General features: G+C 50.8%; 48 protein-coding genes (1 of these 48 cut by a window edge). 31 read left to right on the plus strand and 17 right to left on the minus strand.

The window, feature by feature from the left end:
• Window positions 1-38 precede the first annotated feature (38 nt).
• The 3 genes from AB1656_24190 to AB1656_24200 all read right to left on the minus strand — a co-directional run bounded on the left by AB1656_24190 (window position 39) and on the right by AB1656_24200 (window position 6,326).
• The gene (locus AB1656_24190) at window positions 39-2,498 is read right to left on the minus strand and encodes a formylglycine-generating enzyme family protein (protein MEW6238498.1); all 2,460 of its coding nucleotides are present in this window, start codon (window positions 2,496-2,498) and stop codon (window positions 39-41) included.
• Window positions 2,482-2,712: a hypothetical protein gene (locus AB1656_24195; GenBank protein ID MEW6238499.1), complete on the minus strand. Its 231-nt coding sequence runs from the start codon at window positions 2,710-2,712 to the stop codon at window positions 2,482-2,484. Before AB1656_24195 ends, AB1656_24190 begins: the two co-directional genes overlap by 17 nt.
• A gap of 116 nt (window positions 2,713-2,828) precedes the next feature.
• A complete protein-coding gene (locus tag AB1656_24200) occupies window positions 2,829-6,326 on the minus strand; it encodes a formylglycine-generating enzyme family protein (protein ID MEW6238500.1) in 3,498 nt (1,165 codons plus the stop codon).
• 346 nt (window positions 6,327-6,672) lie between these two features.
• On the opposite strand from AB1656_24200, the gene umuD reads away from it, so the two are divergent.
• From umuD to AB1656_24220, 4 genes are all read left to right on the plus strand, one after another.
• A complete protein-coding gene (umuD, locus tag AB1656_24205; GenBank protein MEW6238501.1) occupies window positions 6,673-7,104 on the plus strand; it encodes a translesion error-prone DNA polymerase V autoproteolytic subunit in 432 nt (143 codons plus the stop codon).
• On the plus strand, window positions 7,085-8,446 hold the full coding sequence (locus AB1656_24210; protein ID MEW6238502.1) for a Y-family DNA polymerase: 1,362 nt from the start codon (window positions 7,085-7,087) through the stop codon (window positions 8,444-8,446). The genes umuD and AB1656_24210 overlap by 20 nt, the downstream gene beginning before the upstream one ends.
• Window positions 8,447-8,591: 145 nt before the next feature.
• Window positions 8,592-8,816: a type II toxin-antitoxin system HicB family antitoxin gene (locus AB1656_24215; GenBank protein MEW6238503.1), complete on the plus strand. Its 225-nt coding sequence runs from the start codon at window positions 8,592-8,594 to the stop codon at window positions 8,814-8,816.
• A complete protein-coding gene (locus AB1656_24220) occupies window positions 8,785-9,009 on the plus strand; it encodes a type II toxin-antitoxin system HicA family toxin (protein ID MEW6238504.1) in 225 nt (74 codons plus the stop codon). The genes AB1656_24215 and AB1656_24220 overlap by 32 nt, the downstream gene beginning before the upstream one ends.
• A 67-nt stretch (window positions 9,010-9,076) precedes the next feature.
• On the opposite strand, the gene AB1656_24225 is transcribed toward AB1656_24220, so the two are convergent.
• The 3 genes from AB1656_24225 to AB1656_24235 form a co-directional block, all read right to left on the minus strand.
• Window positions 9,077-9,655: a hypothetical protein gene (locus AB1656_24225; GenBank protein MEW6238505.1), complete on the minus strand. Its 579-nt coding sequence runs from the start codon at window positions 9,653-9,655 to the stop codon at window positions 9,077-9,079.
• Window positions 9,652-12,153, minus strand: coding sequence for a tetratricopeptide repeat protein (locus AB1656_24230; GenBank protein ID MEW6238506.1), 2,502 nt, complete (start codon window positions 12,151-12,153; stop codon window positions 9,652-9,654). Before AB1656_24230 ends, AB1656_24225 begins: the two co-directional genes overlap by 4 nt.
• A gap of 212 nt (window positions 12,154-12,365) precedes the next feature.
• Complete coding sequence (locus tag AB1656_24235; protein ID MEW6238507.1) at window positions 12,366-13,220, minus strand: universal stress protein; 855 nt, start codon at window positions 13,218-13,220, stop codon at window positions 12,366-12,368.
• A 226-nt stretch (window positions 13,221-13,446) separates the two neighbouring features.
• On the opposite strand from AB1656_24235, the gene AB1656_24240 reads away from it, so the two are divergent.
• From AB1656_24240 to dsbD, 4 genes are all read left to right on the plus strand, one after another.
• A complete protein-coding gene (locus tag AB1656_24240; protein MEW6238508.1) occupies window positions 13,447-14,658 on the plus strand; it encodes a PilZ domain-containing protein in 1,212 nt (403 codons plus the stop codon).
• Window positions 14,655-15,029 carry a hypothetical protein gene (locus AB1656_24245; protein ID MEW6238509.1) on the plus strand — a complete coding sequence of 125 codons (375 nt, stop codon included), beginning with the start codon at window positions 14,655-14,657 and terminating at the stop codon, window positions 15,027-15,029. Before AB1656_24240 ends, AB1656_24245 begins: the two co-directional genes overlap by 4 nt.
• 19 nt (window positions 15,030-15,048) lie before the next feature.
• A complete protein-coding gene (locus tag AB1656_24250; protein MEW6238510.1) occupies window positions 15,049-15,777 on the plus strand; it encodes a hypothetical protein in 729 nt (242 codons plus the stop codon).
• 277 nt (window positions 15,778-16,054) lie between these two features.
• Complete coding sequence (gene dsbD, locus AB1656_24255) at window positions 16,055-17,821, plus strand: protein-disulfide reductase DsbD (GenBank protein MEW6238511.1); 1,767 nt, start codon at window positions 16,055-16,057, stop codon at window positions 17,819-17,821.
• A 115-nt stretch (window positions 17,822-17,936) separates the two neighbouring features.
• Here the strand turns inward: dsbD and AB1656_24260 are convergent, their stop codons facing one another.
• The 8 genes from AB1656_24260 to gap form a co-directional block, all read right to left on the minus strand.
• Window positions 17,937-19,466, minus strand: coding sequence for a hypothetical protein (locus tag AB1656_24260; protein MEW6238512.1), 1,530 nt, complete (start codon window positions 19,464-19,466; stop codon window positions 17,937-17,939).
• Between the two features lie 31 nt (window positions 19,467-19,497).
• Window positions 19,498-20,163, minus strand: coding sequence for a hypothetical protein (locus AB1656_24265; protein MEW6238513.1), 666 nt, complete (start codon window positions 20,161-20,163; stop codon window positions 19,498-19,500).
• A gap of 24 nt (window positions 20,164-20,187) precedes the next feature.
• The gene (locus AB1656_24270; GenBank protein ID MEW6238514.1) at window positions 20,188-20,778 is read right to left on the minus strand and encodes a sigma-70 family RNA polymerase sigma factor; all 591 of its coding nucleotides are present in this window, start codon (window positions 20,776-20,778) and stop codon (window positions 20,188-20,190) included.
• A 363-nt stretch (window positions 20,779-21,141) separates the two neighbouring features.
• Window positions 21,142-22,734 carry a hypothetical protein gene (locus AB1656_24275; GenBank protein MEW6238515.1) on the minus strand — a complete coding sequence of 531 codons (1,593 nt, stop codon included), beginning with the start codon at window positions 22,732-22,734 and terminating at the stop codon, window positions 21,142-21,144.
• Between the two features lie 147 nt (window positions 22,735-22,881).
• Window positions 22,882-24,168 (minus strand): MFS transporter, encoded by a 1,287-nt coding sequence (locus AB1656_24280; GenBank protein MEW6238516.1) that lies wholly within the window; start codon window positions 24,166-24,168, stop codon window positions 22,882-22,884.
• Between the two features lie 272 nt (window positions 24,169-24,440).
• Window positions 24,441-24,938 carry a preprotein translocase subunit SecG gene (gene secG / locus AB1656_24285; protein MEW6238517.1) on the minus strand — a complete coding sequence of 166 codons (498 nt, stop codon included), beginning with the start codon at window positions 24,936-24,938 and terminating at the stop codon, window positions 24,441-24,443.
• An 11-nt stretch (window positions 24,939-24,949) separates the two neighbouring features.
• Complete coding sequence (locus AB1656_24290; protein MEW6238518.1) at window positions 24,950-26,137, minus strand: phosphoglycerate kinase; 1,188 nt, start codon at window positions 26,135-26,137, stop codon at window positions 24,950-24,952.
• 102 nt (window positions 26,138-26,239) lie between these two features.
• Window positions 26,240-27,235, minus strand: coding sequence for a type I glyceraldehyde-3-phosphate dehydrogenase (gene gap / locus AB1656_24295; protein ID MEW6238519.1), 996 nt, complete (start codon window positions 27,233-27,235; stop codon window positions 26,240-26,242).
• 502 nt (window positions 27,236-27,737) lie between these two features.
• On the opposite strand from gap, the gene AB1656_24300 reads away from it, so the two are divergent.
• On the plus strand, window positions 27,738-27,998 hold the full coding sequence (locus tag AB1656_24300; GenBank protein ID MEW6238520.1) for a hypothetical protein: 261 nt from the start codon (window positions 27,738-27,740) through the stop codon (window positions 27,996-27,998).
• A 43-nt stretch (window positions 27,999-28,041) separates the two neighbouring features.
• Here the strand turns inward: AB1656_24300 and AB1656_24305 are convergent, their stop codons facing one another.
• Window positions 28,042-29,664 (minus strand): sigma-54 dependent transcriptional regulator, encoded by a 1,623-nt coding sequence (locus AB1656_24305; GenBank protein MEW6238521.1) that lies wholly within the window; start codon window positions 29,662-29,664, stop codon window positions 28,042-28,044.
• A 224-nt stretch (window positions 29,665-29,888) separates the two neighbouring features.
• On the opposite strand from AB1656_24305, the gene AB1656_24310 reads away from it, so the two are divergent.
• The 5 genes from AB1656_24310 (at window position 29,889) to AB1656_24330 (ending at window position 35,314) form a co-directional block, all read left to right on the plus strand.
• The gene (locus AB1656_24310; GenBank protein MEW6238522.1) at window positions 29,889-30,908 is read left to right on the plus strand and encodes a sulfate ABC transporter substrate-binding protein; all 1,020 of its coding nucleotides are present in this window, start codon (window positions 29,889-29,891) and stop codon (window positions 30,906-30,908) included.
• Window positions 30,909-30,940: 32 nt separating this feature from the next.
• A complete protein-coding gene (locus AB1656_24315; protein MEW6238523.1) occupies window positions 30,941-32,320 on the plus strand; it encodes a porin in 1,380 nt (459 codons plus the stop codon).
• Between the two features lie 152 nt (window positions 32,321-32,472).
• Complete coding sequence (cysT, locus tag AB1656_24320) at window positions 32,473-33,312, plus strand: sulfate ABC transporter permease subunit CysT (protein MEW6238524.1); 840 nt, start codon at window positions 32,473-32,475, stop codon at window positions 33,310-33,312.
• Between the two features lie 6 nt (window positions 33,313-33,318).
• On the plus strand, window positions 33,319-34,206 hold the full coding sequence (gene cysW, locus AB1656_24325; protein ID MEW6238525.1) for a sulfate ABC transporter permease subunit CysW: 888 nt from the start codon (window positions 33,319-33,321) through the stop codon (window positions 34,204-34,206).
• Between the two features lie 7 nt (window positions 34,207-34,213).
• Entirely contained in the window at window positions 34,214-35,314 is a 1,101-nt protein-coding gene (locus tag AB1656_24330) for a sulfate ABC transporter ATP-binding protein (protein MEW6238526.1), read from the plus strand.
• A 386-nt stretch (window positions 35,315-35,700) separates the two neighbouring features.
• On the opposite strand, the gene asnB is transcribed toward AB1656_24330, so the two are convergent.
• Window positions 35,701-37,572 (minus strand): asparagine synthase (glutamine-hydrolyzing), encoded by a 1,872-nt coding sequence (asnB, locus tag AB1656_24335; GenBank protein MEW6238527.1) that lies wholly within the window; start codon window positions 37,570-37,572, stop codon window positions 35,701-35,703.
• Between the two features lie 693 nt (window positions 37,573-38,265).
• On the opposite strand from asnB, the gene AB1656_24340 reads away from it, so the two are divergent.
• From AB1656_24340 to AB1656_24400, 13 genes are all read left to right on the plus strand, one after another.
• A complete protein-coding gene (locus AB1656_24340; protein ID MEW6238528.1) occupies window positions 38,266-38,904 on the plus strand; it encodes a prepilin-type N-terminal cleavage/methylation domain-containing protein in 639 nt (212 codons plus the stop codon).
• Window positions 38,905-39,070: 166 nt separating this feature from the next.
• Complete coding sequence (locus tag AB1656_24345) at window positions 39,071-40,585, plus strand: FG-GAP-like repeat-containing protein (protein ID MEW6238529.1); 1,515 nt, start codon at window positions 39,071-39,073, stop codon at window positions 40,583-40,585.
• 1,119 nt (window positions 40,586-41,704) lie between these two features.
• Window positions 41,705-42,295 (plus strand): sigma-70 family RNA polymerase sigma factor, encoded by a 591-nt coding sequence (locus tag AB1656_24350; GenBank protein MEW6238530.1) that lies wholly within the window; start codon window positions 41,705-41,707, stop codon window positions 42,293-42,295.
• Between the two features lie 36 nt (window positions 42,296-42,331).
• Entirely contained in the window at window positions 42,332-43,291 is a 960-nt protein-coding gene (locus tag AB1656_24355) for a FecR family protein (GenBank protein ID MEW6238531.1), read from the plus strand.
• A complete protein-coding gene (locus tag AB1656_24360; protein ID MEW6238532.1) occupies window positions 43,288-43,920 on the plus strand; it encodes a prepilin-type N-terminal cleavage/methylation domain-containing protein in 633 nt (210 codons plus the stop codon). The genes AB1656_24355 and AB1656_24360 overlap by 4 nt, the downstream gene beginning before the upstream one ends.
• A gap of 145 nt (window positions 43,921-44,065) precedes the next feature.
• A complete protein-coding gene (locus AB1656_24365) occupies window positions 44,066-46,744 on the plus strand; it encodes an ATP-binding protein (protein ID MEW6238533.1) in 2,679 nt (892 codons plus the stop codon).
• Complete coding sequence (locus tag AB1656_24370; GenBank protein MEW6238534.1) at window positions 46,731-47,141, plus strand: pyridoxamine 5'-phosphate oxidase family protein; 411 nt, start codon at window positions 46,731-46,733, stop codon at window positions 47,139-47,141. Before AB1656_24365 ends, AB1656_24370 begins: the two co-directional genes overlap by 14 nt.
• 492 nt (window positions 47,142-47,633) lie before the next feature.
• Complete coding sequence (locus tag AB1656_24375; GenBank protein MEW6238535.1) at window positions 47,634-47,894, plus strand: hypothetical protein; 261 nt, start codon at window positions 47,634-47,636, stop codon at window positions 47,892-47,894.
• 115 nt (window positions 47,895-48,009) lie between these two features.
• Entirely contained in the window at window positions 48,010-49,353 is a 1,344-nt protein-coding gene (locus AB1656_24380) for a KamA family radical SAM protein (GenBank protein ID MEW6238536.1), read from the plus strand.
• Between the two features lie 160 nt (window positions 49,354-49,513).
• Entirely contained in the window at window positions 49,514-50,023 is a 510-nt protein-coding gene (locus tag AB1656_24385; GenBank protein ID MEW6238537.1) for a hypothetical protein, read from the plus strand.
• Window positions 49,989-50,999 (plus strand): D-alanine--D-alanine ligase, encoded by a 1,011-nt coding sequence (locus AB1656_24390; GenBank protein MEW6238538.1) that lies wholly within the window; start codon window positions 49,989-49,991, stop codon window positions 50,997-50,999. Before AB1656_24385 ends, AB1656_24390 begins: the two co-directional genes overlap by 35 nt.
• Window positions 51,000-51,274: 275 nt before the next feature.
• The gene (locus AB1656_24395) at window positions 51,275-52,285 is read left to right on the plus strand and encodes a D-alanine--D-alanine ligase (protein MEW6238539.1); all 1,011 of its coding nucleotides are present in this window, start codon (window positions 51,275-51,277) and stop codon (window positions 52,283-52,285) included.
• A gap of 9 nt (window positions 52,286-52,294) precedes the next feature.
• Window positions 52,295-52,822, plus strand: a complete 528-nt coding sequence (locus AB1656_24400) for a GNAT family N-acetyltransferase (protein MEW6238540.1) — start codon at window positions 52,295-52,297, stop codon at window positions 52,820-52,822.
• A 75-nt stretch (window positions 52,823-52,897) separates the two neighbouring features.
• Here AB1656_24400 and AB1656_24405 read toward each other — a convergent pair whose 3' ends face one another.
• On the minus strand, window positions 52,898-54,814 hold the full coding sequence (locus AB1656_24405; protein MEW6238541.1) for a hypothetical protein: 1,917 nt from the start codon (window positions 54,812-54,814) through the stop codon (window positions 52,898-52,900).
• Between the two features lie 286 nt (window positions 54,815-55,100).
• Here AB1656_24405 and AB1656_24410 point away from each other — a divergent pair, with 286 nt between their 5' ends.
• The 4 genes from AB1656_24410 to AB1656_24425 form a co-directional block, all read left to right on the plus strand.
• Window positions 55,101-56,621, plus strand: coding sequence for a response regulator (locus AB1656_24410; protein MEW6238542.1), 1,521 nt, complete (start codon window positions 55,101-55,103; stop codon window positions 56,619-56,621).
• Entirely contained in the window at window positions 56,621-56,986 is a 366-nt protein-coding gene (locus tag AB1656_24415; protein MEW6238543.1) for a response regulator, read from the plus strand. The genes AB1656_24410 and AB1656_24415 overlap by 1 nt, the downstream gene beginning before the upstream one ends.
• Before the next feature lie 28 nt (window positions 56,987-57,014).
• Window positions 57,015-57,326, plus strand: coding sequence for a nucleotidyltransferase domain-containing protein (locus AB1656_24420; GenBank protein ID MEW6238544.1), 312 nt, complete (start codon window positions 57,015-57,017; stop codon window positions 57,324-57,326).
• A gap of 158 nt (window positions 57,327-57,484) precedes the next feature.
• Window positions 57,485-57,671 carry the 5' portion of a HEAT repeat domain-containing protein gene (locus AB1656_24425; GenBank protein MEW6238545.1) on the plus strand. Its footprint extends 893 nt past the window's final position, so the window shows 187 of its 1,080 coding nt (coding positions 1-187); its start codon is at window positions 57,485-57,487; its stop codon lies beyond the right edge, outside the window.

The following is a 57,671-nucleotide window of genomic DNA, read 5'->3' on the forward strand; positions in this document are numbered from 1 at the left end:
CTATTCCAAATTGAATTCTTCATGTCGCCAATGGCGGTTCAATCCCCCATCCCCGCGTCTGGCTCCCAGACGAGGCGAAGGCCTATTCCATAGTCATTTCTAGACGTTGTTCTTTGATAATAACGCTTCGCTGACCGAACATCGCATTTATTGGAGCCCCCGCCTCGGCATACATAACTGGTTCCTATGCTAGGTCCATTTGGATCGATTTGTTCTTTTCTTATATATTGTCCATACCAATCCTGGCAACGTTCGTAAACGTTGCCACCCATATCGAACAAACCCCAGAGATTTGGCAATTTTAAGCCAACTCGAGAAAATGCGCCATTATTTACGCTAACATAATAAGGCAAGCGTTTCATGCTCCCATTATTGTCTAATTCATCTTCTCCCCAATAATACATTGTCGTTGTTCCTGCGCGGCAGGCGTATTCCCACTCCGCTTCCGTTGGCAAACGAAACACTCCCAATCCCAAATTGTTCAGTTTCTGTAAATATCGCTGAATAGATTGCCATGTAACATTATCAACAGGAATATCGTTTATTTCTTTATTTCCAGCCATTAAATTAATCCACTGCGCATTGGTGACTTCATATTTTCCTAAGTAAAAATCCTTCGTCAAAGTGACTCGATGCCTGATTTCATCATCAGAACGGCAAAATTCACCCTCGGGGCTTCCTATACGAAACGATCCGGGGTAAATCATAATAAAATCTAATGGAATATTGTTTTCTGATAAATTTGGAAGTAAAACTCTATGTACTTCCAATTCGTTGTTTAATGTCCATTCGCTTTCCATAGATCGGTTCACGCCATCGGAGGAAAGTCCTACAATCTGGAATCGATAGCATTTGCTTTTTTGAGGACCTTCCCGATAAACAGAAGAAGTATAGAAGCCGCTTTTAAAAGACCATTCGAAATATTGAATATCGCTGCTTCCCGTAATTCCCAAAAACTCAAACTTATCCATTTCATCGACTTTTACCCAAATATGGTAATCTTTCACCAAAGGGGAATCTTCTCCAAAGTTCCAAGCGATCAAGATGGCGCGCCCATCAGGAACACGGTCTACTTTATTTAGCCAATCCATCGGCGGGGAAATATTTCCTTTCATCAAGTTCGTATGCGTAACAACTCGTCCGGCGGGAACGTTCGGGATAGGGATCGTCGGCATAGCCGCTGGTTCTGCTCCTTCTTGGCTCAGTAAAACCGGCGCTAATTGTTCCAATATGATTCGCGGACCGGAGGTAACGCCCAAAGGATATACACGAAACTGATATGTATGATTGAATTGCGGGCCATTTAAATATAATGGACTAACATCAGGAGCATTAGGACGCCAATCGTAACTTGCCGCGTCTGCGGCGCAGCGAATCAGGAATTGATAACCCAATCCGTCTTGCCGCACATAAACATCCCAGCCAAGAGCGTTTGCATTCACATGATCCCACGCAATGGTAATGTTAACGGCGTCGGGAGCGTCAAAATCGGTTTCTCTTGTCAGGTCGCCGGTTGACCACGGTTCGTCATATACATGGACGGCGTTCTTCGTCTCCAAAACTATAGGAGTAGCCGTTGGCGTATTAGTAGCCGTCGGCGTAAACGTTGGCGTAATCGTTGCCGTGGGCGTGATTGTTGGCGTAATCGTCGGCGTAGGCAAAGGCAACCCTATATATTTTACTTTATAGCTGCCATACCCTCCCCAACGCTTCCCTGTATAATCGATATGAAATACCCCAAATGAATACTCATGGCCGAATTCAGGACCGTTACGAAGTTTCAAAGAAACCAAGGGCGAATTCGGTTCCCATACAAAAAAGAAAGGACGTTCAATCCGCCATAGACTACCAAGATATTCGGAATATTTGGAGTCGATCAATACAAAAATATGAAAAACCTGAAAGTAATCGCTGCCGCCGCTTTTTTCCCACCAAATGGCGAGTTCTCTTGCGTCTTTCTCATCGTAATCCTCCTTCCCGCCCAAGTTTTCTGAAGAATACCGATCGTCTGTGACGTACACTTCGCTTTCAGGAACTCGAGGATTGCCATAAAGCTTTTCCGGCGTCGCAAATGAGGACGGCGTAGGAGCGTATGTAGGAAGAGGCGCGTCAGCATCCCCCTCCTCATACGTTACCGGATAATAAGTATAATATCCAACTCCTATCATTCCCTCATTTTTTGTGACGGGGAAAACATGGAAAAAATATAATCCTCCAAGCTCAGGACCATTGCGAAAGGCATCAGCCACTAATGGCGAATTCGCTTTCCATTCAAAAAGGTATGGAGGTCTATTTGAATTTGCGCGGCCTAAGTGTTGAATTTGGCGACTTCCTATTGATACGTTTAGTACATGCACATAATAATCTACAATATCTGGATTGTTTCTCTCCTCTTCGCTAGGATTCCACCGCAAAACCAATTCCCGGTCGTTCTCTCTGTCATAATCCAGCCACCCGCTCAAATCGTCGAATGTATATTGATTATCCGTTACGATCATTCTGTTGGTTGGCAGGGAAAGATTCCAAGTCGGCCAGGGAGTAAGCGGAGTCGGCCATTCCGTCGGCGTAGAACCTAGCGTAGGCGTGACTGACGGCGTTTCCGTCATAAAATAGGCGGGCAAGGCGATAGGCGTTTCTCTCGCCGCTCCCGACGGCGGCGTTGGCGTGGGAGAGTAATCCTGCGAAACAGCTAGAAAGGGTTGAATCAAACATAACGCGGCAAAACAGTAAAATCTTTTCATCACATGTTTCCCTCGTTTCGAAAGTCGCCACAATTCCTTTTCAAATCTACCATTAATATATAAACTCTTGTTTTGAAGGTTATTTATTTACTCTTGTGTTCCCGCGTCCGGTTCCCAGACGAGGCGAAGGCCGTTCGATGCGTATCCATAATCTAAAATTCCATAGGAATAATTCCGCGAATAATAACGATAGGCGGATCGGCAATCATAAATCGTTTTTCCGCCTCCTCGGCATACATGCAATATGCCTGTCGCAGCTCCAGCAGGATCGATGCAGATATCAACTTCATACGGACCATACCAATCTTGGCACCATTCGTAGACATTCCCGCTCATGTCAAACAATCCCCAAGCGTTTGGGTGTCTTAAACCGACAGGATAATTGCAGCAATAGGGAATGCTTACGTAATAATTCATTCGTTTCGATTGCTCGTTTGGCATCCATTCGTCATCGCCCCAATACAATCGCGTTGATGTTCCCGCTCGACATGCGTATTCCCATTCCGCTTCCGTCGGCAATCGAAATTTACCTAATCCTAGCTGGCTCAACATTTCCGCATACGCTTGCGCCGCATACCACGATACGCTGTCGATGGGATAATTTCCCGAATAAGGATTGTACTGTGTTATCGAGCGCCATTGTTCTTGCGTCACTTCATATTTTCCAATATAAAAATCTTTTGTGATTGTTACTTCATGCTGCGTTTCATCCTCTCGCCGAAACTGATCGATCATCGGACTTCCCATAAGAAACGTCCCGGCTTTTATGAGAATAAAATCAAGCGGCTTCGAATGCTCCGGCATATTCGGCAGCGGAATTCTTTGAACGATCATTTCCGAATTCAAAATCCAATCGCTCTCTAAAACTCTTTTCACCCCGTCGGAAGATATTCCTACAATCCGAAAACGATAGCATTTGCCTTTTTGAGGACCTTCCCGATAAGCTGGAGAAGTATAAAATTCACTTTTTGGCGACCATTCAAAATATGAAATTTCGCCGCTTCCCGTACTTCCCAAAAATTCGTTGCCGTCCATCTCGCCGACTTTTATTCGAATATGATAGTCTTTAATCAAAGCAGAGTCTTCGCCGAAATTCCAAGCGATAAGAATGGCGCGCCCATCAGGAACGCTGTCTTCTTTATTAAGCCAATCCATCGGCGGGGGAATATTTCCTTTCATCAAGTTCGTATGCGTAACAACCCGTCCGGCGGGAACGTCAGGAATAGGGATCGTCGGCATAGGCGCCGGTTCCTCTCCTTCTTGGAGCAATAGTACTGGCGCCGATTGCTCCAATATCATTTGCGGACCGGACGCAACGCCCAAAGGATATACGCGAAATTGATAAGTATGATTGAATTGCGGGCCTTTTCGATATGCGGGATTAACATTTGGAGCATTAGAGCGCCAATCCCAACTTGTTTCGTCGGCGGAACAATGAGCCAAGAATTGATACCCCAATCCATCTTGGCGAACATAGACATCCCATCCTTGAACGCCAGTTATAACCGTCTCCCAAGAAATAGTGAGATTAATATCGTCAGGAAAATCAAAATCGCATTTACCCGATAAATCCTCACTAGCGCCAGGTTCGTCAAAAACATAAATCTCATATATTTTTCCCGTTTTTGTAGGCGTCGGCGTAGGAGGCAGTAGCGTAGGAGTTGGCATTGGCGTTGTTTTCTTCTCAATGTTATGAGGAGTTGAGTTGGGATAACCTGTATATAGAACATCAGTGGTCGAAATCGATCCCCATTTCATGCCGATTTTATCAACATAATACATTACAAACGAATAAAGATGTCCAAATTCAGGACCATGGCGAAATTTCAAATCCACCCAAGGCGCATTGGGTTTCCATACAAAATGATAGGGCTTTTCGATTTGCCAAGTACTTCCTAGGTACTCTCTGTTCCGTAAATCTTTTGTATTAACAAAAATCTGAAATTCTCGTAAATAATCTTTTTCTTCCGCCATATTCCACCACAATACCAATTCTCTTTCATCGGCGTAATCATAATCAGTCTTATTACATAGATTTTCCTTCGAAAACTCGTCATCTGTAATAATCATTTCATAAAATGGAATTGCGAAATTTGGTATTGGAGTTGTTGGTTTTGTTGACGGGAGTGGAGTTTTAGTCGATGTTGGACGCGGGTAATCGTTTGTTCCCGACATAAATCGAATCGTATTGTAGTTATAATATCCGTATCCAGCAATGATATTGCTTTTTGTGACTGGAAAAACATGAAAATTATACATATTACCAAATGCAGGACCATTGCGATAAATTTTTGATACTAATTCAGATCCTGCTTTCCATGCAAATATATATGGCGGTTTGCTTGAGTTTGTATGGCCTAGATGTTCAAAACCGGATTTGTTTATTGATAGTTGTACATAATAATCTACAATATCCAGATTGGTTTTTTCTGATTCGTTGGGATTCCATCGTAAAACCAATTCTCGGTCATTTTCTGTATCGTAATCTAACCAACCGTCTAAATTTTCGTATGTATATTGATTATCCGTTACGATCATTCTATCGGAAGGCATAGATGAATTCCACGTTGGTGATGGAATAGGAAAATTTGGCGTCTCTAACGGCGTAGGCAATGACGTCGCGTCAAGCCATTTCAAATAATAAATAGGATGATTTCCTGAATATGTGTTTAATATTTTATTTGAGATCCTTGTTGCAATCACTCTTACATTAAAATAATATTTAACGCCAAATTGCGGACCGTCTCTATATTTTTCATCGATTAAAGACGATCCAGGCGCCCAAATAATTTCAAACGGTTTTTCTCCACTGCCTGTATGACCTAGATATTCTTCTTTTTGATTTTCGCTTGTTGATACATACGCCCGAAAATCCTTGCAGCCGTAATCTTCCGAATCCATTTCAAGATCCCATCGAATGACCAACTCGCGTTCATCTTCTGAGTCGTAATCCACACGAATAAATTGCGTTAAATCCTCAAAAGAATAACGATCGTCCGTCACGATAATATTATTTACAGGAACGGTAGGAATAGGTGTAATCGGCGAGGGCGTTGGAGTAAGAGTTAACGCATTTACATATTGTACTTTATGGTTCATATCAAAAAACATAAAGTCACTTCCATCTTTGTCAATTAAAGCAGCTCGAAATTTATATTCATGGCCAAATTGCGGGCCATTCCGAAATTTCGGTTCAACGATTGGATTATCAGGAATCCATGAAAATAAAAAAGGACAGTCGATTAGCTGAACGCTGCACAATAATTCAAATTTAGTACTACTCTGGTAATCGCGTACATAGATATGAAAATTTATTTTACAGGGTTCGGTCCCCACCCCTGGGAACTTCCACCATAACGCCAATTCCCTCTCGTTTTCAAGATCGTAATCCCCCAATCCACATAAATTTTCGGCGGAATATTTATCGTCAGTGACAATAACGCAATTATAATTAAAAACAGGTTTGGCGATAGGCGTCTCCGTATTCGCATCTGGCGTTCTTGTTGGAGTCGGAGTGAAGTCCTGCGCGTTGGCGATAATCGATTGGACAAATAATAACCCTGTCAAAAGATGGATTTTTTTCATCGCAAGTTTCCCTCGCATCGGTCCTTAAGCCGATTCTCTTTTGGAGAAAACCTTCGTTCATACGTTCCCGGCGAGATGGAGCGCCCCCCGCCCGCCGCCTTGGGTAGAATGTCTTTTGGGGAATGGATGACGAATGGATCGCGGGACTTTTCGCCTATTCCCCCTTTGCTTTATATTATCACAAAAATAGATAACGTACATAATAACAATCTAAAATATAACATAAAAATACTAAAATCAGCCGAAACCAGCCGGGCGGGAATTTCCTTCACTCTCATATTGAACATTTGTTTAGTACGCGCTATAATTCTTACTGCAGGAAGGATGCGCGCGAGGTGGAGTCATCATGAAAAACGAATTTTGGACGCTGGATAACGATTCTTTATTCGAGCCGAGGGCGGCGCCGTTGGCGGGGCCGAGCGCGGCGGCGGGATTTCCCTCGCCCGCCGACGATTACGTGGAAAAGCAACTGGACTTGAACGAATACCTGATTCACAACCCGGCGGCGACCTTTTTCGTGCGGGTGTCGGGAGATTCCATGACCGGCGCGGGCATCCACCACGGCGACATCCTGGTGGTGGACCGCTCGCTGGAGGCGGCGGCGGGGATGGTGGTGGTGGCGGCGGTGGAGGGAGAGATGGTGGTGAAGCGGCTGCGGCGTCTGGAAGGCAAACTGGCGCTGACGCCGGACAACGACGCCTATCCCCCCATCGAGATCGGCGAGGAGACGGAATGCGCCGTGTGGGGAGTAGTTACCCATGCCATCCATGCGGTCTGAAGCGAAGCGGCCTCCGGCCATCGCGCTGGCGGACTGCAATAACTTTTACGCCTCCTGCGAGCGGGTGTTCCGGCCCCATCTGGAGGGAAAGCCGGTAGCGGTGCTTTCCAACAACGACGGCTGCGTGGTAGCGCGTTCCAACGAGGCGAAGGCGTTGGGAATCGCGATGGGCGAGCCGTTCTTCAAAGCGCGGGCGCTCTTGGAACGGGCGGGAGGACAATTCTTTTCCTCCAACTATGCGCTGTACGGCGATATGTCGCAGCGGGTGATGAGCGCGCTGGCTCAGTTCACGCCGGATTTGGAAATCTACTCCATCGACGAGGCCTTTCTCAACTTGACGGGAATCCCCGCCGGGGACGCGGCGGACTATGCGCGGCGCATCCGGCGGGTGGTGAAGCAATGGACGGGCATCCCCGTCTCCATCGGCGTCGCCGAGACGAAGACGCTGGCCAAGATCGCCAACCGCATCGCCAAAAAACAGCGCCCGGACGGCGTATTCGACCTGCGAGCGGCGCCCTCCCGCGAGGAGACGCTGGCGTCGGTCGCCGTGGAAGACGTGTGGGGCATCGGACATCGCTACGCTTTCCGGCTGCGCCAGCGCGGCGTGGAAACGGCGTTGGCGCTGCGCGACGCCGACGAGCGCTGGATTCAAAAGGAAATGGCGATGGGCATTGTCGGCGTGCGGCTGGTGTACGAACTGCGGGGGATTCCCTGCCTGCCGTTGGATCTCTGCCCCTCGCCGAAGAAAGAGATCGTCTGCTCGCGCTCGTTCGGGAGGCCGGTGGAGTCGCTGGCGGAACTGAAGGAAGCCACGGCGGAGTACGTCAGCCGCGCGGCGGAAAAGCTGCGGCGGCAAGGATCGCTGGCGGGCGGCGTGGGGGTGTACCTGATGACCAATCCCTTTAAAAACGAACCGCAGTACTACAACTCGGCCTATATCCCCTTCCCCGCGCCGAGCAACATCACGCCGGAGATGATTGCGTACGCGCTGGCGGCGCTGGAGAGGATGTACCGCCCCGGCTACCGTTACAAAAAAACGGCGGTTTTGCTCAGCGGGCTGGTTCCGGACAACGTGATTCAGACCAGTTTCTTCGACGAGGACGACGAAAGCCGCATGAGGGGAATGCGGCTGATGCGGACCGTGGATAAAATCAACGCCCGGCTGGGAGGAGGAGCGGTGAAATTCGGAGCGGCGGGCATCGCCCAAGAATGGCAAATGCGGCGGCGGCATCGCTCGCCCGCCTACACGACGCGCTGGGACGAACTGGCCGTGGTGAAATCGGGCGACGGATGCTTCCGGCGGGCGGCGCGGAAACGGAAAAACAAACGGGAAAAACGATGAATAAAGCGAAAAATTCGGCGAATCAATATCGTCGGGATTCGCTTCGTTCGACCAATCCTAATTCTAAAATCCTACGAAGCAAAAGAAAAACAATCCTCTCCCCCCACTTCCTGAATCGCGATATAATGCTTCCAGGAGATGAACCATGCTGAAAACATTCCATGCCAGTCTTTACCGCGATCGGAACGGCTATTCTGCTCAATGCTTGGAAGTGGACATCGTCAGCCAAGGCGCAACGAAAGAAGCCGCGCTCGCCAACCTTAAAGAAGCAGTCGAACTCTACTTCGAACCGCCTCAAGCTCATCCCATGCCGGAAATCCACGCCTTCGAGGTTGACCTTGCCGCCGCTGAAACCGCTTCCGTTTCGTGACGTTAAACGTAAACTCCCGTCCCTCGGCTTCCACCAAGCGTCTCAACGCGGCAGCCATGTCAAATTCATCAAAGAAACGCCTGACGGCGTTCGTGTTGTGATTGTTCCCATGCACAGAGAAATCGAGGTTGGAACTCTTAAAAACATCCTTCGTCTGGCGGGAATATCGACTGAAGAATTTATTGATCTCTAAGTAATCCTGAATAATATTTAGCGCCGTTGACTAACTGAAAATACCTCCTCCGGTGTTGACCCACCCATTACTTCGCGAAGTTGAGAACTCCATCCACTTTGGAAACATCGCATATGTGCAAACTGCGTTTGCGGTTTTTTTCTCCCGCCGGACCTTCCCCTAAAGAGCAGGTGGGAATGACGATCTTGCCGTCCTGTCCCAGAATCAGACTGTATTTATAGTCGCCCACATCGATGCAATCCGGTTCCGCGCCCAGTTTGAAATAGGGGGGATTGGATTTATCGAGGCGAATCACGGCGCCGCCTTGAGACTTCTCCATGATCTCGTTCAATTCGAATAACTCGCAGATTTTCTCGCCCGGCTTGGTATGATTTTTATTCGCCAGGTAGGTCAGGCAATTGGCGGCGAGCGTCAAGCGCGCCGAACACTCAACGCCGCGCCACATAAATAAAGCGTCAAAATAATTGGGGATGGCGATCAAGGCGATGAGCAGCGCCGAAATCGCGAGGCAAACGATTTCCCATAGCTGCAATCCGAGAATCGTGCGCTTCTCTTCTCTCTCCCCACTCCGTTCGGGTATCGCCCGGACAGGGGCGTCGCTCGTCCGATCCTTTTGCGCTTCCACTGAGGCGTTCATTTCGTTCATGGTTTCTCCGCTGTATTTATTCTTTGCATTTCCAATCGGGCAAGATCGGAAAAAATCGTGTCGGGTAAATCCAACAAAAGTTGCCGGTATTTTGTCGCATCTTCCATGCGCAAGCCAGAGGGACTGGACATTTGCAATAATTCCAATTGCGTCATTCCCCGAATTGCCGGATTGTCTACGTCGAGAAGAAGGCGCCGCCATTCTTCGCTGGCTCCGGCGCGATCACCGGCGTCCCGCTTCAATCGGCCGATGTCGTACCTCGCCCATTCTTCGATATCTTCTCCGTATCCCTTGACGGCCAATTCTCTCATGACGGGAACGGCGTCGGCGAAACGGCCTTGGAGCCGATACATGGCCGAGAGGCTATAGAGATCGAGTGATTCGCCCGTCAACGGCTCGATAGCCGCCAGGATTTTCAGCGCATCGTTCGCCCAGCGCCAATCGTCGCTATTGTCCACAATATCCTGGAGCAGCAAGCGGGCGGCTTCCACATCTTTCAAAGCCAAATGGATTTGCGCCAGGAGAAAACGAGCTTCGGAGCGCTGCGGTTGAAATTGGATATTTTCCAATAATTGCATCGCCGGTTCCAGGGACGAGAATTCCACCAACGCCTTGGCGCGCAAAAACAATAACCGATCCAGCGCCTCCGGGGACAAGGGCGGATTCACTGTGGAGGAAGATTGTTCCACTTTGCGAATCGCCGATAAAGCTTCGCCGGGCTGGAAAGCGTTCAATTGAACCGCCGCATAACGCAATAGCCGGTCCGCAATCAAAGAATCGAGAGGGAGGACGGATGTCGCTTCCAGAACCGGCGCTAAGGACGGCTTCATGAGTTGCGCCGCTTCGCGTTGATGGTCCAGGCCGGATTCGCCGCTGAGAATTTCCGCCAATTCCCGGTCGGCGGCGTTTCGATAGAGGCTTTCTGAAGCCACCGCCTGCAGAAGAACAACCGCTCCATCGCGATCCCCCTGTTTCAGGGCGGATTGGGCTAACTGAATGCGGCATAAACCGGTATCGTCCGCCTGAGCGATGTCCTCCATATCCTTGCGGAATGGCGGTCGCGCGCCGAGTTCCAGCAATGGCCGCCGCACCCATTCTTTCACTTCCGCATAGGGACGCCCTGTGGCCAATTGCACTAAGGCGGCGACTAGCGGCTTGAGATCGGCGCAAGTTTCGGCGAATTGCAGAATAGCATAGGAGAGAGACTCCGGATTGAATCCATTCGCTTGCGACGCTTTGTCGAAGACGGCGAAGGCGCGATCGTACATCCCCAACCGCAGAGCGGTTTCTCCCTCTTGGGAGACCAAAGGAGGAGGCGTCGAGTCTTTCCGTTCGTTCAATATTCCAGCCGCTGTTTGTTGATCCCCCAAAGCGAAGATTTTTTCCGCCGCTTTGAAAGCCGCCAAGGGATTGGCTGGCTGGAGATTCATCCAATCTTTCCAAAGTTGGACGGCTTCCTCTCTTTTCCCCGCATTGAATAACAGATGGCTCAGCTTTTCGCGGCGAGTGAAATCGAGCGGCAGGAATTTTACGATTCGAGCCAGAATGGCGATCGCCTCTTCGGAGCTGCGTTGAAGATGGACGAGATCCACCCATTGATCCAAAAGTTCTATCGGCGCATGGCCAATGTACTCGGCGGCAACCGTTGGGGGATCTTTCGCTTCTCCATTCATCAGGGTGGATTCGATCGCTTCCAAGGCTTCCTTCCCGCGATTGGCCTTGAGCAAGAGGTCGGTCAGCAATAAGAGAAACGGATAAGGATCGCCGCCCGTTTTGGATAATCCGCTCAAACGCCGCAATAAATCGTCCAATTTGTTCTGGGCGGAATAAACCTCCACCATCGGCGCAGCCTGCGCCCGGGCTTGTGCCGGAAAAACCGGCCAAAGGGTTTCATACAAGCCGCAGCTGCGAGAAAGGTCGCCTTGCAAGCGCAACAAATCGGCCAAATTCCACCCCAAAGCGTCGCGGTATTTGGGAATGGCGATGGCATAGAGATTATCGATCTCTTCCCGGCTCAAGGTCAGAAAAGCGTCGTTTTCGATAATCCGCATCAGGAGATGAACCTGGTAGGCTTCATCCGCCTTGGGAAACAGTTTCCAGCATTCCTTAACGGCGCGCCGATAAAAGCCCGCCCGCTCCAGGCAGCCAATATAGCGTTGCGAATAGTAATTCACCTTCAGGAACGCCGGATTCTGGGGATCGGGAGGAACGCCTTCCAACGTTTTGGCGTAATACTCCGCCGCCTGTTCGAAACGGCCTTGCGACTCCTCGATGATTCCCAGCTGGCTTAAAACGCCCGTTTTATCGGCGTAGCTTTTCCACTCTTGGGAATCGAGCATCCGCCGATAAAAATAAGAAGCGGTTACATAATCGGAGGAGACGAGGGCGGCATCGCCTTGAGATCGAAGATCGTCCAATTCGCCCCCCCATGCGAAAGAGCGGCTCCAAACGAGGACAAGCAGCAAGAATAGTCGCCCAAAGGCGTATTTTCGATTCATAAAAACATCTATTTCCAATCCGGCGACAGGTTTCGGCTATCAGCTAGGAAGGCGGATTGATATTCGCGATCAATCATAAAATAAAAACGAATCAAGCTGCCCAAAGTCATGGGCGCCGATTCGAAAAATTTTTCCGTTAAAACAGATATAAATAGCGGCTTTAGGGACAGTTTACAAGCCGGATAACGAATAACGGCGAAAACGAATAAGGATTAATGCTGCAAGAGGACGGCGCGGTTGATGTTGCGCAAGACGCATTCCGTGGTGCTGCCCAACACGAGTTCGCGGACGCGGGCATGACCGTAAGCGCCCATCGCTACTAAATCGACATCATCCTCCTTGGCGGCGGCGACAATCTGTTCCGCCGGATCGCCTTGGCGGATTTCCAGAATATCGCGCAGCTGATAGGCGTCCAGATATTTCAAGGCCTTGTCCGCCACCTGGCGCGCTTCGATTTCGTCTTCATGCACAACCAGCAGTTTCATCTTGATGCTGTTATGGGGGCAACAAGCGTAGAGATGGGCCGCCGAACGCAGCGTCTTCACGGAATATTCGCCGCCGTCGAAGCAAACCAATATCCGTTGCAGCGTGCGGTAGGAATGCGGCGTTACGATAACGGGGATATCCGAGCGGCGAATCACGCTTTCCAGATTCGATCCCAAAAGGCCGGTGCTGAAATCCGCTCCCGCGCCGCGTTGGCCGAGAAAGAGAAGGTCGCAGCACTTGGCTTCTTCCAGAATCATGTCCGTTACGATCCCTTCCCGGATTTCGCAACGGGCGGTTAGACCCGCCTTGCGGCATTCTTCCTGAATGCGATTCAATAGGTTTTCCGCGCGCTCCCATTGTTTGGAAAGCAATTCGTTCTTTTCGAAAACCGATTCGTCGAACACGGGCGGAAAATCGGCCGTCGGATAATAATACGGGTAGACGATCGCAAATTCCTTGCGATCCACCACGCTGAGAATCGTAATCTGCGCTCCCAGCCATTTCGAATATTCCAGGGCGTATCTCATGCAAACTTCGCTGTAACGAGATGCATCAACCGCTAATAGAACGGATTTATACATGACTCCCTCCACCTCCCTTCCAAAGTGCGCCGCCGTCTTCTATAGAATATTGTAACTGATTTTTCCCATTTTTCCTTCCGTAAAACTCAATTAGCCACTATAAAAAAATAGCTGGAAAAGGGCGAATACTCATCCTATTGCGATTTCTTAAAAATGAAATTATCCTTACCAAGGGGAAAACCGGCATCCAATCATTCAATCGCGCCGATTTTTAAAGGAATATCCCGTGCTAAAACCGCTGGTGAGAGAAGAACGCGCTAAAATCAACGAACCATGCCTATGGCGCCATGCGGACCAAGAAGAGGTTTTCCACGGATTTATCATCAATGAAAGCGCTACGGGAGTTTTAGTCGAAACGGACCAGATCCACGAAATCGGTCAAATCATTTGCATTTTGGTTGCTTTCGAGGGGGAAGCCCTGCCTAATCCGTCGAAAATGAATGCCGAGGCGATCTTCCAACATCCGCTCGCGAGAAAAGGGAAGATCGTCCGGCTGGAAGAACCGCACCGCATCGGAGTTCAATTCGACAAGGAAGAAAACGCCGGCGCCGAATATCGGCGCTGGATCCGAGGCGATTCCTGCATTACGACGTTCTTCTTCCCAGATAAAGGAGCTATCTCCCTTTCCGGCAAGATCAACCTGGAAACAAGCGCCTTGCTGCAAAAAATCGTCAATCTGGAAGCCAAAAAACGCAAGGAAATAATTCTCTCCTGCCGCGATGTGCGGGAGGCGTTTACGGCGGCCATCACCGTTTTCCGCACGGCGGTTCTGACCATCGCGAAATCGGGCGCCGATTTGACGTTCATCAACAGCGGCCATGCGGAAACCGCGGAAAAAATCGGCAAAACCATCGAATTCGAGGCCGGACGATGCCTGAATCCCCAAGAACGTTACGCCATCGCGCCTCGCGATCCGATCGAAATCCTCAAATCCAAGCAATCCTTACAACCTTCTGGCGAAAAAAGCCAATCCGCCAAGCCAACGCCTTCTTCCTCGAAAGAGACTCCCTGCAAGGAAGCCGCTCCTTGCGCCTTAATCGTTGGGAAAATCCCATCGGCGGCGCGCCGCTTGGCGGCGCCATTGGAACGCATGAACGTTCCCCTAAGAATCGTTCATAGAGAAGAGGAAATCGTCAACGCTATTCTTCAGACGAATCCTGTCTTTATTATTCTTGATATCGACATCGAGACCAATCATTACGTCTATTTGCTCAACCAAATCGTCAAGCATGAAATCCCTTCTTTGCCTCCGGTGTGCATCGTCGGCCCCGCCATCTTGGAAAAATTGGTAAAGGAGGCGATCAAACTGCCGTTGAAATTTTATATGAACAAGCCTTTCAGCGAACGGGATTATACGCTTTCTCTGAAATGCGCCTCCCTGGAAGGCATTCTGTCGAATTTCGATTTGGAGAACGAGTGGGATATTCGAAAATTATGATTTTTCCAAAAGAATACCGTCATGGAGATTATTACGTTGTCGAGTTCGAAGGGAAATGCGGCGCTATCGACGCTCCCTTTTTAGACGAGTTGTTCTCCGGCATCGCCAGCCAAAACGCCTACTTTATGGCATTGGATTTCACCCGCATTTCCGGCTTCCACTTTTCGCTCTTCGGTCCTCTCGTCAAATTGCGGAATACTCTGATCTCCGCTGGCGGCGCGTTGATCCTGGCGGGATTCCCGCCGGATGCGCGGTATACTTTGCAGGCGATCAAAATGGGCGAAGGGTTTGACTTTCGAGAATCTTTGGCTTCTATTCTTCAAGAATACCCTTCCGAAGAGGAACCGGATCGAGAATCGTCCGAAGATTAAATTCGAAAGCGCATTCGGCGTGAAGAATCTTTCTTTAAATCCCATCTTTTCCCTTCCCGCGCCTGGCGGCGCTAGGGAAGCTCTGGATTTCAGGCGCATCGCCGAATGGCGGAAATCGCTCTTCCCGGAAACGGCGGAAACCTTGCTGGAACTGACGGCGAACCGGGCGGGACTTTCCGGATTTTTGCCGGACAATCCTCCCATCGATCTGCTGGACGAGTTGATGGAAAAAGCGGAAAAAAATCGCTGCCGCTTCGTCTCTCTTTTTATTCCCATCACTCTGAATCAAACCGGCGAAAAGTTAGAAGAGGAAATTTCCATTGTTAATGGATGGACCGATCTGGCGGCGTATATGGGCATACCGTTAGCCAGATTGAGGCTGGCGGAAATGTCCAGCGATTCTTTTCCATCGGCGCAAAACGCCTTGTCTCAAATCGTCAATTACCTAAGCGATGCGGATATCGTCGCGTCCCTTTCCATCCCGGATTTGCCTATCGCTCAGCTTCTGGATTTCGTCGAAAAGCATCGCGACAAAGAGCATCCCCTCCTTGGCTGCGATTGGGAATTGGAGACGGAGCCGCAACAGCCGCTGGCGGAATGCGGCATTCCGTCGGCGATGACAGCGTCCATCCACATTTGTTTCGCCCAGCGTCCCAACCGCGAAGACTTGGAGCAACGCCTTCGTGAAATCGAATCCCATTTCGCAGAAGCTCCTCCGCCGGTCATCCTATCCTTCAATGTTGAATGAAGAGAAAGTAGGATGGGTCGCGTTTTTTGACCCATCATTATTTATTCGAAGGGGGGTGGCAAAGGCAAGGTTGTTTCTGCCCTTGAAACATCTCTAATTTTCCATCATTCATCATTAAGCATTAAAAAAGCGAAGAGACAATATCAAATGAAATATACTAATGGTCTCAAAAAACTTTGCGTAGTTGGAATCGCCCGGTATCATATTTATTATTATTGCCCGCCCAGCGCATTGCGTTCGGCGGAAGACTGTCCTAAATAACAGGAAAATATTCAGCATGAAAAATAATATTCTCGCTCTTACCTTATTCTTCATCTCAATAATTCCATTCAGCGCTTACGCCCAAAACGCCGAACAAGACAAGCTATTCGCGTGGAACGCTTCTCTTTCCCAAGCGCAAGCGGCCCAAGGCTCCTCCATAACGATCAATCTGGATGCCGTTATAGCTCCCGATCACATTATTTACCACGATTCGTTGAAAATCGCCGCCGAGACGCCCGTAGGCTCGGCGGCTTTTGCTCCCGTCTATCCGCAACCGGAAACGAAAATCGATCCTATCGACGGAGCGATGAAAGCCGTTTATCATGGAACCGTTCGTTTTCAAGTCCCCATCCAGCTCGCCGCCAACGCGCCTTTGGGAGAGATGAAGTTCAACGTCTCGGCGCATTTTCAAGGGTGTTCGCCCACGATCTGCTACTTTCCGCGAACGAAAAAAATCGAATTGACGCTCGCCGTGGTCAAAGGAACGGATTCCGCTATTCCTGCGGCGGCGCAAGTTCAAACGCCCGCCCCGCCTCCCGCTTCGGGAAATAACATCATCGAGAATCAACTCTCCCAAGGTTTCTTCTGGGCCTTGCTCAGCCTTTTTTTCGCAGGATTTTTAACCAGTTTGACGCCGTGCGTCTTTCCGCTCATTCCGATTACGGTGAGCATCTTCGGCGCCAAGGACGCCGAAAGCCGTTGGAAAGCCTTTTCCCTCTCGTCGGTTTACGTTCTCGGCATCGTAACGATGTACTCGTCGCTGGGCTTCGCCGCCGCGCGCACCGGGGCTTTGTTCGGCCAATTCATGAGCAATCCCTGGGCCGTCGTTCCCATCGCGCTGTTCTTCATGGCGATGGGCGCCTCCATGCTGGGAGCCTTCGAATTGCAGCTGCCGTCCGCGCTGCAAAACCGGCTTAGCCGGGCGGGAGGCCGGGGTTATCCCAGCGCCTTTCTCATGGGACTGGCGGCGGGAGTCATCGCCGCGCCCTGCACGGGGCCAGTGTTGTTTCCCCTGCTGTTATTCGCCGCCAAGCAAGGAAACGCCGCGCTGGGATTTTCTCTGCTCTTCGTCTATGCGCTGGGCCTAGGTTCTCTGTTTTTGATCGTAGGGACTTTCTCCGGATTGATTTCCAAACTGCCCAAATCGGGGCGATGGATGGAAGGCGTCAAGAGTTTCTTCGGAATCGTGCTCTTCGCATTCGCGCTCTATTTTCTAAAAGACGCTTTTCCTTTCCTGCGTCCGCCTTGGGAGGCCACGGCCATGGCTTATATCGCCGTTGGAGCGTTATTTGTTGTTGGGACGGTTTTAGGCGCATTCCATCTTTCCTTCCATTCGCCGAATAAGATAACGCGGCTTAAAAAGAGCGCGGGAGTTTTGCTTTGCGTTCTGACGATTTATTTCGCCGCCGCCGCCCCTCGCTCCGCCTTGAAGAGCCAAGTGCCATGGATTACGAATTTGAATCAAGGCCTGGCGGACGCCAAAGCGCAAGGCAAACCGGTTATGATCGACTTCTTCGCCGAGTGGTGTACAGCCTGCAAAGAGATCGATGCCTATACCTATACTAATCCCCAAGTAGGCGAAGCCTTGCGCCGTTTCGTCAATATCAAAGCCGATATGACCTATGAAAATGAAGACGATGTTCTTCTGAAACAAAAATACGAAATCGCTGGATTGCCCCTGATCGTTTTTTACGATTCGAAGGGCAATCTGATGGCGAACAAGCGCATAACCGGATTCGTCGATGCAGAGAATTTCTTAAAACTTATTGCGGATATTCCATAAAAAAATCGGAGGAAAGATTCCCTCTTTCCCCCGATCGCAACTTCCGTAGGGTGGGCTCAAAGCGAAGCGTAGCCCACCCTTTTTTATTCAATTGAGAATTTCATCATTCATCATTTCAATACGTCACGATAGAAACGGCGTCTTGAATCTCCTCCATGCCTTCCGCATCTTCGGGAATACAGCTGAAACAAATCCGAATAATCATCGCCGTACTCTGGCCATTATCCGGTGCGCCGGGAGTCAAATCGTATTGGAAAGAGTAAAGATCTTTCATAGCATTAACCGCATCCTGCGATTTCTTAATCCTGTTTTCAATGACAACCTTATTTTCGCCCGGTATAGGTTCGACAATGACATCTACTCGTTTTTGTTGAATTCCTTTTTCCGTCATTTCCTTGATTTTAGATAATTCTTTTTCGGATTTGTCTACTTCGATTTTTTTCAATTCGATTTCTATATTATTCTGTTGTTTTTCCAGTTCTTTCCTTTTTGCGGTGGATTCTTCATCAGTACGGTCTTTCAATTCATCCATGGAACTTCGAATTTTCGCCAATTCCAATTGCAGAGTATCGATTAGTAATCTTCTTCCCGCTTCCTCTTGCTTTTTTATGACATCTTCCGGTTGCCGATCTTCCTCCGATTTCGCTTTCTTGGATTCCGAATCGGCTTTGAGCAGCGATTTCAAATCTTCCAATTCTTTTTTCAATTGTTCTACTTCGTCATTGTCTTTTGCGCCGGAACTCTGGAACCTAGCGCCATATCCCCCGCCTGTGGAAAATCCACCATACGCTCCACTACCATAAACGCCGCCCTGTCTCCGAGGAGTTATATTTCTATACATGCGCGTTAGATCGAACGGCCCGTTCAGGCTTGCGCCTTCGATGACGACGGTAATGGTTTCGTTGGGATTGAAGCCTTCGAAGCGTTTGCCGTATTTGGCCAGAACGTTCAATATCCTGGTTTTCAACCGTTCGACTTTGTTTTCGTCGTAACGGTCGCTCGATTGAGGCGAGGCTTCTTTTACTTCGATCTTATCGAGAATTTCATCCCATTCGTCCTTTTCATGGCTTTCTTCCGCCTCTTCCTTCTTTTCGCCGTTTTCGCGGTGGAGAGGAAAATCGACGCCCAGCGTGAACAACACGCCCAGACCGGGAATCCAATACCCCTGGCAACCCTTGGAGAAGAAGCCTTTGGACTTATAACTTTCGCCCAACGCCTCTTGGAGACGGGAATCGATTATCCGGCTCATCACTTCGATAGCGATTTTGGTTTTTTTGAGAAATTCGGGATCCGGTTGAAAATCAGGGCCGGGAATGCCGCCGCTAAAACCAACCATTCCACCGCCTGGCAGCCCCATGCCCATACCGCCCATCATACCTCCCATGCCTTTCCCCATTCCTCCAGCTGGAGCGCCTATCATTCCGCCCATGCCATACCCCATGCCATTCATAACTCCGCCGCGTTGCTGCTTCGGCTGGGGAGCGGGCTGAGGCGCGGCCGCATACCCAGGCGAAGGCGGAACTACCGGCGCGGCTTCCTGAGCGGACGCGGCGACTGCCGGCTCCTCCGGAGCCACTTGAGCCAAACCATAGAAACCTAATCCCGCCAACAATGAGAGAGACAATACCAATAGCATTCTTTTCATCGTTTTTTACCTCGCTTTTTAAGGTTGAATTTCAATTGTTCTTTTTGCTTTCGAAACCCGGGCTTGCGTCATTCGCGGAATAGGGGATCGGATTGTATGCGAGCGCGTAGATATTGTTGAGGCGGTCGTCGATCGCCCGCATCAGATCGACGGAGAAATCCTTCATCTTCCGCTGCGTTAATTCCTGATCCACTTTGCGGAAAGAAGCCAACAGCATCATCGAACGCTCCATAGCGTCCTGGCGGTCGGCGACCGTCTGGCCTTGGGAAACCATCTGCTCCGCCGTTTTCACAAGTTGATCGACGGCGGGTTGGTAATTTCGTTGAAATTCGGCGCGAATTTCCTCGCGCACCGCCGAGGCGTCCGCCGCCGGTCCCAGCGCCAACCGCACATCGCCCACTTGCAAAACCACGCCTTGGGAAACGCAGAATATCGCCGCCAGGCAGGCCGCCGCCGCAAGCCATCGCCCCCATCGCCGAGGCGGCGTGGAGGCTTTCAAACTGGCGCGCAAAGGCAAAACGGAAGCGGGCGCCTCATCCAAGCAATTCAGCAAGCGATGAGTTCTCTCGATTTCGCCATACTCCGCCTTCGCTTCGGGATTCTGATCCAGCCACGCTTCGAAACGGCGGCGATCCTCGCCGGAAATTTCTCCATAGAGCATCTCCACCATGCGTTGTTCCAATTCCTCGCGAGTCATCCTTTTTCCTCCTGACGGCGATGATTACGCCGTCTGAAAACAATCCGCTTCCAGAACGCCAAGCCGCTTCAATTCCCTCCTCATGGCGTCCAATCCGCGATAGACGCGGGTTTTAATCGTACTTTCCGGCAAATGAAGAACTTCCGCTATATCCTTGAAACTCAGGTTTTCGAAATGGCGCATCACCAGGGCGATGCGCATCTCGCCGGGAAGGAGGTCGAGAGCCTCCTCGATGCGGCGTCCGATTTCGCGGCGGGAAGCTTCGTCGCGCGAAAGGCCGTCCGCCGCCGCCAGCGATCGCTCGCAATTTTCCTCATCGTTCGAATCGATAGGCCGCATGACGGGACTCCGTTTTCTGGCAAATTTATCGATGACTAAATTCGTAGCGATGCGGTAAAGCCAGGCTTGAAACGAACCGCCCGGCGCAAAGGAACGGCGATGATTGTAAATGCGAAGAAACAACTCCTGGCGCAGGTCTTCCGCTTCGTCCCTATTGCCGACGCAGCGGAGAAAATAGTTGAGCATCCGCTTGTCCCAACGTTGAACTAAAAGTTCAAACGCCAATAGAGAGCCATTTCCGCTTTCAACGATCAATTGTTCGTCTGAGAGCAACATCCCGTTCATCCATCGTGAAATTGGGTCTTCAATGAACATAAACGAAGGGATAGATGGAAAAGACGCAATTATTTTATCAAAATCCTAATTGAGGCTTGCTGAAAAAAACTGGTTGGCAGAGAGAAGTGGGAAAACAAGCGTCTCGCCTATCCGACCGATATAGCGCGCCTACCGCCCGACACTCGGCCATCCCAGCCTTGAAAGGCGGGACTATTTTTAAATGCCCCTTTAAAGGGACAAACGACAATAGCCCGTTTCATCGGCGGGAAGGTAAAAGCAAGATTTTTTCTACCCTTGAATAATCCATAGGATTAGCGAGAACATATGAAAAACAAAATGGGACATGTTTTTTTTCATCATTCATCATTCATCATTTATCTTCATCACTCCGCTGGGCGAGACGATTTCATTGAGAATGGCGTTTAAAAACTGGCGGCATTGGCTCTTGGCGGTTTTATCGTCGCCATGAACGTCAACATCCCCGCGCCGCGAGCAGTCAATTCGCTTATACGTCAGATAATCCCCCATATCGAACTGAGCGTGTTCTTGCAGCGTAAATTCATCGACGGGAACCTCGACGATCCACCCCATCTTTTCGGCGGCGTAGGGATCGAGGTTCTTTTCGAAAACGATCAGCTTTTTATGATAATCGAGCAGCTGCGGCATGTGTCCCCGGTTATTGTAGAAGACGTCTCCTTCCTCCTCCGCCTCTCCTTTTCTTTTTCGGGTCTTCGGTTCCGCTTCTTCTCCCTGTGGGGCTTCTCCGCTGCGCGCCCGTGCGACATCGCTATCCAGAATGCGCAGGAAAATGGGAATGCGGGGTTTTTGGTTATATAGGCCGGCAATGAATTTCAATATACTGAAGAGATGCTGAAGATATTGTTGCGCCGCGAAGGAACGAGTGCTCGAATCTTTGCCATAAAAAATAACATGGCGGGGAAACCGATTCGCCAACGCAGGAAGAGAATCGTACAATGGAGTAATGGATTGAATAAGAATCTCGCGGAAACGGGGAATCAGATCCGTCTGGGAGAAAAGTTCGCGGATTTTCTTATGATCGCGCATAGTAAACGTAATATCATCGGCGAACTGCCATTGATAAAACAGCATCTCCCGATACTTGATGTCCTGGACGTTTAACGACATGACGTCTTGAACAATCTGCCGTCCCATCAAGTATACGTACTGCTGCGACTCTGCGCTGTCGTCCAGAAACTTCTGGATGATGTTGTCCAGAATTTGGGTTTTGAGATAAAGGACTGCTTCCTTCCCGCCTGAGAAAGTACGCAAGCGGATAAATTGTTCTACGGCGCCTTTACAGGCTTTCAACCAATGCTCCCATCCTTCGAATCCACGCAAGCGCATGATCGTCTCGCCGGTTTTAGCCTTGATTTCAAAACCGGGCGTATTGGGAAATAGAATAATTTTGCCGATCGAGTTCAACTGCTCCGAGAATTGATAAACCGCGTAACGCATGACGGCGTTCTTGGGGACGGATTGAATCGCAATCCGGTCCAAAATCGCCTTGGCCGCTTGCGGGGGAGTATTGAACGCTTCGGTCAGAAGCGGATGAACGTAGGCGACTGCGACGTTGGAGACGGATTCGCTTCGTTCCAGGATCCTATCGATCCGGTTCAGAATATTCGTCTTCTCGACGGTTTTTCCAGCGGCGTGCTGATCGCAAGCCTGCTTTAATAGTTCTAGGTCGTCGGGATTCAATCCAACATTGGCTTTTTCGAACGCTTCCCGTACAATCCGCTCCCCCCACACGCGGCTGTCGCTTTCCTTTTTCCAACCCCATTTGTAGAAAGGGGATTTCTTGTACTGCAAAACGCCGCGAATCAATCCCAATTCGGTCAATAGAAGATACTTTTTATTTTTTTTTATCGACGACAATAAATAAAGGCCGCCAACGGCTAGCAGAAGAAAGGATAAACCGGCTGTTTCTACAATCATGGAGATTTTTATCCTTCATCAAGAACAATAAACAAAGTACGATATCAAAGACTAATCTGTCGCCGTTTTGCGTCCACCCGCATTATAGTTTTTTCCCAAGCGAAATAAAGTATTTTTTTGTTAACCTTTCATTAGCGAATGAAGTATTCACGCCGATCGTCCGGCGCAGCGTAGTCCTTCCGCTTCATCCACCTTGGCCAAGAGACAAGCGCCAATGATAAAGAATACAATGATGGCGGCGACGCCTGCGCGTTGCGAAGCGAACGTCTGCGTCAATACGCCGAATAAAAAGGGGCCTAAAAAAGCGGTGGCTTTGCCGGAAAAAGCGAAAAAACCGAAAAATTCGTTCTCTTTATCCGTCGGAACGAAACGGCCCATCAAAGAACGGCTCGCCGATTGGTTGGGGCCGGAAAAGATGCCCGCCAACAGGCCGCCGATCCATAGCATGGCTTTCCCTTGAGCGGCGACGGCGAAGATGACGGCCAGCGTCAATCCCGCCAGGCTGATGAGGACCGTCCTTTTCCCTCCCAAACGGTCATCCCAAAATCCCATGGCATACGCTCCCAATCCGGCGGCGATATTCAAACAAATCGCCAAAATCAACAACTCCGAATCGGCGAAATGAAACGTTCCTTTGGCGTAGATGCCGCTGAAGGCGAAGATGGTAATCAGCCCATCGTTATAAAAAAGGCGCGCCGCCAACAGCCTTACGATTTGCCGGTATCGCCGGATTTCATGAAACGTCTCGATCAACTGCTTGACGCTCGACGCCAGGATTTTTTCTCCCCCCGAACATGCCCGCGATCGATCTTCTTTCACCCAAAGAAAAATGGGAATGCAGAAAAGGGCGTACCACACAGCCACCAACAGGTTCGTCGCCCGGATGTTCTCGCCCAATTCTTTGGAAAAGCCAAACCAAGGAACGCTGGGTTGAACGAAACCGGCGAAGGCGATAAGCAGCGCCATTAATCCTCCCATATACCCCATCGCCCAGCCATATCCCGATATGCGCCCGATTTTTTCCGGAGGAGCGATGTCAGGCAAAAAGGCGTTATAAAAAACTTCTCCCATCTCAAAAGCGATGTTGGCCGTTACGAACCAAAACAAAGCCGCGCTTGTCCGGCCTGGCATAATCGTATATAACATCGCCGATCCTCCCGCCGCGACGGCGGTGAAAAAGAAGAGAAACGCCTTGCGAAAACCCCCTCGGTCCGCAATGGCGCCCAGAAACGGCGAAAGCATGGCGGAGGCGAGAGCCGTAATCGTTACGCCTCTCGACCATAGAACCGTTCCCATATTCTCGTCCGCTGCGAAAGCCTTAATGAAATATGTGGCATAGATAAAAGTTACGACCAGCGTCGTAAAGGGGGAATTGGCGAAATCGTATAAGCACCAGGAGAAAACCGCCCGCCGATCGCAGGAAGAAGATCGCATCGATAGTATCCTTATCTCTTGGAATGGAACCAATAATGACGCTCTGGCAAAAAGTATTGATGTTGCTGTCGAGTGACTACCTATTGGGGTGCAGGCATCTTGCCTGCAGTATATCTTGTGCAGGTTGGAAGCCCGCACCACATGAAATTGATTTTTTGCCGTTCCGTCAATAATAAAAACATATCTTAGACGAATTCAAAAATTTTGCGGGAAAAAAACAGCCCAGGAAATCGTTTCCTGGGCCGCGTTTTTCAAAAAGCTTAATTCGATCTTTACGGCTGTCCTCCCTGCTGGGCCGGTTGTCCTTGAGCAGCGGGAATCTGAGAATTATTGGAAGCAGGCGCTTGCGGTTGAGGATCTGAAGTTTGGGGGCTGGAACCTGCGTCCGCTTTTTCCGAGGCGGTTCCCGCCGCGCCTGCGCCGGGAGCTGGAACGGCGGCGTTCTCTTTGGTAGCCTGGCTTTGTTTCACCAAATCCTGCACGGATTGCCCTGTCTGTTGTTCGTCTTGAGTCGCCATGATGCTATGCGCTCCGGAAGGAGGCAAGACGATAGTCAACAGAATGCTCGTCAGAGCGAAAGTAACCGCCAAGCCGATAGTGATCTTCACCAGAATATTCATGGAGCCTGAAGTACTGAAGACGCTGTCGCTGCCGCCGAACGAACCAAAAGCGCCGGAAAGCCCCAGTCCTTTATTCGCTTGCAGCAGAATGAAGAAAACCAAAGCAATGCAAATAGAAAAATGAATAAGACAGAGTAAATAGTAGAGCATTCCACTCTCCTTTATTTATCCGAGAGAGCCGCCACGCCGGGAAGAAGCTTCCCTTCGAGCAGTTCCAACGAGGCGCCTCCTCCCGTGCTGATATGAGAAATTTTATCGCTTACGCCGGCTTTGTGAACCGCCGAGACCGAATCGCCGCCGCCGACGATGGACACGGCGTTGGACGAAGCCACCGCATTGGCGATGCTCATCGTCCCTTCGGCGAAAGCGGGAATTTCAAAAACGCCCATAGGTCCGTTCCAGACGATAGTCTTGGCCTTGGCGATCTCTTCTTTGTATTTCGCAATCGTAGCAGGGCCGATATCGACGCCTTTAAGGCCGCTAGGAATCGAGGAAGCGTTAATAACTTGCGGTTCCACGCCCTCTTTCACTTCGGCGGCCGCTTTATGATCTACCGGCAGCAGAAACTTGACGCCTTTTTTCTCCACCGCTTCCAACACCTGCTTTGCGACGTCCAGTTTCTCTTCTTCAACGATGGAACCGCCCACTTCGACGCCCTTGACCTTCAACAAAGTATACGCCATGGCGCCGCCGATGAGAATGCCGTCCACTTTATCGAGCAAGTTGGTGATAACGTCGATTTTGCCGGAAATTTTTAATCCGCCGAGAATAGCGAGGAAAGGACGTTGGGGCGCCTCCAACGCGCCGATGAGATACTCCAGTTCTTTCTGCATTAAATACCCGGCGGCGTTTTCCTTGAAGAAGCGAGTAACGCCTTCCGTGGAAGCGTGGGCGCGGTGAGCCGTGCCGAAAGCGTCGTTGACGTAAAGGTCGCCTAATGATGCTAGTTGTTTGCAAAATTCGGGATCGTTCTTCTCCTCTTCGGGATGGAAGCGAAGATTCTCCAGCATGACAACGTCGCCGTCTTTCATGGCGGATACGGCCTGGGCGACATCGCTCCCGACGCAATCCTTGAGGGCGGCGACCGGTTTGCCCAATAATTCACCCAACCGTTTGGCGGCGGGCGCCAAGCGGAATTCCTCTTTGACCTGGCCTTTGGGACGTCCCAGATGGGACATCAGGATCACGCGGCCGCCCCGATCCATTAGGGATTGAATCGTAGGGATGGCGGCGCGGATGCGGGTATCGTCCGTAACGTTCGCTGCCGCGTCCAAGGGGACGTTAAAATCCACGCGTACGAGAACGCGCTTTCCTTGAGGATTGATATCGTCGATCGTTTTCTTGTTCATGGCTCGAACTCTCCGTCTCCAGTATTAAAGCGGCAAGGAGACGGGGAGACATGGCGGACGCCACTCTCCCCATCTCAAAGTCTCAGAATCTCAAAGTCTCTCTTACGCGATCATCTTAATCAGATCGACGACGCGGTTGGAGAAGCCCCATTCGTTGTCGTACCAAGAAAGAATCTTGATAAACGTCTTGTCGATCACTCTGGTGTATAGCGAATCGAAGATGGAAGAGTGCGGATTGCCGTTGAAGTCGCCGGATACCAGCGGCTCGTCGCAATACATCAGAATGCCTTTCATGGAACCTTCCGCCGCCGCTTTCACGGCCGCGTTGATTTCATCGACAGTCACCGCTTGACCCAACTCGGCGGTCAAATCGACCACGGAAACGTTAGGAGTGGGGACGCGCATGGAGAAGCCGTCCAGCTTGCCGTTCAATTCCGGCATAACCAGGCCAATAGCGGCGGCGGCGCCAGTTTTGGTGGGAATCATATTCAAAGCGGCGGCGCGGGCGCGGCGCAAATCTTTATGAGGTTGATCCAAAATTTTCTGATCGTTGGTGTAGGAGTGGATGGTGGTCATGAGGCCGCGCTTGATGCCGAATTTTTCGTGTAAAACTTTGACGACCGGCGCCAGGCAGTTAGTGGTGCAGGAAGCGTTGGATAACACGTCATGCTTGGAACCGTCATAGATGCCGTCGTTCACGCCCATAACAATGGTAACGTCGCAGTCCTTGGAAGGAGCGCTGATGATGACCTTTTTGGCGCCCGCTTTCATATGGGCGGCCGCTTTGGCGCGATCGGTAAACAAGCCGGTGGATTCGACTACGATTTGCGCCCCCAATTTGGCCCAGGGCAAATTGGCGGGATCCTTTTCCGCGCAAACGGGAATAGCGGCGCCATCGATCACCAGGTCTTCTCCTTTAGCGGCGACGGATCCGCCGTAAATTCCATGGATGGAATCGTATTTGTAAAGGTAGGCCAGCGTCTTAGCGTCGGTAATATCGTTGATGCCGACGATCTCGATGCCGCCCGCTTTCATAGCCGCCCGCGCTACCAGTCTTCCGATTCGTCCAAATCCATTGATTCCTACTTTAATCGCCATTGTTGTCCTCCTATGCGTTTAACCGCATTTTATGGGTTTTTATATGGTGAATGAATACATTCGGCGTGTCGAAAAGAAGAGCGTTCCCACGGCTTCAAGGTTAGAAAAAAACCGTCGTCCAAACAGCCCGGCCCCTCTTTGTATAATCTATAAATAATAACCCGCTACGAAAGAATCGAAAAGGAGCATCCGCCTTTCCGAACAAATTTTCATAAATGGTTTTCTTTCGCCCAACTCAATCCTAACAAACAACGGAAAATAAGCTATATTTCAGGATCAACGAATGAATTTTAGGATGGGGTTCAGAATTTTTAGCGGCGCAATGTCAAGAAACGATTTGACATTCGGATTTTCTTCGATCATAATATCGAGTAGATTACATTTGATGTAATATTATTTTTTGCCGTTGAGAGGATAAAGAGCGCCATTCGTTTCCATGCAGCGAGAAATTCCTTGTTGTTTGGAATAAAGCCATACCATCCGATGAAATGAGGGAGCAGTCATGAGCGAAGAGACCATTGTATCCATCCAACTGCGGCATATCGATCCCAGCCTGGTCGCCAAGTTGCAGAACCTATCCAAAACTTACGGCGTATCCGAAAAGATGTTGGTGGACATCGCCATCAAAAAATTCCTCAATCTAGCGCTCGACGAACACTGCGAACTCATCGCCGAATATCAAACCTGTCAAAAACTGGGCCAGCGCTTTGGAGATATCGACCTTTTGGGCGCGCTGAATCGGAAAAGATTTAAAACCGCATAAATTCTTCCAGCGGCGATTTGCGAGTTTCCTCCAGTCCGCGATCTTATGGCCATTGGAGAGCGGAAGGGGGAGGATTTTTCTCCGTCTCCGAAGCTGGCGATGAAAAGCGGAAGCGCCGCCAATCGATGCGCAACTTTCGCATTCGCGCCCGCAACGTATGTGGATTGATGCGCAAAAGGGCCGCTGCGCCGTTCCGGCCTTCGATGCGCCCATTCGTTCTCACGAGAGCGGCTTCGATATGGCGTCGAACCGCCTCGTCAAGGGGAAGAAAAGCAAAATCCGAAGTGGGCGGCGTCTCCCCTTCGAAAAACGCCTTCGACGGTTTGCCCGCTGTCAGGTTCATCACTCCTAACGCCTTGGCCACATCCAAACGCCGTCCGTTGCCGATCAAAGCCGCCCTGTCCATGATGGCGCCCAACTCGCGGATGTTTCCCGGCCAGGAATAGGAAGTCAGCAATTCGATATCTTCTTGCGTGGGCAATAGCGCCGGCAGACCGAAACGAATAGCGGAACGTTCGGCGAAATAGTTCGCCATAACCGGCATATCTTCGAACCGGTCGCGCAAGGGGGGCAGGAAAATGGGAAAGACGGCGATGCGATACCACAAATCTTCCCGGAATCGTCCTTCGCCGACCATGGAAGCCAAATCCCGATGCGTAGCGGCGACGAGACGAACATCGACCTTGATAGGTTGGCGTCCCCCGACGCGCTCCAGCCAGCCGTCCTGCAGGATGCGCAACAGCCGAACCTGGACATTCAGAGGCAATTCCCCGATTTCATCCAGGAAAAGCGTGCCTTCATCGGCTCGCTCGAACCATCCTCGATAAGTCTCCACCGCCCCGGTGAAAGCGCCGCGCTCATGTCCGAAAAGTTGCGAGTCGATCAGTTCCGGCGGAATGGCGCCGCAATTCACGCGCATGATAGGACCGGAAGCGCGAGGAGAGCGTTTGTGAATGGCGCGGGCGACTAGTTCCTTGCCTGTGCCCGTTTCGCCGAAGATCAACACGGGAACATTGGAAGCGGCGACGCGGTCGACGCGCTCCATGACGGAACGCAACGTCGTATCCGCGCCGATGATGGTATCGCCCAGATCGCGGCGGCCAAGGCGGTTGAGCAACGAACGCTTGTCCGCTTCCGCCGCCTCGCGCAAAGCGGCCATTTCCCGCAGCCGATGATCGTTGTCCAAAGCGATGGCGAACGGCTCGAGGAGAATCTCCATCATAAGCGCATGGCGTTCCTGGAAATCTCGGCCCGGCGCGGCGATTAGAAGTAGAATTCCCAATGCGCCGCTGGGACAGCGCAAAGGTCCGGCCAAAAAATCGGCTTCCCTATTCATTGGCAAGAGAAAGTTCAAATCCGGAGCAAACGGCCTATCCCCTAGCCGATGCCTTACTCCGCCGTTAATGCGCCAATTTTGCAGCGCTTTCATTTGAGCCGAAGAACATTCCCGCCCCGTTTCGCCCAGAAGAGGCGGAGGCGCCGATAAGCCGAAGGCCGCCGCGTCCAGACGCGAACGTTCGGGATTGACGCGCATTACAATAACCTGAGAGAGAGGAAGATGGCGCACCAGCATTTGGGCGATGGTAACGGTAGATTCGCTAATCTCAATATGACGGCAGGCCTCGCGCCATACATCGAGAAGGATTTCATTAAACTTATCCATCATTTTTTGATTTTGTCCTATGACCAGCATATTTGACAGTTTATACTAGCATATTATATGGGATTATCCATCTTATTTAACGGATATTATGCGCTTCTTTTTATTTTTTATATCCTATATTTTTATAAATCAATACGTTATCTAATTATAAATATTTGGTTCATCCTTTGCTTTATTAAGCTTATGAATACTCTGATTCAATTCACGCTTGATTAGGAGACCAAAGCATGTCGGCAAAATGTCATTTTAAAAGATGGTTAATTGCAGTGGTAGTATCATTCATTGGGAGCTGGGCGCCGGATTCGGCGAAAGCGGAGACAGAATTGCTTAACGTCTCCTACGATCCGACGCGGGAGTTTTATCACGAGTACAACCAAATCTTTCAAGCCTATTGGAAAGAAAAGGCGGGACAGGAGATCGTTATTCGCCAATCGCATGGGGGATCGGGAAAACAAGCGCGGGCGGTCATCGATGGCCTGGAAGCGGACGTAGTAACGTTAGCCCTAGCCTACGACATCGACGCCATCCATAAAAACGCCGATCTCCTGCCGGAAAACTGGCAATCGCGGCTGCCGAACAACAGCTGCCCCTATACGTCAACTATTATTTTCCTCGTCCGCAAAGGCAATCCCAAAGGAATCCGCGATTGGGACGATTTGGCGAAGCCCGGCGTTTCCATCATTACTCCCAATCCGAAGACATCCGGCGGTGCGCGATGGAATTATCTGGCCACGTGGGGCTACGCCATGAAAAAGTGGAACAACGACGAAGTAAAAGCCAAAGAATTCGTTGGCAAAATTTTCCAGAACGTCCCGGTGCTTGATACGGGAGCGCGAGGGTCTACGAACACCTTCCTGCGGGGCATGGGCGATGTCATGCTCGCTTGGGAAAACGAAGCCCTGCTTGTCGTCAACCGCATCGGCAAGCACAATTATGAAATCGTCATCCCCTCCCTCAGCATCGTAGCTGAACCGCCCGTGGCTCTCATCGACAAAAACGTCGATAAACATAAAACCCGCGAGGCGGCGGAAGCCTATTTGAACAATCTTTATGGCGAAAAAGGGCAAAATCTATGCGCGAAACATTATTACCGTCCCTCGGACGCCAAAATTCTGGATAAAAATAAGAAGATTTTTCCCGAAGTAAAAACCTTCACCATCGAGGAGATGTTCGGCGGTTGGGCGAAAGCGCAGGAAACGCATTTTTCCGACGGCGGCGTATTCGATCAACTCTATCAGACAAAATGACGATCTCGTTCACGCAGAAAGGATGATTCTTCATGAAAGCAACGATCCATCATTTTTTACTCTCGGCCATCGCATTATTTTTTATTGTCCCGATAAGCGCGAATGCTCAATCCAATCTCTCGGATGAAGTAAAGGAATTGAAGCAGATGGTGAAGCAGCTGCAGCAAAGGATCGAAGAGTTAGAAACCGCGCAAAAGAAGGAAAGCGCGCCTTTGCCTTCCTCGAAACCCGCCGCCGCTTCCCCCGAAACGAAAAAAAGCGGCGCCTCTATTCAGGCAACATGGAATAAGGGATTGGAATTTCAAACTCAAGACGGCTCCACAAGAATCAAACTCGGAGGCCGCGTGCAAAGCGATTGGTATACGGGAAATATAGAGGATAACGATTTCCCCGATGGAACCCGTTTCCGCCGCGTATGGCTGCGGCTGAACGGAAAAATCTACGACGATACGATCTTCGATTGGCAATACGATTTTTCCGATAATGGACAAGCGAAGTTGAAGGACTTGTATATCGGATATACCGGCCTGGATTGGGCGACCATTCGCGTCGGCCAGTTTCGAGAACCTTTCGGTTTGGAACAATTGACGAACTCCAGCCACATCACCCTCATGGAGCGGGCGCCGCTCGATCTTCTCACGCCCAGCCGTCAAACCGGCGTAATGTTGGATGATGAAATTCTCGGCAAACGGATGACTTGGGCTTTAGGAGCCTTTAAAAATTCGAATGCCTTCGGCAACGGCTTCGAAAACGACGACGTCAATGGAGATTGGGCGGTAACCGGACGTTTAACCGGCTTGCCTTGGTTTGAGGACGGCGGTAAGCGCCTGCTGCATTTGGGGGCGAGTTACAGCCACCGCGATTGGGGCGGCGATCCCTTCCGCATCCAAGCGCGGGGATCGTTTTGCAGAGGGAACATTCTCGTCGATACGGGAACGGACAACGCCGCATACAATGTGGATCAATTCGAACTTTTTGGAGCAGAAGCGGCGCTCGTTCTCGGCCCTCTTTCCTTGCAAAGCGAGTACGTCCTCAACGATCTGCAATCGTCCGGTTTCGGGGATCAGACCTACGACGGCGCCTACGCTCAAATCAGCTACTTTCTTACCGGCGAATATCGCCCCTATCAGGCGGGAAGATTCGTCACTCCTTCGCCAAAGCGCAATTTCGGCAAGGATGGAGGCTGGGGCGCGTGGGAATTGGCGTTCCGCTACGGCTGGCTCGATCTCGATGATACTCCCGTAACCGCAGCGAAAGGCGGCGAATTGAACGATTACGCATTCGGCGTGAATTGGTACATGAATCCCAATTTCAGGATGATATGGAACTACGTTCATTCCGAATCCAGCGGAGCGAATCCGGACGACCTCGCGGCGGATATATTCCAAATGCGCTTCGATCTTTGTTTTTAAGGAAATGGTGAGATATCCGAAGAAAGTTTAGTAACAACGACAAGTTGCATTGCATTTTAATATGACTTTACGAAAGCGGCTTAAATGAGCAAAGGCAGGCAGCGGCATGCCTTTGCCGCTCTACTCGTAGAATTTTCATAAGGAAACCGTCTATGCCATCACTCTCCAAACGTCGCGCCATCATTCCCGGATTCGGCCTTACGATGGGGCTGACGCTTACTTATTTGGGAACGATCGTACTGATTCCATTATCCACTCTTTATTTAAAAACGCTGGGACTCTCCTGGCAGGAATTATGGAGCGCCATCGCGTCGCCGCGAGCTATCGCCTCTTATAAGTTGAGTTTCGGAGCTTCCCTGGCGGCGGCGGGCGTCAATACCGTATTCGGATTGCTTACGGCGTGGGTCTTAGTACGCTGCCGCTTTCCTGGCCGCAGCTTGATCGATGCGATGGTGGACCTTCCCTTCGCACTGCCTACGGCGGTAGCGGGCATCTCGCTCGCCGCCATCTATTCCGAAAACGGCCTCATTGGCCGCTATCTCTCCCAGGTTGGAATCCAAGGCGCCTACAGCCGTCTGGGCGTGGGGATTGCGTTGACGTTCATCGGCCTGCCCTTCGTCGTGCGCACCATCCAGCCCGTCCTGCGCGACATCGATCCCGAATTGGAAGAAGCCGCCGCCAGCCTGGGGGCTTCCCGTTGGCAGACGTTTTCCAAAATCTTGGCCCCCTTGCTGCTGCCCGCCTGCTTGACAGGCTTCGCGCTCGCTTTCGCGCGCGCGTTGGGAGAGTACGGCTCTGTCGTCTTCATTTCAGGCAATATGCCCATGCGCACGGAAATCGCGCCGCTGTTAATCATGACGAAACTAGAAGAATACGACTACGCCGGGGCCGCCGCCCTGGCCGTCTTCATGCTCAGCGTCTCTTTTCTGATTCTGCTGGGCGTCAATCTGCTGCAACATTGGAGCCGCCGCCGCTTGGAACCAGTACGCTGAAAGAAAATGACCATGACATCGAAAAAGATTCATCCCGTCATGAGCCGCAAGCAAGAATCGCGGATTGTTCGCGGTTTGCTTATATTCACATCGCTTTCATTTCTCGCTCTCTTTCTATTCGTTCCCTTGCTCGCGGTTTTTTATAATGCGCTGCGCGAGGGATGGGCGATGTATTGGACGGCGGTCAGCGAACCCGACGCCTTGGCGGCGATCCGGCTGACGCTGCTTATTACGGCCATCGCCGCGCCCGCGAATCTGCTTTTCGGAATCTGCGCCGCCTGGGCGATCGCCAAATTCGAGTTCAAAGGGAAAAACCTGCTCGTCACCCTCATTGACTTGCCATTCACAGTCTCGCCGGTGATTTCCGGCGTCATTTTCATCATGATCTTCGGCGCGCATGGCTGGTTCGGCGCCTGGCTCGCGGCGCATGGCGTTCAAATCATTTTCGCTGCGCCTGGCATTGCGCTGGCCACCCTCTTCGTAACCTTTCCCTTCGTGGCGCGCGAATTGATTCCTTTGATGCAATCGCAAGGCGTCGACGACGAGGAAGCGGCGTTATCATTGGGCGCCAATGGCTGGCAGACGTTTTTCCGCGTTACGCTGCCCAACATCCGCTGGGGATTGTTATACGGCGTCATTCTGTGCACAGCGCGGGCCGTGGGGGAGTTTGGCGCCGTATCGGTAGTATCCGGACACATTCGCGGCAAAACCGTAACTATGCCTTTGCAAGTGGAGATTCTTTACAACGAATACAACTTCACAGCGGCTTTCGCCGTGGCGTCGCTTCTGACTCTGGTAAGCCTGCTTACTTTGGGACTGAAGAAATTGGCGGAATGGAAAAGCCGGGAAATCATGTTGGAACGAGGAGTCAACGCGGCGACTCTGGAAGGATAGATCGGCGATGAGCATTGAAGTTCAAGGAGTAACGAAATATTTCGGCGATTTCGCCGCACTGAGCAACATCAGCCTCGACGTGCAAACCGGCGAACTCGTGGCGCTGCTTGGGCCGTCGGGTTCCGGAAAAACGACGCTGTTGCGCATCATCGCCGGATTGGAAGCGCCGGATGAAGGCTCTGTATTTCTGCTGGGCGAAGACGCCGCCTACAAGAATCCCAAAGACCGTCGCGTGGGCTTCGTATTTCAACATTATGCCCTTTTCCGCCACATGACCGTCTTTGAAAACGTCGCTTTCGGGCTGCGAGTGCGCCCGCGCCGCTTGCGTCCCTCGAAGCAAGAAATTCGGGAAAAAGCGATGAGCCTGCTGAGCCTGGTGCAATTGGAACGCTACGCCAACCGGCTGCCCTCGCAACTCTCCGGCGGCCAACGGCAGCGCGTGGCTTTGGCGCGGGCGCTGGCCGTAGAGCCGAAAGTGTTGCTGCTGGACGAACCTTTCGGCGCTCTGGACGCCAAAGTGCGCAAGGAACTGCGCCGCTGGCTGCGCCGCCTCCACGACGACATCCACGTTACCAGCGTCTTCGTCACCCATGACCAGGAAGAAGCGCTGGAAGTGGCCGATCGCGTCGTCATCATGAACCAAGGCCGCGTGGAACAAATCGGCGAACCGGAAGAAGTATACCATCGCCCGGCGACGCCTTTCACTTATAACTTTCTCGGCGACGTCAATATCTTTCACGGGCGCATGGACAACGGGCAAGTTCAGATTCTCAACCACGCGGAGGGCGACGCTTCCCTTCCCTCGCCCGGCGACGAGAAAACCGCTCAAATTTTCATCCGCCCCCATCTGCTCGATATCGGCTTCGAACCTTCGGGAAGCCACTGCTTCCGAGGCAAGGTTACGCATATCAATCCCGCCGGGCCGATCGTCAAAGTGGAATTAACCAGCGAGTGGGGCGCGCCGCTGCAAGCAAACCTTACTCAGGAGCGATATCGCGATCTCCACTTGCGAAAAAATATGGACGTATACGTCATCCCCAAAGAAATATGCGCCTTTTTCGACAGCACAAGCGTAACAGAGAGACAGGGAGACAAGGAGACTTGGTGACAGGGGGACTTGGAGATTGGGAGATAAGGTTATAAGTTGAATATTATGGGATGTGCTTTGCTTTGATCTCACTCTGCTTCTCGGATCACTAAACCGAAGTTCCCCCACTCAAAAGTCATAAGTATATAATACTCTGGGAGATAAACCCAAACGGGAGGTTGATTACTGGGTACAAAAGCGCTATAGTGGAAAGCGAAGCAAATCCAGCGCGCGTTGTTGCATCGGATCCAGGGAATGGCGCTGGATCAAAAAAGAAAGAAACCGGGTAACGAATGTGGTTTCAGAAGAGCCGCATAGATGCAATGGTTCGCCAGGAGGCTCACCCTCTCAACCTTTCCACGGCCTGTGCATCAAACCAAAGGGCTTTTCGCATAAGTTGTTTATTCTTACGAATAGGAAGGCATATCGAAGGTTTCTAGAAAGATTCCGAAGGTTAGGATAATCATGAGGAAATCGGTTTCGAAGGTGGTGTTGACCGATGCCCCTTCCGCCGAATATCTCGCTTTGAGCCGTTCTACGGCGGCGGGATTGAAGTATCCTTGACGTTTAATCGTTTCAGTGGAAAGAAGATCATTAACCCAATCGATATTTCTTTGTAACAAATAAGGGCTGCCCGGAGCCACGAAGCCGAATTTTTCCCGGTTCAGAATCGGCGTAGGCAAATAATTCTTCGCCATCGCCCGCAGAATATATTTTTCCGTCGCATCCTTAATCATCATGGAAGGGGGAATCGTCTTGACGAATTCCACTAGGTCTACGTCGAGAAAAGGATACCGCGCTTCTACGGAGTTGGCGTAAGCCGGGCGGTCGCCATGATCGGCGACGAGGTGATCGGCGATCCTCAGTTTGAAATCGAGATACGAACGCTTGTGCATAGGATGGCGGTTGCGCAGTTTTTCTTTATCGACTAGCGGATGATGAATCGATTCGAAATCCTCCATCCGCGCCGCCAACGCTTCGGAATAGATAGCGCTCTTGGTTTCGCGGAAAGCGAGAAAATCTCGTTCGTAGAAGAAATGGGAATCGCCCCATAATTCCTCCCGCCGTTCGTTTTCCAGCATCGTCTCCACGTCGAAGGGATCGTCCATATCCGACGAGCGCGTCTGGTCGAGACGATAGCCGACGTATCCCGCAAAGAGTTCGTCCGAACCTTCGCCTGTGAGCACTACTTTCAATCCCGCCCGGCGAACTAGTTCCGAAAGCGCCAGAGAACAGGCGTCGTAGGATTCCTTTAACGGACATTCCGCATGATAAATAGCGCTGCGCAGCCGTTCTCCGATTTGCGGCCAATCGAATTCGGTTTCGTGATGAATGGAACCGACGTATTCCGACATTAGGCGTTGATAACGCCGTTCGTCGATCTCGGCTTGAGAAAAGAGGACGGAAAAGGAATGGCGCCGCTCGTTGGGACGCGCCGCATGAATGACGGAGGCGACAAGGCTGGAATCCAATCCTCCGCTCAGATAGAAGCCGACCGGCACATCAGCGTTCAGCCGGTAGAGCACGGCTTGATTGAATAACTCGTCCAACCGCCGAATGTAATAGGATTCCTCCCGCGGCGGTTCGATATCCTGTTCTTCGGGATAAACCAAATCCCAATATTCCCGCGTCTCGATTCCGCTTTCTTTTACGCGTAAATAATGTCCCGATTTTAGGGAATATATGCCATTGAACATAGTGGCGGGACTGACGAGGCCGGGAAAGGTGAAAATCTGATCCAACGCCGTCGGATTCACTTTATGCTTTATAGAAGAATGCGTAAGCAGCGCTTTAATCTCGGAAGCGAAGAGAAGCATGCCATCCGCTTGCGCATAAAACAGCGGGGCGACGCCGAAATGATCCCGCGCCAAAAGCAACTCGCGCCGCTTGCGGTCGAAGATGGCGAAAGCGAATTGCCCGTTGAGGCGGCGCAAAAAATCCGTCCCCTCCTCTTCGTAGAGATGAGGCAGCGCTTCTACATCGCACCGTGTGCGAAAGACATGCCCTTTGCTTTCTAACTGGCTCCTCAATTCCTTATAATTGTATATCTCTCCGTTGCAGATGGAGACGATGGATTGGTCTTCGTTGAAGTGCGGTTGATTGCCGCTGGAAAGATCGATGATCGAAAGGCGCGAGAATCCCAATCCCGCGCCGTCAGCGGCAAAATACCCCGTATCGTCGGGACCGCGATGAGCCAGCATCTTCACCATCGCCGCCAGAGTATCATGGTCAATGTCGCATTCTCGATTCGAAGCGAAGATGCCAGCTATTCCGCACATAAATAAACCCGGTTCATCCGGCAAGTAAGTACTTGAGATTATTAACTTGAGCCTCTTGCAATACTCAATTATTCCTCCCCCAAGCCTGGGGGAGGTTAGGAGGGGGTTGTTTTAAGTCTAATAAAATCAACCCCCCTAACTCCCCCCAAACTTGGGGGGAGAATTAAAAGCGGATTTTATTAATTTTGCAAGAGCCTCAACTTATTTTGCGCATTTTCATTCCTTCGCCCTTTGGATAAAGGCAAAGGGATTAATCTTCATTGTTTTGGCATATACTCAATCCAAAACGTTTTAGCCTTTTTTCGTGTTTTCTTTTTTTCTTCGCGTTTTCGCGATTCAATCCAAGAAGCGTTATCGCCCCATCCTGGTTATCCTTTATTCCTGAATATCATGATTCAGACTAACAATAACTTCAGAAACTTCTGGGTAAAGATCAGCGCCCTCTGGGTCAGGGAACAATTTCACTTGAAATAAAGTCCTAGCTAGCCAAATCCCCTCTTCTGAAACGCTTCGAAAATCTTAGGGTGAATCGAGCGAAGCGAATCCCGCCAAAGTTTCTAGATAATGGATGCTGGCGGGACGCCCGCGCTCCCTGGCAAGTAATATTAGATACTCATATAGACTTACTTTTCTCCATAAGGTAAACTAAAATATATCGTTCTTATATAAATTTCCAATAAGGATTATGTAGCCATGAAAAAGGGTTTCACGCTGATTGAATTGCTCATCGTCGTAGCCATCATCGGCATCCTCGCCGCCATCGCCGTACCCAATTTTCTCAACGCGCAATTGCGGGCGAAAATAGCCCGCACCCATGCGGATATGCGCAATACCGCCACGGCTATCTCCATGTTTCGTATGGATACAAATACTTTCCTCCTCGATTATTGGGATGACGACGCAGATTTCGCCGTAACCAGATGGGAAAACGAATTTCATAAAGTCGGACCTCGGCCTCCCTATACGAAATTCAGCGATCCCTACTATCCATTGACCTCTCCCGTCTCTTATCTTTCCTCCATTCCCCAAGACCCGTTTAGTCCGATGGAAAAAAGCGTTGGCTTCGGCGCCGACGAACGAGGGACCAGTTATATTTATTTCGATAACGAACCGGGAAGAGGCGACGATTTCGGAATCAATATTTATCAAGAAGGAAACGCCTACGGCAAAGCGTGCGGCGTCGATCCTCTTAAGGAAGGCGAATTCGCCATGATCAGCATCGGCCCGGACGGCGCGATCGGCGCGCCAGGGAATAACAACGTCCGCGGTCTTCCCTACGAATCCAGCAACGGCCTGGTTAGCGATGGCGACATTGTGCACCGGGGAATTTAATCGAATATCATTTCGATTTTCGTTCAATGAAAAATTCTGCGAAGAGCGTTTACGAGCATTGGAGGATTTATTCTCATTTCGCTATTCACTTATCGGTTTTTTAATGAAATAATGGATTCGCTATCGACATCCTATTAATATGATGCGACCCAGGCGTTCTATGCGATTGATTTACATTGCCTTAGTTATATCCGTCTCCCTTAGCGCCCACGGCGGCCAGATTCATACCAATCTGTCCAATCTAGGGGCTGTTCATATCACTCATTCCTCTTCCTACCGTCTGCAACTTGGATACGCCGTATCCGGCGCGGGAGATTTCGATGGGGATGGCTATCTCGACATCGCCATAGGAGCGCCTTATTTCCATTCCGGCGAATTGGGAGACGTCTTCGACAGCGGGGCGATTTTTATCGTTTCCGGCCAAGATATTGACAACGTCCATAACGAGATCGATCTCGCCGCGCCCAGTCTCCAAATCGCCGCTATCATTGGCCAATCGGAATCCCGCATCGGGAAAGTCTTCGCCAAATTGGGAGACGTCAACGCCGATGGAGTCGACGATTTGGCTATTGGCTCCGAAGATCATCGGGCGGGTTATATTCTTTATGGAAAAAGAGAATTCGTTTCCAAGATTTTTCTGGATAATTTGAACGATGGAGGAGTGGAAATTCTCAATACCGGCGTTACCGTCTCCTCGGCGGGCGATATCAATCGCGATGGATTCCACGATGTAGCGTTCGGCAATCCTTATTCCGAAAAAGTATCCCTAAACGGCAAAGACTATCATGTGGGAAGAGTAACCGTAATTTTAGGCGCTCCCCTTCTACCCGATTTATTGAACGCCTTGATTCCCGGCTCCAGCCATTTTTCTTTGCGCGGCGAAGCCGATGCGTTGACGGGAAGCAGTTTGGCGGGAAACATCGACATGAATAACGACGGCGCCTCCGACTTGTTCATCGTGGCGGCGCGCGGCGGCAAGGATTTCAAGGGCGAAGGATTTCTTATTTTGGGAAAAGATGACATCGCCGGTGATAATGCGCCATCCTATTCGTTCCTGATTCGTCAAGCTTGCCGCGAAGTCCGTTCCGCCCAAGACGTGAACAACGACGGATATTCCGACATCCTCATCGAAGACGAGAATTCTTCCTGGTTTTTGCTTTTAGGCGGAGAGTATAAGGGCGAAACCACTTTATCCAATCTATCAGGTCAGGAAGGAACGAGATTCTATGGCGCCGAAGCGGTTTTTGGCGTCGGCGATTTGAATGGGGACGGCTTCGACGATATCGCCGCCGCCCAACCCAACGCCTCCATCGACGGCAAGGTTCTGGCGGGGCGGGCCGTCTTTCTTTTCGGATGTCCGGAATGGCCGCAGATCGTCGATATCGATAAAATCTGCAATGGTGAATTCACCCCGCTGGATTACGTTATTGTCGATGGGGACGAGGCTTTTGGATTGTTTGGTTCCTCCATAGCCGCAATTGGCGATATTCAGGGAGATGGATTCGACGACGTCGTCATTGGCGCTCCATCGGAAAAGCTGTCGTTCGAATCCCTGCCGGAACGGCCTGGAGACGCTTATATCCTTCAAGGTGATAAATTCTTCATGTGCCTGCAAACCAATCGCAGCGTCTTTCGCAACCGCAAGAACGTTTTTAGCCAAGTCAAGAACCTTCATCCCTAATCCATTCCAATATTTATCCTAATTTTTATCTATATGAGCCTCATGCAAAATTCCATTATTCCTCCTCCAAGCCTGGGCTGATCTTTACCCCTAAGCAGGAGAGATTAATCAAGAATGACGATCCGGCAAAAAGTATTGATGATGATATCGGGCGACAACCTATTGGGGGTGCAGGCATCTTGCCTGCGGGATATCTTGTGCAGGCAAGATGCCTGCACCCCCAAAAATTGACTTTTTGCCGCTTCAACAAGAATGGTAACCAGTTTACCCGATTGAAGAGAAATCCTTGTTTTTAAGCCCTGAAAGGGCGAAATAAAATAGCCCAGGCCAACGGCCTGGGAACAGGATCGGCAAAGACCTAAGCTCTGAAAGGGCGAAATAATAAATTCGTATTTCTTCTCTTCCTACGGCTAAATAGTTACCAAGAATCGAAGAGAATATTCTTTTCTTGCTGCGCGATCGAATTGCGAAACCACGAAAAGGCTCGAATTCCTCGAAATTATTGAATCACGGATATCGCGGATTCTTTTAAATTTCACGGAAAAAAGCAACTCACGGCGCGTTCCCATACGCCAAATTTTTTCTTTTTTCGTGTTTTTCTTTTTCGTTTCGTGTTTTCGTGATTCGAAACGGCAATTCTAATCGACTACTTAAACTTCTTAATCCCGCATTACATAAGTTACTAGTCACTTGTCACTAATCACTGTTTTTAGGATAAACAACCCTGGATTCAAGACTATTTGACAAAAAAAATGTAATATTTCCTTCTCCGCAAGATAGTAAGATAGTAGAAAGGACGATCCGGCAAAAAGTATTGATGTTGCTGTCGAGTGACTACCTATTGGGGTGCAGGCATCTTGCCTGCAGTATATCTCGTGCAGGCTGGAAACCCGCACCACAAAAAATTGATTTTTTGCCGTTCCGTCAGAAAGGGAACCAGAAATCGTTGCGGTCGAATTCCCTTGTTTCCGCCTAACGGAGTGGGATAGTGAAAGAATGACAAAACCGTTCATGTTCAATAGACTTCGCCTCGGCGCTGCCGGAAAACCATGGTTATTCCGGCCTATCAACCGTCTATGACGAAGGAAACATAAAAACGGCGGCGAATGGAAGCAACAGGTGGATTCGATCGGCAAGCAGCAGCAACAGGAAATCGGATTAGGTTTTCAACGGGGAGAGCGCTGGGCGTTCGAGGCCGCTGCGCGTCTCTTTTTTTCCCCGGTGGTCCATTTCGTCAGTCATCTTCTGCGCGACCAGGAAAAAGCCGTCGATCTGACGCAGGAAGCATTCTTTCTGGCGTGCCGGGCGCATAGAAAATTCGACGCTAGCCGGTCGTTCTTGCCCTGGCTTTATCAGATCGCGCGCAATTTGGCCTATAAAGAATACAATCGCCGCAAAAAAGAACCCGAAGTTTCCTGGGAAGACGCCGAAGAATTCGCTGCGGCGGCGTTGGAGGCGGACGGCGGCGATCCCAGAGCGGCGGCGATGGAAGAAGAAACAATGGAACGGATTCAACGGGCGGCCAGCCGCTTAAAACCGAAATACCGGGACGTCTTGATCCTAAGAATGATGCAAGGTTTGCCGGGCGAACAAGTCGCCGAGATGCTGAACATTCCCGTCGCTACCGTCAATACGAGATTGTTCCGGGCTTTGGAGCATTTGCGGCGCTTTTCCCAACAAGAAGGTCTCTCGGAAAACGAATTGTTTTAATAAACTTAATCTTCAGCAAGATAAGTGAGAATCGGCATGAAATGCGCCACCGTAAAAAAAGAATTGCTGGCTTGGGCGGTGGATCGTCCGGGCGAATCCCCCCCGGCCGTTTGCCGGGATCATATCGCCCAGTGCGGCAATTGCGCGAAAGAATGGACGCGGCTGCAGAAGTGGGCCATTCTGCTGCGATCGAAAGAGGAATGGACGCCGGAAGAAGGATTTTTCGAACGGCTGACCGCCAACGCCATGCGCGAGAAGAACCGGGCCGCCCTCACCGAATCCACCCGCCGCGACCTGTCGTTGGATTCTAGCGGCGGTTTATTCGCTTTTCTGCGAACTCCACTCCAGCGCCGATGGATTTTCGCTGGGGCGGTTTTCGCCATACTGCTTCCTCTTGCCTTCATCGCTTACGGCTCCTACGACGCGATCGGTCAGATCGATTACGCGGGCGGCTTGGTCTTCAATCAAACCGCCTTTTCGAAAGAAATCCGCAAAGAAGACGTCGTATCGCGCGGAACCGCCATCCAAACAGCGGCGGATGCGGAAAGCATCGTCCGTCTCAAGGGCGGTTCGGAAGTATTCGTCGATTCCCGCAGCCGGGTGGCTTTCGTCGATAACCGCACGGTTCGGCTGGAATTGGGTCGAGCTTATTTCGACGTTGCGCCCAACCGCAAACCGTTCGAGATAACGACTCCCAACGGCGCCATTGCCGTTCTAGGCACCGCATTCGCCGTGGATGTGAACGGGGATGAGACGGTGGTCACCGTAACGCGAGGAACCGTGCAGTTATCGAACAGCGCCGGTCTCGTCCGCATCGCGAAAGGCGGCGAAGGGATTGCGAATCAAAATAAGCAGCCCATCCTGCGGGAAGCGCAACGAATGAATCAGACCATCAAATGGATATCTTCGCTGCTTGAAAAACGCAACGAGGAAGATTTGCGCACGTATTACCCTTCCCTGGCGCCTCCGAGGCCGCGAATGAGGCAAGTCAAATGAAGAAAGACGGATTTACTCTGTTGGAATTGCTCGTCGTCGTGGGGATTATCGGAATCCTCGCCGCCATCGCCGTTCCCAATTACCGCGACGCCGTCACTAAGAGCCGCATCGTCCTCGTTCAAATGGATCTGCGAACGCTGGGAACCGCTCTGCACAGTTACCGTCTCGACCATAATATCTATCCCCGCAAGCAAAACAATTTGCTCTTCTTCGTCGAATTCCTCATTTCGGATTTAACAACGCCCGTCTCTTATTTGTCATCCGCCATAAAAAAAGATCCTTTCGGGCCGGTAACGGAATTCGAAATAAAAGATACGTTCAATGGAGAAACCGTGGAATATGTGCGCGCCCCCACACTCGTCAAAAATTCGTATACGTATACGCCCTATATGAGTTTCTCCGTCATCCTTAGCAATTCCGGTTTGCGCCGTGAAGGATTCGCCCTCACTAGCGTGGGGCCGGACCGGATGGATTCTTATATCGTGGATTATCCTTTTCCAGAATACTATCGTTATCCCGGCGACACGGTGCGCGATTCGGTCTACAATCCCAGCAATGGGATTATCAGCAGTGGAGATATCGGCTTTTTCGGCGGCGATATTCCCGTCTCCGGCCTCATTGGCGGTTGAACATCCCGCCATTAATACAGTACTAAATCCCTATCCTTCCTCGAATCTCTTTTTCCGTCCTCATCGTATAGACTCTTCCGCTTTTATCGCAGATAATCGTTCAATGATGCGGAGGAAATCTCTTAGTTCCCAATGAGGATCGATTATGCTTTTCCCATTTCATTTCGTTTCATTCCTATGGTTCGCGATTCTATGGTTCGCTAATGCGGCATTCGCCGAATCCACTCCTCCGGTCAATCCGGCGCCGTCGCAAAACGGCGTTAAACTTTCGATTCCCGAGAACAACGAAAGCGCTGCAACCATCGGCGTATTCGATCGAACCGCCGATTGGGGAACGCCCGAATTTCCGCCGAAATTGGGGAAGAACAAGGTTTCGGGAAAAATCAACTTGGCAACATCCACCGATGGCCTCCTTTATGATATATACGGTAACGGAGACCACATTTACGATAATTCCGATGAAGGTTTTTTCGCCTATGCGGAAAAAACCGGATCCTGGCGATTGGAAAGCCGGATCGAACTCATGGAGATGGGAGGCGGCAACAATTACGCTCACTCCGGACTCATGATCCGGGAAAAAGGAGGAAGCGCCCAATCGAAGTTATATTCTCTATTTCTAGTCTGGAATTATATCAATAAAAATTTTATGCTTTTGGCCGCCTGGCGAAGCAAAGAAGGCGCCGCCATTCAAGCCGCCGCCGTTCAGGAATTCGATCCCCAAGAGAAAAGTTTTTATCTTCGCGTCTCGCGCTGCGCCTCGAAAAACATATTCTATTCCGAGTGGTCGTCCGGCAACGCCATTTGGAATGCGGCACATTTTTTTTCGATGGAAATGGCGGAGAACGCCGCCTACGGCGCGGCTGTTTGCAATCAAATCGATAACGAATTGCTGGCTCGCGCCCGCCTTTCCCGCGTATCTCTGGAATACGCCGAGCCTTTTGCTGTTCGTTTCTTATCCACGAATGGCTACGCTTCCGATATTACCGTCTTTCTGGAAATCTCGAATCCCCGCGACGCCACGGCTGTGGTAAACGTCAATGAGTATCTTCCCATCGATTGGACGGTGGATTCCATCAGCGGCGGGGGAATTGAATTCGATGGATTCATCCGTTGGATTTTCCCGGCGCCGCCAGGGTCCACATATTTAACCTATTTGGCCCATCCTTCCGCCAACGACAATGGGCAAACCGAATTTCGCGGAGAGATCGGCTCCAGACCGATATTCGGCCAGAACCGGACGATCTTTCGCAAAATCCGCATGGACGCTTTGCGTCTGGCGATCTTTTCGGGTACTCCTCTGCTTTTATTTCTCATTCATATCTGTCTCTTTTGGTTTTATCCCAAGTCGATCGAAAACCTCTTTTACTCTTTGTTTCTTGTTTTCGCGGCGCTTACCCACTACGAACTTTATTGCACGGCTCATTTGCCGGGAGGCTTGGCCTATTCGGACAAATTTTACCTCTTTCTCTACACGCAATTCGGCATGTTGATCCTCTTTTTTCACAAAACGATTTACGTGAAGTTAACCAAGTATTTTTGGTGCATCTTTACTCCCTTTGTTTTGGCGTTTCTTTACATGACGTTGGTTAGCAACGTTACGCAATCCAATTATTTTTTCTTTCGCGGACTATCCTATCTGTATTACTTCGAAATCCTGCGCATCGTTTTCGCCGCTCATAAAAGACGCGCCGATGGAGCCGCGCTCCTTTCCTTCGGCATTATCGCTTACGCTTCGCTCAATCTCTGGCTCTCCCTCGTCAATTATTGGGGACGCCCCAATTTCACGCTTCCCCACCAGGGCAGCATCGCCAACCTGCTTTTTCTCCTCTCTATGTCCGTCTATCTCGCCTACCGATACGCGAAAACCAGCAAGGACCTTGCCGCTCTGACCGCTGAATTGGAAAATCGCGTGGAACAACGCACGGCGGAACTCAAAGCCGCTCAAAATCATTTGATTCAATCGGAAAAAATGGCGTCGCTAGGCCATTTGGTCGCCGGCATCGCTCATGAAATCAACAATCCCATTAATTTCATCAAAAGCAATATCTTTCCCCTCAAAAATTATCTAACCGGTTATAAACAAACCATCGGCGTCGTCTCCAACATCAAAGACCAATTGCCGGACGATGTCCGAACGCAATTCGAAACCGCCGTCAAAACCAACGACCTGGAATTTGTGGAAGAAGACATCGAGAATCTGCTGCACTCCTTCGAAGAAGGCTCGAACCGCATCGTGAAAATCGTCGCCGATCTTCGTCAATACATCCGAACGGATAAACGCTTCCATTCGGTATACGATCTCCGAAGCGCCCTAGAGACCTCTTTGAGTTTGTTGCAAAACCAATATAAAGGCCGCATCGCCATTCATTCGGATTTCGGCGGCGACGTCAAACTCTTCTGCTCGCCCGGCCAGATCGACCAGGTTATGATGAATGTTTTGAAAAACGCTATCGAAGCCATTCCGGGCGAAGGAAACATTTGGATCGACGTCAGCCAAGACGATCGGAAAGCGATCGTCAAAATCCGGGACGATGGCAGAGGCATTCCGCCGGAAAACCTGAATCGAATCTTCGATCCGTTTTTCACGACCAAACCGATCGGCTCAGGCACGGGTCTTGGCCTCTCCCTCGCTTATAACCTGATAGAACAACATGGAGGAGAAATCTTTGTGGAAAGCGAACCAGGTCGTGGCGCAACCTTCACGATCATGCTTCCTATTCAACAAGAAATTGAGGAGGATGCCTCCCCGCCGAGCGAAATAAATGATATGATAATCCACGATTCCGACGTGAAAAGAGGGGAGAAATTCAATGAATTCCAATGATATCCGATCCCAAGCCATGAGCGTATTGAAAGCGAAATCCATTTTTTATATGGCTACAGTGGACAACGGTTCTCCCAGAGTCCGGCCCATGACCCTTCTTTGCGCCGATGGATTCAGGATTTGGACTGCCTCCCATAAAGAAACCGCCAAAATGAAAGAGATCGCCCAACACAACGAGACGGAAGCCTGTTTTCTCGACGAAAAAAACCGCCAAGTGCGCATTCTGGGAACGGTGAAGGTCTACGAAGACGAGAAAACATGGGCCAACCTGCCCTGCCCCCCAGAAGGAATACCCCAAATCGAAGATCCCAATTACGTCCTGCTCTTGATCGAACCCAAACTCGTCCGTTTCGTCAACGACTGGAGCATGGATTATAAAATCATCCCGATCGAATAACCGGCGGCCGTCCCAGTCAGAAAAAACGCGCCGATTAGAAGCCTCCCATCCCCAGACGAATGGAGGACTGCGCTTCGTTTCGATCCAACGCAGCAGACATTCCGAATATCCATCGATGTGAAATAATTCGGAACTTGATATTCCGATAGATGAAATATCGGAAATATATATTCCGTTTTCTCTTTCATCGAATATCCCCATATCGTCCATTCATAAAAAGACCTATTTTTACGGGGATTTTTTTGCAACCGCGATTCAGCGTAAACCACTCCACCCCAAAATTATCCATACTGTAACTTCAATCGATGTAATTGCGATCTCATTTCGCTAAAAAAATCGGCGCCTTGAGTTCCGATTAAAATAGATTGGTAATTCATTACCCCTAAAAAATCAAATAGATATGAAATTGGAATAATTATTGTAATATGAATGACGTTAATTAAAGATTCAAGTGAATGGCGTTCGACAAGGGTATGAGAATCGAGCAATTCTATGCCAAAAACGGAATCGAAAAAACAAGCCGTTCTCACCGGAGTCGTAACGGCGGCGGAGTGGGATGAAAACGGCAACGTTGTAGGAGTGATTTTAGCCACGGAAGACGAATCCGAGTATAGAATTGCCAACAGTCCCCAAGGTAAGAAACTTTTCAACCTATTACAGCATCAAATCAGAGCCACAGGCATTGTCGGCGAAGACAAATCGGGAAAGAAAACCTTATTGGTCTCGCAATTTCAAGTACTTCAACAATGGTAAATGCAAGAAATATTTGTTCCCAAGCGTTATCGATCAAATCTTTATTCGTAAGTTGTTTCTTATAGAAGGAATAAAAAAACCAATCAAAATTTCAAAGGAGGAACAGATAAGACTGATGAGCCATCTCACAATTCTGACCGAGCAGGAAGACAAACCTCCCAGCGAGGATCCTTACCCTAATGATCGGATTCGTCCAGCGACGAATGAAAATCTTCCCAGCCGTTTGGCCGCTTCTCGCGCCCTATTTATCTCCCCAACCAACGGAACTGCCAAGGAAATCCTCAAAAAACCCTCTCTTCCTTCCCAGAGAAAAAGAGAAAGCCGGAAATTCCGCCTCTCTCCCCAAACGCGCGCTTTCCGCTTGAGGCAATTCCCCAACGCCAGCGACGACGAATGGAACGATTGGCATTGGCAGTTGCGCAGCCGCATCCGCGACATCGTAACGCTATCGCGCATTATCGAACTGACCGATGACGAGCGTAACGCCATTGAAAGACATCGAGGATCGCTGCCGGTGGGCATAACGCCTTATTACGCCAGCCTGTTGGACCCCTGCGACAGCGCCCAACCGATCCGGCGTACGGTCGTTCCCGTTTCGAACGAATATCTTCATGCTCCGGGCGAAGCGGACGATCCTTTAAACGAGGATGATGATACGCCGGTTCCCGGATTGGTCCACCGCTATCCGGATCGCGTTCTCTTCCTGGTTAGCGGCTTCTGCTCCACCTATTGCCGCTACTGCACCCGGTCCCGCATGGTGGGCAGCCAAGGCGAATACCGCTTCGACCGGAATCAGTGGGAAAAGGCTCTTCAGTACATCGAATCGACTCCCGCCGTACGCGACGTTTTGTTGTCGGGCGGCGATCCACTGACGTTGACCGACGATTCGCTGGAATGGCTGTTGCAGCGGCTGCGCCGTATTCCGCACGTCGAAATGATCCGCATCGGGGCCAAAGTCCCCGCCGTGCTTCCCCAACGCATCACGCCCGCCTTGACGCGTATGTTGAAGCGCTATCATCCATTGTGGATGAGTCTTCATTTCGCCCATCCGGACGAATTGACGCCCGAAACCGCCCAGGCTTGCGAACGCCTGGCCGATGCGGGCATCCCCTTGGGCAGCCAGACGGTTCTTATGGCGGGCGTAAACGACAATGTGGAAACGATGATGCGCTTGATGCAAGGCTTGTTGAAAATCCGCGTCAAGCCCTATTACCTCTATCAATGCGATCCCATTACCGGTTCCGCCCATTTTCGGACGCCGGTGCAAAAGGGATTGGAAATCATTCAGGGATTGAGGGGACATACGACGGGCTACGCCGTGCCTCATTACGTCATCGACGCTCCCGGCGGCGGCGGCAAAATCCCCTTGCTGCCCGAAACCATCGTGGGTCGCGATGGAAACGACTTATTGTTGAAAAATTACGAAGGAAAAATTTTCCGCTATCCGGACCCGGTATGAATCGATGCCAATTATAATTGCTCCTAATTAATTCCTTCTCCCTTTGGGAGAAGGCTAGGATGAGGGGAAATCCTCGCCTCACCTCTTCTAATTTTGTAAAGAGAAATTTAAATAGCGGCAAATTGGCGATTGACGCCGGGAAAACGAAACGAGGCTTTGTATGAGTCTATGCGCTCAATGCGCTCGAGTTCAACGTACTTGTTGTCAATATACGGATGTTTTGGTTACGGATGGAGATATCCTTCGCATAAGAGAGTATACGGACCAGCCGGATTTCTACGAAAACAGAATTCCAGTCGATCCATCTTATCTCGATCAAAACGACGATCCCAACTGGAATGCTTACACTGTTCTTCCAGACAAATCGCGCCGGGTGCTGAAACAACAAGAAAATCGCGATTGTATCTTTTTAACCGAACAAGGATGCGTTCTTCCTCTCGAAGCGCGTCCTTTGGTGTGCCGGTTGTATCCAATTTACTTCACGGAATCGGGACTCGACGGCCTCGCCGAGGGGTGTCCTCCCCAACTTCAGACGCCGGGCAAGCCGTTGCTTGACGCCGTAGGCGTCGATATTGTCAGCGCCGAGCGTTGGCGCCATCTGTTATATCATGAATTACGGACAGGGAGCGTTCTCTATGAAAATCGGCATTACTTACGACCTGCGGGATGACTACCTCGCGGAAGGTTATAGCGAAGAAGAGACGGCGGAATTCGACCGTCCCGAAACGATCGATGCGTTGGAGCGAACCCTTTGCGACTTGGGATTCGCGACGGACCGCATCGGCAATATACGCCGCCTCGCGGAACGGCTGGCGCGGGGAGACCGTTGGAATCTCGTCTTCAATATCGCGGAAGGAATGCGCGGCGTCGGACGGGAGGCGCAGGTTCCTTGTTTGCTGGAAGCCTACGACATTCCCTACACTTTTTCCGATCCTCTCGTCCTTTCGCTCACTCTTCACAAGGGAATGTGCAAGCAGGTCGTCCGAAGCCTTGGCATCCCCACTCCCGATTTCTGCGTCGTGGAGACGGAAGCGGATCTGGCTCGTGTGAATCTTCCCTACCCTCTGTTCGCAAAACCCATCGGCGAGGGTACAGGCAAAGGCATTGACCCGACATCCAAAATACGCTCCCCTCAAGAATTGCTCGCGGCGGGCCGACGCCTTCTCGCTCAATTCAACCAACCCGTCCTCGTAGAAACCTTTCTGCCGGGACGGGAATTTACCGTCGGCATTCTGGGCGCGGGAGAAGAAGCCCGCGCCGTCGGCGCTATGGAAATCCACCTGAAAGCCGAGGCGGAAAACGACGTCTATTCCTATAAAAATAAAGAATACTGCGAAGAACTCGTGGACTACAGTTGGGCGGACGACGAAATGGCGAAGCAATGCCAAGAGATCGCTCTGCAAGCCTGGAGAGGTCTGGGTTGCCTCGACGGAGGGCGCGTCGATCTTCGCGCCGACGCCAACGGCGTCCCCAATTTTATGGAAGTCAATCCCCTGGCCGGGCTGCATCCCGAACATTCCGATCTTCCAATCCTCTGCGCGAAAGCGGGAATAACCTACCAGAAGCTGATCGGGACGATCGTCCAGTCCGCCTGGAAACGAGCCCTTGCCGCCCGCCCCGCTCATCGCATTGAAATCGCATCGTGAATAGAAAGCGGAAAATGCGTTTAGTTTCTTTTACTAATCACTCGCGGGCGCCAAGGGTAAAATGCTGTTTATTTTACCCTTAAAAAAAACTTGTGCATTTGAACAAAAAATGCATCCAAAAAAAAGACTGGGCTATTTCCAAATGCCCCTTTAAAGGGGCTAACGATACTAGCCCGCCGTTTCAACGGCGGGACGGCTGTAATCGCCGAGAGCCTTTCCGCGGTAGGGAGGCTTGTCGCAAATCGCTGTTTTTAGGATGAATCCTGTCGCGAACGATGATAAAAAAAATCGCTGTCGTGCATAGCCAAGTTTCCGATAATCCCAGCTTGGACGATTTGGATACGATAGAACAAGCCCGGATTGTTTCGCAAACATTGCGGGAAATGGGATACGAAGTTTCCATTCTGCCTTTCGTCAATCGTTTCGAAATTCTTTCGGAACAACTGCAAGCCATAGCGCCGGACCTCATTTTCAATCTCGTCGAATCCATCGACGGCCAAAGCCGCTCGATTCACGCCGCTCCCGCCATGTTCGAAGCCTTGAAACGTCCCTATACGGGATCGGGCGCAGAAGCCATCCGCGACACGACGAATAAACTAAAGGCGAAGCAACGTCTGCAATCTCGCGGCGTCCATACTCCCGCTTGGATTCCTTTGAAAGGCTTCCGGACGAATATCGCGCGCCCCAGACATACCTATATCATCAAATCCGTCTGGGAACACGCTTCCATCGGTCTGGATGAAGATTCCATCCTCGCGCCGGAAACGCCCGAACAACTGTTGCGGGAAATGGAGCGCCGGGCGCCGAGCCTGGGAGGCGATTGCTTCGCCGAAGAATTCATCGAAGGACGGGAATTCAACCTCTCTCTTCTCGCTGCGAAGGACGGAGCGCAAGTATTGCCCCCGGCGGAAATCTCGTTCGACGATTATCCCGAAGGCAAGCGGCGCGTAGTCGGTTACCGCGCCAAGTGGGAGGCGGATTCGTTCGAATACCACCATACGCCCCGGCGCTTCGATTTTCCCGCCTCGGATCAAGCCTTGCTAAATAAACTTAGTTCCATCGCCATGCAATGTTGGAAGATTTTTAGCTTGCGCGGCTACGCCCGCGTCGATTTCCGCGTCGATCCCTCCGGAAAACCTTGGGTGTTGGAAATCAACGCCAATCCTTGTCTTTCGCCCGACGGCGGTTTTGCGGCGGCCATCGAACGCGGCGGATTGTCTTTTCGACATGCCATTCAAAGCATCATCGACGGCGCCGTTTACGATATTAATCTTACATATATATAGGGAAAAGAAATGAACGAATCCAAACAAAACAACAATACCACCCGTCAAACGATCCTGGCCGCCCTTTCCTACCGGGAAACCGTAAATCCAGACGATGCGGATAACGTCGGAAACATCGTGAAATCGACGGGCTTCTTTGCCGAGGACGAAATCCTCATCGCCGTCGAACTTGTCCAGGAAAGGTTGGAGAAGGGATTGCCGAGCGGCTACCATTTTCTCTTCGCCGATCTCAATGGCCGCACAGTGGGCTATACCTGTTTCGGCCCCATCCCCGCCACATCTTGCAGCTACGATCTGTATTGGATCGCTGTGCATGACGAATTCCGGGGCATGGGAATCGGTAAAGAACTTTTAAAGCGGACGGAACCGCTGATCGCCAAATTGGGCGGCCGCCGGATATATATAGAGACATCATCCCGCGATTTATACGAGCCGACTCGCGCGTTTTATTTGAAATGCGGCTATATCCAAGAGGCGTTCCTGACCGACTTCTATCACCCCGGCGATTCTAAGGTCATCTACGTCAAAACCGTATAACATCGCATAGTGGAGGGAGAATTGCGGATTGCGCTTAGCATGGACTCCACCCTACGCCAATGTCTCTCGGCGGAGTCAACGCCGCTCGACAAGTTTTTTCAATCCTAAATAATCGTGAATAGCGAATCCTGCGAAGGAAGGATAGGCTCGCAGTTCGGGCAAAGATTCCTCCATCGCTCTCCATAGCGAATCGCATCCCAGCCGATAGAAACTCAATTGATCGCCCGATACGATGACGGCGCTGTCTATAGGCCAATATTGGAACGTGGCGGATTGCATTCCATCTTCCAAAATACGCCGTTTAAACGCTTCGAACTGGTTCGGCGGCAATAAATAAATCTTCGTTTTCCCTTCGCGGGACGCCGCGATCAAGAAACGATCCGCCGGCGAGAGAGAAGGCAAACCCGGCCGGCAACGGCTGCGAAAAGAATACACCGTCTCGTCCGGCAATTTTGCGGTTTCCAAACCTATGACGATGGATTTCCCCCATTTCGCCGCATAGCCGAGCATACCGGCGGCAAGGTGGGTGACGCTGGATAATTTCGTCCGGTAATTCATTGCTACAACCCCATCCGCGATGTCGATAACATGCTGCGCCGCCGTCTTGCGTTCGCCGCGAAAATCGACGAACAACGGCTCCCCCGTCCATTCGTCCACGGCGTCATACCAAGAAGGGATATCCACGCCGACATACAAACGATTTCCCTGCGCGCGTTCCGCGCCTTCCGCCAAGGACTCCAAAAAATTTCGTAAAAACTCTTCCTGCCGCGCGCTGTTGAATCCGGGGAGCGCATGCGGTTCGACATCGAAGTGAACGCCGTAAAACCGCATCCCCGCTTTCGCCATCCGATTGAATCGTATCGCATTATCCACCCGCCGAAGCCAGAGGCTGCGCTGCTCGGGAAGAATAAAATGCGGATCGCCGTCGAGAGCGTGAACGCGAATCCCTCTCTCGGAAATTCTTCCAATCCATTCCGCGAGTTTTTGCAGATCGGAATTCCACCCCGCCGCCGTCGCCCAATCGATCAAACAGGGGGGGATTTGCAAATAAACATGTTGAATATCGCGCTGCGCCAAAAAATCGGCGAATTCGTCCCGCCGCGCTTCGTCCGCCAGCAAATCGCGAGTATTCCACGCCCAGATGGCCTTTTCGATAGTCCGCGCTTCGCCTGAAGACTTCGATAATGGGGGCAAGGAGGGCAAATTCCGGCGATCCGCGCCGAAAGCCAGCGATTTCAATTCGATTCGTCCCGCCCCCGCACCGGCGGCTTCCAAAACAACGACGGCCAATTGATCGCGCCGAATCCGCGCTGGGAATTTTTCTATGGGAACCACGGCTTGTTGCCAATAGGATTCGATGCGTCCGGAAGGTAAAAATTGGCCGGCCTCTCCTATAGGAAGCGAATCTTCCTTCTTGAGGAACTCGGCGTCGGCGATCCTAAGCAGAATCTTTTCGCCTCCATTTCCGCCCCTAATCCAAAAGGACATAAAAGCCAACGGTTTGGCGTCGAAAAAAATTCGCTGCGCCTCCGCCGCTTTGGAATCGAAAAGATGAATCCATAAACCGCAATACGAGTTCTCTTTTTTGTCATACGCCATCGACAAGGCGCGGCGGCCATCGGAAGTCGACTCTAGAGAAGCGGTTGCGGAAGAAGGATGGCGCTGAAACGCATTGAAGACGCCGCCCAACCGATTCGCCGATACATCATCGAAGAGAGATACAACGAAATGCGATTCCGTACTCGATGGAACACGGCGAGCGTTCGCCGGGATCGCACCCTTTACCACCGGTTTACTCAGCCGATACGCATTCAAAATATCTCCGCCTTCGCCGCGAGCGACTCCTACTTGGCCGAATTGAGCTTCGGAAAGATTGGCCAAGCCCCAATCCCGCAAATCGATTTCCACGGAAAGAATAGCCGTTTCGGATGCGATGGAAGCGGGCGATGGCGCGCCGAAAAGCGCAATGGCGGTTAACCAAGAGATAATCAAAGGGTATGATTCCTTTCCATTGCGAAACTGTCTTTGCATAATGGGTTATAAAATATCTCCAATAAATCGACTATTCTTCCTACTTTAAGAGGCCGCCCGTTTTCAAGAAATAAACCACTCATTATAATAGGTATTGATTTAACCGTCATGGAGAAAGATACCTTACGGACAGCGCATACGCAAATTCTCACGATTGACGATTGGTTCTTTCACCCCTATAAGCGAATTCGTCCCACACTATTCCAAGTTAAATTTCGATTCGAGAGGTCCCGCGAGGTTGGCGGCTATGGATGACGAGCTAAAGGCGTATTACCAGCATTCGTTGATTTCCCGCATCGACGCCTTGGACGCGGCGCTTCAATCGCTTTTAAAAAACGATAGAAGCATGGAAGAATCCATCCGCAGGATCGCGCATTCTCTTCGCGGCTCCGGCGGAGTCTACGGCTTCCCCGAAGTCACCCAAGCGGCTCGAAACGCCGAGGAGGCTCAGACGGAAAAACTCGCCGATTCGGTAAAGGTTCTTTTAGATGTTCTACGCAAAATATCCAACGGGAAGAAAACGAACCAATGCAATATTCTTATTATTGAAGATGATCCCGATTCCAGCCGCTTGTTGGAGATCGTTTTATCCGGCGAAAATCGCCAAATCTTCATGGCCGAGTCGGCGGCGCAAGCGGAAACCATCATCGAGCAAAACGAAATCTCCTTCATCGCGCTCGATTTGGTTCTGCCGGACATCGACGGACGCAATTTGCTCGTAACCTTGCGGGAACGGCCCAAAACGGCGGCGACTCCTCTCTACGTCATCTCCGGATTGCCGGGCGATCATATCAAGACGGAATGCCTTGCTCTCGGCGCCAATGCTTTTTTTAAAAAACCATTCGATCCCAAAAGCATCGCCGCTTCCATCGCCGCCGAAATTCAGCGCGGCGTTTTCGAACGCCAACCGCTTCGCGATCCCCTCACCGGCCTTCTCAACCGGGCCGCCTTGCGCGGAGAATACGCCCAAGCCATTAAAAAAGAAGAGCCGTGCTCCATCGCCATTCTCGATTTGAAACCACTTCCCCCGCTGTCCGAGAATTTAACGGAGGAAGAATGCGACCGCTTCCTGTCAAGCGCGGCTTCCGTTATCGACCGCCAGTTGCGCAAAACCGACGTCATGACCCGCTGGGGAGAAAAAGAACTCGCCGTTCTCTTTCCCAATACCACGCCCAACGCCGCCGCCGAATTGCTGACCGGCGCGCGCCAATCGCTGCAACAAGAAACCTTCCAATGTCTCGGCGGCAAGCAAATCCGAGTTACTTTTTCCGCCGGGATCGTAAGCGCATCCAAAACGCTCGCGGTGGACGAGGCCGTCGCCAATGCGGATCGTCTCTTGTTTCTCGCCAAGACGGAAGGCCAAAATCTGATCCTTTCGGAAGATACCATAACGCCCATCGCCAAGAATACAATACTGCTGGCGGAAGACGACGATCTTGTGGCGTCGATCGTAAAACACCGCTTGGGTCGCGAAGGCTTCGACATCGTCCACTGCGCAGACGGGGAAGCCGCTTTGGCGGAAGCGTCCGGAACGCCGTTTTCGCTCGTGATTCTGGATGTGAAAATGCCCGTCATGGACGGTTTCGAAGTCCTAACTAATCTACGGAAAATCGCCCATTACGAAAAAACGCCCGTCGTTATGCTGACATCGATGGGCAGCGAAAAAGACATCGCTCGCGGCTTCGGCCTTGGCGCAAACGACTATATCCTAAAGCCGTTCTCGGCGATCGAACTTATCGCGCGCGTGCGCCGCCTCCTAAAGGGATAATGAAAATACTCGTTATCGACGACGATACGGATATGTTGTTGATTCTCTCCGTATCCCTCAAAAAAATACTCGCCTGCGACGTCATCCAATCCGAGGGGGGATTGGAAGCCCTCGAATTGGCGAAAAGCGAATTGCCCGGCGCGATTATCATGGATTACGTGATGGAAGGAATGAACGGCCCCGCTCTGCTCGAATTGATGCGGAAAGAAGAAAAACTAAAGGATACTCCCGTCATTTTTTTAACGGCGATGGCCGATTCCATCAATGCGGAACGCCTCCAGGCGATGGGAGCGAAAGGCGTCATCGGCAAGCCCTTCAATCCATTGGAACTGCCAAAGATGGTTCAACGGATTCTTGAGGAATAAAATAACCGATTCGATAGGGAGGCTTGCGATGATTCAAAATAAGAAAGCGCTGTCGGTCGCCAACACGATCGCCGAATCGTTGAAGCCGTCCAAGATTATCTTGTTTGGCTCGCAAACAAACGAATCTCCAAAACCAGAAAGCGACATCGATCTATTGATAGTGTATGATGGAGACGAATCCAAAAAAGAAACGCTGCGCCGTATTCACAACCTTTTTCCCCATCCCGATTTTTCTTTGGACGTTTTTTTATTACGCTCTGATGAATTTCAAAAACAGATTGGACTTCATGGAACAGTGGGGCGGGAAGCGCATCGATCGGGAGTGACGATCTATGGATGACAGACGAATAGAAGTCCAGCGTTGGACCTCGCCAACCAAGCGATGGATCTCGCCAAGCAAGCGATGGATTTCGCATCCAAAAAAATATCGTCTTAGGCGAATATGAAAAATAGGCGCGTTAGCGGACGCCGTCCTAATTCTCCAGGGAGACGACATCCTTGTTCGATCGATTCCTATTCTCCTATTATGCTTTGGCGCAGCGCGATCGCCTGCTTCTTATCGTTTCCATCACTATTATCATCCTCTTATTATTTTCTTTCCTCTTCGCGTTGGCCGCCGTCGTTCTCCGGCTCCGCAACGAAAAGAAAGCCGCTTATTGGAAATATCTGGAAAATAAATGGGAAG

Source organism: Candidatus Omnitrophota bacterium, from assembly GCA_040755155.1.
GTDB lineage: Bacteria > Hinthialibacterota > Hinthialibacteria > Hinthialibacterales > Hinthialibacteraceae > JBFMBP01.

What these genes read in the sequence shown, in the direction of transcription:
- AB1656_24190 (MEW6238498.1), bottom strand. Translation starts at nt 2,498, where the DNA reads ATGATCGTAACGGATAATCAATATACATTCGACGATTTGAGCGGGTGG.
- AB1656_24195 (MEW6238499.1), bottom strand. Translation starts at nt 2,712, where the DNA reads ATGTTTGATTCAACCCTTTCTAGCTGTTTCGCAGGATTACTCTCCCAC.
- AB1656_24200 (MEW6238500.1), bottom strand. Translation starts at nt 6,326, where the DNA reads ATGAAAAAAATCCATCTTTTGACAGGGTTATTATTTGTCCAATCGATT.
- umuD (MEW6238501.1), top strand. Translation starts at nt 6,673, where the DNA reads ATGAAAAACGAATTTTGGACGCTGGATAACGATTCTTTATTCGAGCCG.
- AB1656_24210 (MEW6238502.1), top strand. Translation starts at nt 7,085, where the DNA reads ATGCCATCCATGCGGTCTGAAGCGAAGCGGCCTCCGGCCATCGCGCTG.
- AB1656_24215 (MEW6238503.1), top strand. Translation starts at nt 8,592, where the DNA reads ATGCTGAAAACATTCCATGCCAGTCTTTACCGCGATCGGAACGGCTAT.
- AB1656_24225 (MEW6238505.1), bottom strand. Translation starts at nt 9,655, where the DNA reads ATGAACGAAATGAACGCCTCAGTGGAAGCGCAAAAGGATCGGACGAGC.
- AB1656_24230 (MEW6238506.1), bottom strand. Translation starts at nt 12,153, where the DNA reads ATGAATCGAAAATACGCCTTTGGGCGACTATTCTTGCTGCTTGTCCTC.
- AB1656_24235 (MEW6238507.1), bottom strand. Translation starts at nt 13,220, where the DNA reads ATGTATAAATCCGTTCTATTAGCGGTTGATGCATCTCGTTACAGCGAA.
- AB1656_24245 (MEW6238509.1), top strand. Translation starts at nt 14,655, where the DNA reads ATGATTTTTCCAAAAGAATACCGTCATGGAGATTATTACGTTGTCGAG.
- dsbD (MEW6238511.1), top strand. Translation starts at nt 16,055, where the DNA reads ATGAAAAATAATATTCTCGCTCTTACCTTATTCTTCATCTCAATAATT.
- AB1656_24260 (MEW6238512.1), bottom strand. Translation starts at nt 19,466, where the DNA reads ATGAAAAGAATGCTATTGGTATTGTCTCTCTCATTGTTGGCGGGATTA.
- AB1656_24265 (MEW6238513.1), bottom strand. Translation starts at nt 20,163, where the DNA reads ATGACTCGCGAGGAATTGGAACAACGCATGGTGGAGATGCTCTATGGA.
- AB1656_24270 (MEW6238514.1), bottom strand. Translation starts at nt 20,778, where the DNA reads ATGTTGCTCTCAGACGAACAATTGATCGTTGAAAGCGGAAATGGCTCT.
- AB1656_24275 (MEW6238515.1), bottom strand. Translation starts at nt 22,734, where the DNA reads ATGATTGTAGAAACAGCCGGTTTATCCTTTCTTCTGCTAGCCGTTGGC.
- AB1656_24280 (MEW6238516.1), bottom strand. Translation starts at nt 24,168, where the DNA reads ATGCGATCTTCTTCCTGCGATCGGCGGGCGGTTTTCTCCTGGTGCTTA.
- secG (MEW6238517.1), bottom strand. Translation starts at nt 24,938, where the DNA reads ATGCTCTACTATTTACTCTGTCTTATTCATTTTTCTATTTGCATTGCT.
- AB1656_24290 (MEW6238518.1), bottom strand. Translation starts at nt 26,137, where the DNA reads ATGAACAAGAAAACGATCGACGATATCAATCCTCAAGGAAAGCGCGTT.
- gap (MEW6238519.1), bottom strand. Translation starts at nt 27,235, where the DNA reads ATGGCGATTAAAGTAGGAATCAATGGATTTGGACGAATCGGAAGACTG.
- AB1656_24300 (MEW6238520.1), top strand. Translation starts at nt 27,738, where the DNA reads ATGAGCGAAGAGACCATTGTATCCATCCAACTGCGGCATATCGATCCC.
- AB1656_24305 (MEW6238521.1), bottom strand. Translation starts at nt 29,664, where the DNA reads ATGATGGATAAGTTTAATGAAATCCTTCTCGATGTATGGCGCGAGGCC.
- AB1656_24310 (MEW6238522.1), top strand. Translation starts at nt 29,889, where the DNA reads ATGTCGGCAAAATGTCATTTTAAAAGATGGTTAATTGCAGTGGTAGTA.
- AB1656_24315 (MEW6238523.1), top strand. Translation starts at nt 30,941, where the DNA reads ATGAAAGCAACGATCCATCATTTTTTACTCTCGGCCATCGCATTATTT.
- cysT (MEW6238524.1), top strand. Translation starts at nt 32,473, where the DNA reads ATGCCATCACTCTCCAAACGTCGCGCCATCATTCCCGGATTCGGCCTT.
- cysW (MEW6238525.1), top strand. Translation starts at nt 33,319, where the DNA reads ATGACCATGACATCGAAAAAGATTCATCCCGTCATGAGCCGCAAGCAA.
- AB1656_24330 (MEW6238526.1), top strand. Translation starts at nt 34,214, where the DNA reads ATGAGCATTGAAGTTCAAGGAGTAACGAAATATTTCGGCGATTTCGCC.
- asnB (MEW6238527.1), bottom strand. Translation starts at nt 37,572, where the DNA reads ATGTGCGGAATAGCTGGCATCTTCGCTTCGAATCGAGAATGCGACATT.
- AB1656_24340 (MEW6238528.1), top strand. Translation starts at nt 38,266, where the DNA reads ATGAAAAAGGGTTTCACGCTGATTGAATTGCTCATCGTCGTAGCCATC.
- AB1656_24355 (MEW6238531.1), top strand. Translation starts at nt 42,332, where the DNA reads ATGAAATGCGCCACCGTAAAAAAAGAATTGCTGGCTTGGGCGGTGGAT.
- AB1656_24360 (MEW6238532.1), top strand. Translation starts at nt 43,288, where the DNA reads ATGAAGAAAGACGGATTTACTCTGTTGGAATTGCTCGTCGTCGTGGGG.
- AB1656_24365 (MEW6238533.1), top strand. Translation starts at nt 44,066, where the DNA reads ATGCTTTTCCCATTTCATTTCGTTTCATTCCTATGGTTCGCGATTCTA.
- AB1656_24370 (MEW6238534.1), top strand. Translation starts at nt 46,731, where the DNA reads ATGAATTCCAATGATATCCGATCCCAAGCCATGAGCGTATTGAAAGCG.
- AB1656_24375 (MEW6238535.1), top strand. Translation starts at nt 47,634, where the DNA reads ATGCCAAAAACGGAATCGAAAAAACAAGCCGTTCTCACCGGAGTCGTA.
- AB1656_24380 (MEW6238536.1), top strand. Translation starts at nt 48,010, where the DNA reads ATGAGCCATCTCACAATTCTGACCGAGCAGGAAGACAAACCTCCCAGC.
- AB1656_24385 (MEW6238537.1), top strand. Translation starts at nt 49,514, where the DNA reads ATGAGTCTATGCGCTCAATGCGCTCGAGTTCAACGTACTTGTTGTCAA.
- AB1656_24390 (MEW6238538.1), top strand. Translation starts at nt 49,989, where the DNA reads ATGAAAATCGGCATTACTTACGACCTGCGGGATGACTACCTCGCGGAA.
- AB1656_24395 (MEW6238539.1), top strand. Translation starts at nt 51,275, where the DNA reads ATGATAAAAAAAATCGCTGTCGTGCATAGCCAAGTTTCCGATAATCCC.
- AB1656_24400 (MEW6238540.1), top strand. Translation starts at nt 52,295, where the DNA reads ATGAACGAATCCAAACAAAACAACAATACCACCCGTCAAACGATCCTG.
- AB1656_24410 (MEW6238542.1), top strand. Translation starts at nt 55,101, where the DNA reads ATGGATGACGAGCTAAAGGCGTATTACCAGCATTCGTTGATTTCCCGC.
- AB1656_24415 (MEW6238543.1), top strand. Translation starts at nt 56,621, where the DNA reads ATGAAAATACTCGTTATCGACGACGATACGGATATGTTGTTGATTCTC.
- AB1656_24420 (MEW6238544.1), top strand. Translation starts at nt 57,015, where the DNA reads ATGATTCAAAATAAGAAAGCGCTGTCGGTCGCCAACACGATCGCCGAA.